Source organism: Candidatus Babeliales bacterium (assembly GCA_041660205.1).
Classification (GTDB): domain Bacteria; phylum Babelota; class Babeliae; order Babelales; family Chromulinivoraceae; genus JACPFN01.
Window position 1 is genome coordinate 57,672 of the sequence record JBAZWT010000002.1, and the last position, 53,229, is coordinate 110,900.

Genomic DNA, 53,229 nt, shown 5'->3' on the forward strand with positions numbered 1-53,229 from the left:
CACTGTTCAAACGTTCAATTAAGCTATCTTTTTTATTTTGATCAGCTTTACAACTTCAATCCAGCATGTTGTTACGAACACAATGCCAATTATTTGCAGCCATAAAGTAAGGGGTAAAGCGGTTGTTTTTAAATACGGATACAAAAACGAAACTGATGTAACCAGCCATGATATTCCCACCATCACAAACATCCAAAACACTCCAAAGTAGTTTGCAAAAAAACCTTGTTTAGTCAGTGGCTGATGTTCTTGTTTTAGATTTAATGCTAATAAAATATGACCCAAAAGCCATGCTACTAAAGCTACAGTTTGTGCTGTATTCACGTCATATCGGTAATACGCACTTACATATAAAAACACAATTCCAACTGCTAAGGCAATTCCGCTTTTAAAGATTTTAAGCAACAACGGTTTACCTAAAAATTCTGTTATTTTTTGTGAAGGCTGCTGCATCACTTCAGGCTCAATATCTTCAACTACAAAAATTGTTGATGATGCTAAATCCATTAACAACTCAATTAAAATTATTTGCATAGGAACAAAGGGAAACGGTATACCTAAAAATAGCGGCACTATAAACATTATGAGCAATATAAATTTAGCTGATAAATAAAACGTAAGACCTTTTTTAAAATTATCTAAGGCTGTTCTACCTATCGCTATCGCATCTGGAATATGAACGTAATTATCATCAGTTAAAATAAGATCTGACACTTCTTTTGCCAAATCAGTACCTATCTGGCCCATTGCAATTCCAACATCTGCAGCCTTGAGTGCAGGAGCATCATTGACACCATCTCCAATAACGGCAACCACTTCTTGTTGTTGCTTTAACATTTGTACTAAACGAAATTTCTGCATTGGTTCCATACGAGCAAAAATATTTGATTGACCCAATTGAAAGGCAAGCTCTTTGTCATCCATGCTTGCAAACTGCTCGCCTGTAATCACTTTACCCGGAATGCCAACTTCTAGCGCTATTGTTTGCGCCGTTAACGTATGATCACCTGTCACAATAAATGTTTTAATGCCAGCCTGTGTTAACGCTGTAATCGCATCTTTAACTCCAGGCCGTACAGGATCTTTCATCACAGCTACTGCTAAAAAAGTAAGATTTTGCAAAGTATCCAATGTATCTTTATCGCTGTAAACAACTGCATACGTTGTCAGCTTAGATCCTAGACTAGCTTGCTGTCTAACTTGCTCTATCAATGAATTTTTTAAATCAACCGACAGTGTCGATTGATTTACTATTGTTTCAGGGTTGCCGGTAATAAGATGCATAAATAAGTCGCCATCTTTATATACCAAATCACGCCATGGTTGTAGCTCTGAAAAGCCAGAAAATTTCACAGGGTGATTATTTTTTTTATCATTTCCTACCGCGAGCGCAACCGTTTTATCCGTAACGTGGTTACAGTAATCTGGCAGCGCTAATATTATTTTTTCTTTAAGATCTTCAGGCAATACTTTCGTAGGCCCTGATGAGGTTAAAAAAAGATCTAAAGACATTTTACTCTCAGTAATGGTTCCAGTCTTATCACTGACAACCGCTGAGACTTGACCAATTCCTTCAATACCAAACAGTCTTTTTGCAACCACTTGTTTTTTGGCAAGCATAAATGCTGCAAGTGATAAAGCCATAGTTATAATGATAGGCGGCTGACAAGGAATCATTAAAAATGTTAAAGCTAACCACGTCAACACCATTTCTTGCAGTTCAAGTCCTCTAAAAAAGCCAATTGCCGGGATAATGATGCTAACAACTACGGCAAAAATAGCTAACGCTTTTGCTAACTGGTCCATTGCAATTTGAACGACTGTTCTTTCATCTTGATATCCTTGAACATGCTGCGCAATTTTGCCAAATTCACTTTGTTGCCCAACAGCCATGACGATTGCTGTTCCTTCACCATTTAAAATCATAGTGCCAGAAAATATAGAATTTTTACGCTCTGCAATAGTTACATGCTGATCTACAGCAATATTTGCATCTTTTTCCACAGGTAAAGATTCACCCGTCAAAGACGACTGGTTAACGCTGAGCCCGTGCGTGAGGAGCAGTCGTGCATCTGCAGCTACAAAAACTCCTTGGGATAAAATTAAAATATCGCCAACAACAATTTCATTTGTTTTTATTTCGACTTCTTTCCCATTTCGAATAACTTTTGCCGTTGGATGTGCCATATTTTTTAATTCAAACATAATGCGATCAGTTCTGAATTTATTGATTAATTCAAGCGTGGCATACATCACCACTTCCAGAATCATAGCAATTGCACCGCCAATCTTACCGAAGATAAATGACAAAACTGCTATAGCAAGCAATAAAAGCATCATTGGCTCTTGCACACTTTCTAAGATAATATCGATAATTGACCGAGGCTTTGTTTCTAAAAGATTGTTAGATCCATACTGCTTTCTATGGTCAATAACTTGTGCATCAGACAAACCTTGTTTAAGGTCAACACGTAAACTCTCGACGATTTTTTCTTTGGGAATACTCCACCATGAACTTTGTAGGCTATCTTTCATAAAACTCCATTTTCATCAATATATTTCTTAAGCAAATATACTGTACATGAGTTCAAAAAGAAAAAACAATCATAAAAAGACGTTGTATATACCTAAAACTTCCATCCAATATCTACAGCAATATAATAATTATCTGTATTGATTTGATTGCCAAATAATTTTTGATACACAGCCCACGAAATACCACCCTGCATAATAAAACGCTGCGTTGAAAACCATAACGATGGCCCTAGTAATATTTCATTGTTACCAGAATTTTGATCAACAGAGCCCGCTATGGTATTTCGTTGCTTATACAAACCATGCATTTCCAGCATCCAACTAAAAATCCACTCATTAGATTTGTAGCTTATATTTTTGCAAATTCCACACTCGTATAAAAACTGATTACCAAATTTAGTACCATTGCTGGATGTGGTTAAAATGGCACCAGCTGACGCAAAAGGATACCAATTGTTGCCCATACTACTTGCCGTTAATCCTAAAAAATAACTAGGTGCTCCAAAGCCCGTTGGAGGTTGTTTAATGCCGGAGCCTGTAGGAAAAGTCATGTTGACTACAAAGGTAAGTTGATTAGTTAAGGTCTCTTTATCTTTTTCATAAAAAGCATATTCAATTTGTACCAGTAAATCCTCTAAGCCTTTTGAAACTTGGTTGTTTTGTTGAAACTTAGCTGCAATTGGCTGCTGAATAAAAAGCGATAGATTATCTTTAATCCCATACAAAATGGTTGGCCAAACTTCGGTAAAGCTTTTACAGCAACCGTTCATGTAATCGGCGTATGCAAAAACTTGAAAATCACCTTTATCAACAATGTTTTGACCAAACCCTAGCAATGGTCCTGGTTGCTGCGATGTAGGTAAAGCTAAATTACCAATTTTTAACTGTCCAACAGTTTGATCCTCTGTGCAAAAAACCAACGAAAAATTAAACAGCACAGATAAAAAAATTAACATCGTTTTAATCACACATATCCTTTCAAGAATTTTATTGAAAGCTACCATAACCAGAGATCTGTAGCAATTTTCAAAATGTATGAGTAGTTTTTATCCTAAAAAACAATCTTTATTCATAGCACATAAAAAATGTATCTTTGTCTAAAAAATAGTTACCTTAAAAAATAATTAAAAATAATATTATTTTGAGTGAAATTAAATGAAAAAAAATACTTTAGTGCTTACTTTACTCTTAGAACTATCGAGCCATATGCCTGCTTGCGCTCTATCAATTGTGTACAACTTTCGCATCGCTCAAATCACTCGTCAACCAATTGCAAAGCAAACAATTAAAAGACCAAATAGCCTCTCTCCACTTATATTTAATTTATTTCAAAAAACACATGGTTTTGATATTGCCGAAAATTATGCTGGTGGCTTGATCACCTACAATCGCGACATCGCCAAACATTTTTATGTCAGAACAGATTTTGCCATGGCTCATGTTAACCAAACAGTTAACAATATTTCCAAAGTTGACGTCACAGAAGTTGACGACATTTTAATTACAGCTGGACGGAATATAACGATCAATGAAAAATCCAAAGTTACTCTTTCTGCTTTGCTCGGTATTCCTACTCACTCTGTTAAGACTTTACAGCGAGTTGGCTTTGGAGCTGGACAAGTTGGCGTAGGTGTACAATTTGATGGTTTATACAAATGCAAAAAACCTTTCGATTTTTTATGGGGTACTCGTTACAACTATTTTATCCCACGAACCGCTTTTGACTCCCTTGGCAATTGCTATAATTTCACGATAGGAAGCATTGCAGATATTTTAATTGCTTTACAAACAAATACTTCACTTAAACATGGTTTAGAGGGTGGCTATAGCGGACGATGGGGCTTTGGCATTACCGCAACTCCTCATATTGCAAACATTGAAAGATTCAATTACATACGAAATAACGTCTATCTCGTATATAAATATACATTTTTAACAAAGCATGTTGCTCATCGATTACTGCTCAACGTTTCGTATGGATCTGATGCAAAACCAAGACTATATGGCTATAATGCAGTTATGATCTGGGGATCTTGGGGTGTTGCTTTTTAGGTCAAAAGTTTTATAGATTCAGGCCCAATGTGTAACAATAACAGTCTTTTGTTAAGTAAGGTTGTTGTATTAAGATTTTTCTCTTGATATACTGCTTTACAGATTCTTTTCTGAATCTTTCAAAATATACGTGCCCGTAGCTCAGCTGGATAGAGCAACGGATTTCTAATCCGTAGGTCATTGGTTCGAATCCAATCGGGCACACCACTTCAAACGATCACCCATTTCTACTATCAAATTAAACGGTTTAAGTACGTCGTAGACGATGTTTTTGCCACTTAGGCGTAAGTTCTGAAGTAGGAACTTTAAAAGCTGGCGCTTTTCATCAACTTCAGAACCAACAAAAAGATCATGAGCTTTATTTGTGAGCATAAGCACGTGCTGGACGATGATATAGTAATTATCATCAGCATTTTGAAGTTGGGCTATTTTGCTATTGACCGAGTCTAGTTGAGTTCTAAACTCTTGATAGAATTTGTCATAGTCGCTTTCAGTAATTCTCCCCTTGAGTTTATCAAGGTATAAATTATCCATCATCGTGCTTAAAGTTTTGTGTTCTTTGAAAAGAACTTTACTGTGCTGCTCATAGAAGTTTTTCTTTTGTGATTCTACATCATTAAGCATAGTGGTGAGTTGATCATGTATTTCTTCTGGTAGTTGTAGTTTTTTAAAGAAGTCTTGAAATTGCTGCGTTAGATCTTCTTCACGAATCCATGGAGCATCATGCTTACCATTAAACTGAGTACAGTGATAATAGACCAAGCCCTTATGTTTTTCTGGTGTAATAGTAAGACTGCAATCGCCACATCGAAGCAACCCACGGTAAATATAGGGCTTACCTGCATATTTAAATTTTTTCTTTTTAAATGATTCTTTTACGTCTTGCACTTTATCAAATAACTCCTTTGAAATAAGCGCTGGATATTTATGAGGATACTCAACATCTTTGCACACCATGATCCCATGATAGAATGGATTTTTGAGCATGTAATCAATGAAACTTTTTGGCCACGAAATATTGTAATCTTTTATAAGCTTTAATCGTAAAAGATCCATCGAATAAGCACCCGTTGCGTATAGCTCAAAAGTAATACGAGCAATTGCAGCCTCATAATCCAAAACAATAATATTACTGCGGCCTTCTACTCGAATATTTTTATAACCATACGGAGCTTTGCCTGGCCACTCACCTTTGCGCAAAATCTGTTCTCGTGCTCGTTTGACGTTATCTGAAATAGCATCTGAATAATATTTGGCCAGTCCCAAGCTAATCCCGAACTGAAACTTTTCAACAGCAGAAATACGACTGGTAATTACTTGACCTTCAGAAGCAAAATGAAGTTCGATCTCATCACTAAGCGCCCGCTCATAAAGCGTTGAAATTCGTTTATCAAAAATATTACGTGATAATCGATCAACCTTATCGCAACATACGGCAATCTTTTCATCTTGAGCTAAGATAAAATCGATAATACGATCAAACTCATCCCGCTGAGTACCGTAGGCACTTTCATCAAAACTACATATTTTAAGAATCGTAAAGTTTTTACTTTGACAGTAACGCTCTAAGCGTGCAACTTGCGCTGGCAAAGAATTTCCAGCTTCTTTCTGTTCTTCGGTGCTCACGCGTGCGATCAAAATTGCTTTCATGAAGATATCTCGAGATGTTAGTTATTGGTATTAATTTTTTCTAATAGTGCTTGGTAAAGAAATATGAAGGTTTTTACCGTGCTCTGTTGTAACGGTAAATTTTTTACAACCAAGTCCCTTTAAAACCTTAAAGAATATTTTTAAACTATAATCTTTGCTGTCACCTGAGCGCATAGATTGAATTACTGCTGGTGATACACCAGCTTCTTTTGCAAGCTTACGAACTGATAATTCTTTTTGATTGGTGATAGCTATTAAAAGCTCAGACAGTAATAGTTCTTGATATTCTTCGTCATATTTTTGACGTTGTTTTGGGGTCATAGATTCATAGAGACGTTCACTGGTTGTTTTTGGAGTAGTATCTATTTGCTCAGATTGAGCTTTTTTTGTTATTTTTTTATTCATAGTAAGATCCTTTTTTTACACGATATTCATAATCGCTATAACATCTTTGTGCTTTAGCCTTATCGGGCAGAGACATTTTATCAGATTTTTTTTCATACGCATTAGTAATGATTATTTTTGAACCAGTAAAGAAGAAACAAAAAAAACGATCTGGTTTTGGCTTAAAAGCATATATTCCATCATGTTCATTGTTAAATTTTTCAGTATTTTGAATTTCTCCCTGGTTAGCCATCAATTTTACTAACTTCATAAATTGTTTTCGTCGCGCTAATGTTAATTGATCATAATATTTTAGAGCTGAGCTTTTCCCTTGATCATTAAAATACCATTCAACTGTAAATTCTGGACCAATATAGATTATATATTCTTGATCTTTTCGAATCATTACTCACCATTTTTTTTAATAACACAATAGAAATATTGTACTATGACCTAAGTACAAACGCTATGATTTTTTATTCAAACGCACTGGCTTATAGCGTTCTATTTGGTTTCGTATAATTGCAAATGGCTTTTGAGTGGTTGGCATTTCAATTGTCTCCAATTCTTTGATCAAACGACTCCAACTGTATATATCATTTTTTACAATAATCTTTTTCAATTCATCAAGCGTTATCGTCTCTAATGCTTTCTTGAGACCAAAAAATTGTACTATTTGTTTCGGTTTAAGTGTTGGATTATGTAGCGCCAACATGGTCAACATAGATCTATCGTTTTGGGGCTTGAAATCAATAAAGGATGAACGTTTACACTCAAGCACTGATACATAGTGCAGCAATACTTTTCGAGCAATAGAAGATCGAAAAAGTTTGCTAAACGTTAAGTCATTTTTTATGTTTAGTTTTGAAAAAAGTGATTGTATTTTGTTGCGCTTGTTCAGTCGTATTTCCATACGAAGTAATTCAAATTTTTTACGAGCAGTTCGCACTTTGCTGAGTGTTTTCATATCGAAAAAATTATCAGGATCGATTGCTCGCTTTCTACTAATTTTAGATTTTTCTAAATCATAAATTTTGTCATAAAAAACCATTTCATAACTATTACAATGGTACTTAAAACAATGACCAGCATTGCGGTAATCAGTTTGATTATTGTCCAGGCGGCCTGACATGGCAGTTTCTTTAATCTTTTGAATGAAATGAAATGGCGTTGAACCATCAGTCAGTACAATGTTTTTTGAGAAGTGAATTGCAAGCACTGCTGCATTCTGCAAATCTTGTGCATATATTTCTACACCCATATCAAACAAAACAGTATTGAGTTTAGTAATCACATCGCCAAAATCTTTTTGTTGTAGTTCTTCGATATTATTACCAAACATTAATTTCGGAATTGAAAATTCAATAGTGAGCATAATTTCAGAAATACCCTGAAGGTTTTTCCGTCTGGATAACGTTAACCGAGGTTTGTATATACCAGACTTAAGTTCTTTTGTTGTTGGGTTTAAAACAGCTTTAATAGCTCTGTTGTGATAGATTAAATCAGCACTTGGAGTAAACTCACTGGGTTTAACAATCTTAAATTGTGGGGGTGGTATCAGCAGGATGATAGTGTCAATCATGGTGGGGAGGGGTAAAGATTGTTATAAAGGTATTGTGAATATAGTTATAAATGATTTAAGAAAAATATAAAAGGTAAATTGAATGTACAAATTTATTCCTAAAAACTTAACACATATTATTGAAACTTCTAAGGATGAACAAGTAAAAAAATTATGTAAAAACTATTGCTGGAATTTAATTATATTTTTAATTGTTTTTGGCTTAATTGATATAATTCGATTATTTTTTATGGTTACTAATATTAGTTATAAGCATGAATTCTTTAGATTGTTAAGCATAATATTTGGTGTAATTGCTATTGCTGGCAATCCAGGATGGAAAATTCAATCATGGGCAGGTGAAAATCCAGTAGAAAAATGGAATAATTGGATCATCCTTATATTAGTCTCTATTAGTGGATTCATTAGTATGTTTTTGTAAAATTCAAAAATAATTGAACCAACACCCACCCACAGCCCCAAGCAAACACCCTTAGAAACAAAGAAGGCCCGCATAGTTGCGAGCCTTTTGTTTTTCTTGGACTAATATTATTTTCTTTTTCTAGAGACGATTGCAATGAATCTTTCATGCGTCTTTCGATTTTCATCAATAATGAATAAAATTGTACCAAGCTCATACAGTCTTGTGGGGACAATACGAAGCAAACAGAACCTGGTTTATAAGTTACTACCTGTCGACGTGCGACAGAAGTAACTTTACGTCCACGGACCATGAAATATCCTTTTCATGCAACTATTACCATAGGCAGTAGTTGATCAACACTTAAATAAAAATTAAAACTGAACGGGGGAAATTAGAGAGTGATTTCTGTGTAATCAGAAACAGATAAACTCGTTGTTAAACGAATTCCATATTTGTGAGCACAAAGCTTCACAGAAATATTTAGTTGTTTCATGATTACTCCTTAGGGCTTTGACATTTTCTTTTGAAAGATGCTGTAGATCATAACAACAGTTTTTTAAAAAGCAATTATTTAGTTTTAATGGAAAATTGGTTAGTAATAATCATCCATGATTGCTTTACAAAAAGAATAAAAGATTCAATTAAAAAGAACAATAACGGTAATCCAAACACAAACCCAAAAACATTTCCTTCCATACCAGGATAAACAAATGTTTTTAATGTGATATATCCATAAATTGCGAAAAATATATGTAAAGCGTTTATGTGTATAACATAAGACAATAATAATATAAAAAAAATAAAGAATGCGAAATCTATATTTTCCAGTATTAAGTTGGGAAACATCATCCACAACATGGGATTTATTAATAATAAACTGTTAATTGTAAGTAACGTTGTATGAATTGGATAAGACTTAATACCTGTATTATAATTCAACAAATGGGAAAAGTTATTTTTTGTTATTAAAGAAATGAAATACAATAATGCATACCATCCAATATTAAATATTACAGCATAGGAACAATAAATTTTTCCATATATTAATGTTACATTGGTACTGCTTGAAAAGGTAATATCTAAGTCCTTCCCTAAATAAAAAATAAATAAAGCTATGGTTATCGGATGAGTTATAGAGAAAATAAATAACCAAACAACTTTAAGCAAACCATTTACTTTTGTATTCATAAGAACCTTAGATATTTGATAATAAAATAACTACCTGTTCGTGACCTTGTTGATTAGCATAAAATTGAGCTATTCTATTTTCTTTGTCTTGTAAATGAGCATTAGCGCCATTTAATAAAAGAAGTTGTATTATTTCAATATTGCCTGTCCCGGCAGCATAATGCAAAGGAGTTTTGTTACTATCATCTTGAGCATTTATGTTGGCACCATGTTTTAATAATATTTTTACGATTTCGATATGTTGCATAATGACTGCAACATGTAAGGCTGTCATATTAAGATCATAAATTTCATTTGATGAAGCACCATGTTCAAGCAATATTTTCACTATTGGTGTATATCCTTTGATAATAGAAATTTTAAGGAGTGGAGGCGCATTATTATAATGTTTTGTTATTAAACCGTTGATATCAGCATAATATTTAATAAGCAATTCTATGATCTTTATATTGTCATAATAAGCAGCATGATTTAATACAGTCAATCCTGAGTTGTCTTGTAAATGAACATTAGCACCATGTAACATTAAATTTTCTACTATTTTAAAAAAACCTTTAATAGCAGCATATGTTAATGGAGGATGCCCAGAAATATCTGTTAAATTTACCAAAGCTGCATTGGAAAGTAATATATTTACGGTTTCGATATAACCTTGCCTGACGGCGAAATGCAATGATGATAAGCCATCATTCATTTGTTGATTAATATTGGCATTATGAAGTAGAAGAAACTTAACAAGTTCATTATATCCATTATGGGAAGCGTAATGTAGTGCGGTACTTCCTTCATTATCAGCGGCATTAACCTGAGCTCCTTGTAAAACTAAGGTTTTTGCTATTTGAATATGTCCTGTTTTTGCTGCTAAAATTAAAGCTGTTTTACCTGTCTCGTCTTTAGCTTCTATGTCCGCCCCTTGCAAAATAAGTGCTTTTATTATTTCAGTATTATCAGTCACCAAACAAGCAAGTAGTAAAGGCGTTAAACCAAAGCGACCTATTTTTGTGATATTACTACCATGTGCTATTAACATTAAAACTATTTGTGTATGTTTTTCAACAATAGCTATGGACAGTGCTGTTAATTCATCCGTATCTGAAATATTTATATCTGCACCATGTTCTAATAATATTTTTACAATTTCAGTATGACCTTTGATGATGGCATCAAATAAAGCTGTGCGTCCATTTTTATCTTTTGCATTTACTGATATACCTTGAGTAAGAAGCTTTTTTATTTTTTCTGTATCATTGCATTCAATAGCATCATATAAATTCTTTGCGTCGTTAGTAACAGTGGATGCTTTGACAGCGCCTTGCCCTTCATTTTTTTGATCATTATTTGGACTACTATAACAGTAGTAAATCAACGCACTCATCGCAGCCATAGCGCATCCAGCAGCGACAACCTTAATTAAGAAACGTCGATCTTCACATAATCGTTCATCTCTGTAGGCAAGATCATCTATAAAGGCAGTAGAAAAATCACACTGTATTGGTGCGATAGAATGTAAAATCATAAGACTTGTAAGAAAAAATTTAAGCTTCATGAAAATAACCCTTGAGGTAAAGGTAAAAATGATTGAAACAGTATAACGCTTTATCTATTGTTTTAAATCTATTTTTATAACAGCTATTGAATGCTTAATGTGGCACAAAAAGCTTTCAGACTCTTTCAACTTAAAGTAATAGATGCATTACGAAATAGTTAAGAAACATTTACAAAAAAGCCCCTGAATTTCAGAGGCTTTTTTGTTAGCACGAAGTTACTTTTTACTCATGTTTAAATATTTTTCACATTTTCAAATTAAACGTTCTAAATATCGTCTGAATCGACTGAAGCGAGAATTCTATTGGTATATTTGATTCTCTGAATGTGTTTGAAAACGAACACCAGCTTTCGCTAAAGCTTCAGCTGGCACGCCATCACTGAATGAAGAAGATATTAATCGAAGAAATAAACTTGAAATACAATGCGAAAGCTGTCCGCCGAAGTAAGCGATTTGGGCGTAGCGTTTACGCGAAGACCAAGAGACACGTAGGCTGGACTATGAAAATAAAAAGTCATTAAAAAATGTTTTACGTTTATATTATTCAATCTATAAAATTCCCTGATCAAATATATATTGGTTGTACGCAAGATTTTAATAAGCGACTATCGAATCATAATTGTAGTACAATACCACATACTGAAAAATATAAACCATGGAAGTTGGTTACTTATTCAATTTTTGAAGATAGAGAAATCGCTTATAAATATGAAGAATATTTGAAGTCTGGATCTGGTCGGGCATTCGCGAAAAAAAGATTTTGGTAGTTTTGTATCAGGCTTGTGCCAACGCACAAGTTACATGGAGTGACTGTTATGAAAGTAAATATCTCGTACAATAAAAAATCTAAAGATACCGTAAAAGTATCCGTAGAAGAACGTGATCTCTGGAGTGCAGACGTAACTCTTGCAAGAGTTATTTATCCAATTCTTAAAAAATATCGCAAATTTCATGACAAAAATAATGCTGGTTTCCCTATGGATTTTTCTCAAGATCCAACCAAGCCTGAAGGCCCAGATAATTGCGATCGGTATGAAGATTGGATAAAATGTCTGGATGCAATGGTTTACTACTTTGAGTGGATTGCAAAAGACGGTGATTGGGATGGTCCAACTGTTTCAGAGTATCATAAAGAATGTGATAGATTACTTGCCCCTCATAAAAAAGAGCTCAAAAAATTAGAACAAGAAGATAAGTTGCGATTTGCACAATTGGTTGGACCAGGTGCTTTGCCATCGTTGGCATTTAATCGTAGATCAGAAATCACACGTCCAGCTTTTGATAAATTACGGCCAGAGGCAGAAAAACATCGTCAAAAAAATCAAAACGATTTGGATTTGTTTGCAAAATATTTTGGAGCTCTTTGGACATAATTACATTCAAATGTTGCTATGTTGATTGTAACTTATTAAGTTCTTTTCTTAAAAAAGGCGAATAGGTTTTAATGTTTTTGTATATCTGGTCGGCTAAATCCTGTTTATAGGTATGAGAAGTGAGATTGCGATCTTCAAGCATTTTTAGCCATATTTTTTCATCACTGATGAGTTTCGTGGCATATGATTGCTGCATGACAGGCTTGGGACCAAACACTTCAATACCATGATCATCAGCAAGCTTTTTTTTCAATGCTTTCCAAAAAAGTTCGATGGTGAACTCAAATCGTTGAATGGTTCCATCTATTTCTAGTCGGTTGCTGCCGACGGGTGCTTGAATTGCTTTTTCGAGTTGAGTCAATGCTTTTTCTAATTGCTCAAAAACTTTTGAAGTTTCTGGTGTCATAGTCTTACTCCATCCTTTAAAATGCTATTTTTAAAATCAAGGTCTTGAACTTGATCAAGCCGTACACAATCAATTAAAAGTAAGGTATCAGCATCATCAACTATATCAAGTACTTCCTGCCACTGATCGCTGGTTGCAGTAGGACAAACGATAGCAAGATCAATGTCAGATCGAAATTTATTTGTTCCTCGAGCTCGAGAGCCAAAAAGCAAGACTTGCTGCACAAAGGGTAGACTTTTTATTTTTGAAATAAATTTATAGTTTCGGATGTCATCAATCTCATTTAAATTTTTGCTAGACCATCCTATATATTTGTGACAAACGTGACATGCAACTCTTTGATCATTGAGAATTCCCACAAGTAAATTTTCGATGTTTTGTTTAAAACCTCTTTTGATGTTTTTTTCAAGAAAGTAAGGTAAAATTACAGTTTTAAAAACAGTATACATTTCACCAAGTAGATATCCCGAGAGCTCTGACTTTGTCATAACATTAAAACATTGTTGACAGACTATAGACATCATATCACCTGTGATTGTTGCAAAGTTATAGAAGTGATTTGTATCATACTGCAAACGGGTAATGATTTCAATATTGAGCTTTTGGGGAAAAAGGATATTGCCAATGAAAATAATACAATCATTATGGTTAACCACAATATGTCTTGTTAGCTTTTCTAAAATGCATGCAAAGCAAGAAAATATGTATCAATATTTATTGCGTACCTATGAAGAAATTTGTCAACGCGACGATGATGATCAGAACAAAATAAAAGATCTAAAAATATTGTTAGAGGAAAGTGAAAAATATTACGAAGGATTACCTTCAACTCCTGATCCTGCACGCCATATCTGCTGGCTTATGTGCTGGAGTATCATTGCATACAACAATTGTATCAGTAAGGGATTTATTTTTTATCTATCTTCTTTTGCGGCTACATATAAAGCAGTACAACTTTTGGATGATATGAGTAGACATGGACAAAAAGATAAAATTAGAGAGCGATATGCTCGACTAGAAAGTTTGATGGCTGGCATTCAAGCACGATTAGATCAAAGTAAATAACAATCAGAACTGGATGCTTAATGCAATACAAACTTTTTACAGACCAAACTTACTATAAACTCAATCTCATGGTTCCTGAATGAGTCAACCAGCAGACACCAGTCTTCGTTCCTTCGAAACTTCGTCTGGCTGCGCCGCTAAATAGGCATGAAAAGCAAAAGAAATATTGATAATAAAAAACGAAAACTGCCTAAAGAAGCTTTTGCATACAATAACTTTAAATCTCGCGATCACCGCCAGCTTAAAAGGTTAGAGATGACTAAATAATCATGACCCAAACCATTTACACAAATTACTTTACAGATACTTTACTATATCTTTTTGACAAACTCAGATTTCAAACCAACCTTCCCAAATCCATCAACTTTGCAATCAATATTATGATCTTCATCAACCAACCGTATGTTTTTTACTTTTGTACCAGATTTTATGGTCGATGAACTCCCTTTTAGTTTAAGGTCTTTGATGAGTACTACAGAGTCACCATCATTCAAGATATTTCCATTCGCATCTTTGACAATCTTTTTATCTTCAGCATTTTCACTTTCTACTTCTTCGTTCCACTCATGAGCACATTCTGGACAAATCAAAATTCCATTATTTTCATAAGTATACTCTGAACTACATTTTGGACACTTTGGTAAATTAATCATTGTTTAATTTCTCCTAATAATTATTGTTAAATCTACTTCTTTATAAATCGCAAAAATATATGTTTTTAATAATATCATGATTAGAATTGACATTCCACCTTGTGAACAAACTTTTATAACTTTATAACATAAATTAATATTAAAATTTCTAAAAATAAATGTTTATACGGATATTTGTTGTGGTATCTAGATATTTAAAAATTAGTTATTAAATAATATAGAGATAAAAATTTTTTTATTACGTCAAATTTTAAAGAATCGATTTTCTTTTTTCAATCCGTCGGTTAATTTTGATTTAGTAGTAATTCAAATTCGCAAAGCCTATTGAGTTTCTCAGTTGTTAAGTTTGCATTGGTTCAAAATCATTCGTTGAGTTAAAAGACTAACTCAAACTCTCAATTATTTTTTTAAGGCTATGAGCTTAGAAAAGCATAATTCCCTTAATCCTTGTTTTCCATTCTCACGCCCTATGCCTGAATTTTTGTAACCGCCAAAAGGATCTTGCACTCTATTGTAATTTGCAGCATTGACACTAATATTTCCTGTTTGAATACGTTTGCTGATATCTAATGCTCGCTGCTTATTGTTGGTATATACATATGCCCCAAGGCCATATGTGGTATCGTTAGCTAAAGCAATAGCTTGCTCATCAGACTCAAATGAAACGATTGGTAAGACTGGTCCAAAAACCTCTTCTTTCCATACGCGCATATCAGCAGTAATATTCGTAAGAATTGTTGGCTGAAAGTAAGCACCTAATAAACCATGAGGACGCTTTCCTCCGCAAATAATTTTTGCGCCTTTATCTCGCGCATCAGCAACTTGCTCTTCGATGAGCAGACATTGTCTTTCTGCAACTAGTGGACCAATATCAACGGATGGATCTTGCGGGTCCCCAATTTTTTTAGTTGCTAAAAGTTCTTTTAATTGCGAAATGACTTTGTCAAAAAGAGTATGATGAACAATAAGTCGTTTGAGTCCATCACACGTTTGGCCGCTATTCACAAAACGATTCCAATAAATTGATTCAATCGTGCTTGATAGATTAGCATCGTCAAAAACAATTCCTGGGCCGGAGCCACCAAGTTCTAATAATGCAGGAATGAAGTTTTTTGCTGCAACTTGATATAAATGTTTTCCAGCTCCTGTGCTTCCCGTAAAATGAATACCATCAATTACGCTATTCATCAGATAATCGCCAACACTAGATCCATCACCATATATTTCATTGAAAACACCTGCAGGTAAATTTTTTGATAACATTATATCTTCAAGAAGTTTTCCGGTGAGCGGGCACTCCTCTGAATGTTTAAAAACAACAGTGTTTCCTACAACTAAATTTGGTATAACGCCCCATATAAAATTACAAAAAGGATAATTCCAGGGAGAGCTTACTGCAATGACTCCACGTGGCTCAAAAAAAAGATGGTGAATTTCATCTTCATCTTCAAAAACTATATCTGGTTTAAGCCAATCCTCTGCCAAGTCAAGATAACCACGCATATAATGCAGACCAGCATCGATATCTATGATAGTGCGCACTGATGCTGGCATTCCCATTTCTAAGGTTGCAAGCGATCCAATTTCATTTTTTCTTTGTACAAATTCGTTATAAATATCTTCGAGTAATTCGAGGCGTTTTTTGACATCAAGGTTAGCCCAAGATTGCTTTGCATCGTGAGCTTGAGAAACTTTCTTGTTTATTTCATCGATTGTTGAAACAGGTATTTCTCCGACAACTTCATAATTTTTACCAGGATTCAGTGACACAATTTTTTGCAATTTCATCATACGTCCTTTTTTATTTTATCAATGATGATGAGAATACTAAACTTATGCATTACATTTCAACAACTCTATATTTTTTAAATCATTTTTTTTAAACATAAAACCATATGTTCATTAATTAAAAGTTAATGCAACGGAATATATGTATTTCATTTTTTAATATAAGAAAACATAGTAATCTAAGAATAAAATTCATGGTACAATATTGATATATTTTAATTTTTTTCAAAATAGAAATTTTATACATGAGTAAAGATAATATACATGCTTATGGGCAGCTCTGTGGTCTGTTTTATGATGCAACTGAAAAGTATGCTTCTGAGCAGGAAGTAGATTTTTTTATTTCATTTATTCAGCAGTATCCTGGTAGAGTTTTGGAAGCAATGTCAGGGTCAGGACGATTACAAATTCCTTTGATCAAGTGCGGATATGTTGTTGATGGAGTTGATCATTCTTATGCAATGCTTGCACGTTGTCGTCAACGCTGTGCCAGCTTGGGACTCGAGCCAGAACTTTATGAGCAGTCGCTTGAAAATCTTGCATTACCACACACATATAACACTGTTATCATAGCATTCGGTTCGTTGCAGCTTATATCTGATCGCGATCTTGCTTTTAAAGCACTTAAAAACCTCAATGCCCATATGCTTCCTGGTGGTAATTTATTAATAGATATTTTTGTACCCGACATAACAATTGATGAATACAGCATATCAACAGTTCGCCTCGACGAGCACAAAATGATACGTTTAAAAAGACGACATATATTTGATGAGCATAAAAAAATAGTGACTACTTTTTCTTTGTTTGAGTTGATAATTGATGGGACTACTGAAAAACAGGAAAACGAACTTATAGAATTAGTTTGGCGCTCAGATAAGCAGTGGCAAGAATTGTTGCTCGAAGCTGGTTTTGAAATAGTTCAAATTTATGATGAAAGATTTAAGGAATCGGAACCATCACGTGTTATTCATGCCAGGTCTGTTACGAAAAATTGAAAATTATCGCTCATAAGTTACGATACAAAAAGTTACGGTACAAAACCCAAGAAACATCCAAATATTATTATTTTTGACAAATAAGTTCGTTGCAATAGTGTGATTGAATAAAGTTACAATTGTAAAAAAACGAATTATTATATGGTTTCAGGTAAAAAATCAATCATTTTTGGCTTAGTATGTTTGATTTTTATAACATCAAATATTTACTCGTATCAAAACAATAATCCTAAATCGCTTGTTGAAATTGTTCAGGCTACGTTTAAAAAAGAGATTTTAGATAGCCCTATTCCTGTTATTTTGATGATAACTTCTAAAGGAAATGATACTTCTCGGTTGTTAGAAACTTTGTTTTTAGACGTTCACAAAGAGCTTCAGGGACGAGCAAAAGTGGTTGCTTTAAATATAGATAAAAGTTTAAGTTTTGCACAAGAGCTTGGAGTAGTGACTGCACCCGTTCTTATGATCTACAACAAAGGTAAAAAAGTTGGCTCTCTTGAACTTAGTATGTCGCCAGCAGAAATAAAACATATTGTGAAATATGTTCGAAATTTAAACATTTTCACTTCTTTAGGTTACTACCGCTTGTTAATGAAATTGCTTGGTAAAATAACATAAAGGCCTCTGATTTTTACAGAGGCCTTTTATAGTGTCTACATTAATCAACTATTAAATCTATTTACTCTGATTGCTCATTTCTAAACAATTGAGCAAACTCTGCCATGATAACTTTTAGTTTTTCCAAATTGCCTTCAGATACATCCTGAGACATTTTAATTTCTTGGTACAAGTCTGGATACACCGATGCAACGTAACTTATGCTTTTTTGGATAAACGAAGAAATTTCTTTTAAAGAAATGCTGTCTAAAATGCTTTGTCGGAGCATGAATAAAATAATTGCCTCATCGACGAATGAATAATGTAAAAACTGCTCTTGTTTTAAAATTTCAACAGCTACAGCTCCACGATTCAATTGTCGTTGTGAAATTTCATCAAGTTCTGTTCCAAACTGAGCAAAGCTCAAAAGTTCATTATATTGTGCAAGTTCTAAACGAAGTGCTTTCGACATTTTTTTAACAGCTAACGTCTGAGCTGCGCCACCCACACGTGACACTGAAAGCTCAACGCTGATAGCTGGTCGTATACCCTGTTTAAACAACTGAGCATCTAAAAACAACTGTCCATCAGTGATGGAAATTAAGTTTGTCGGAATGTATGCCGTGATATCATCTTCTTGAATTTGAATAATTGGTAGCGATGTGATTGATCCACCAGCTTTTAGACAAGCTGAACGTTCAAGTAGCCGAGAGTGTAAATAAAATACGTCACCAGGATACGCTTCACGTCCAGGAGCTCGACGCATCAAAAGAGACATTTCTCGATATGCCACAGCATGATTTGTTAAATCATCATACACAATTAAAACATCTTTACCCTTGTGCATAAAATATTCACCAAGAGCAGTACCAGAATATGGTGCAAGATATTGATTTAACGAAGCTTCACTTGAGTCAGCGCTCATAACAACGGTGTACTCAAGAGCGCCACGCTCTTCTAATTTTTTTACTAAGCGCGCTAGATTACCTTGTCTTTGGCCAATTGAAACATAAATGCAAATAACATCTTTGCCTTTTTGATTCAAAATAACGTCGATAGCAAGCGCTGTTTTACCGGTATTTCGGTTTCCTACGATTAATTCACGTTGCCCTTTTCCAATTGGTACCAAGGCATCAATTGCTAAAACACCTGTTTGCAGCGACTGTGAAATCGGTGTTCGTTCAATAATTGTTGCACAATCTTGCTCAACAAATCGATATGACGATGTAGCAATCTTGCCAAGACCATCAATTGGTTCGCCCAGTGCGTTGATTACGCGACCAAGCATGCCGTCTCCAACTGGAATTTTTAAAGCTTCACCGGTGCGCTTTACTACTTCACCTTCAGTAACTGAAATAGTTTGAGATAAAACAAAAATAGAAACAAAATCATCACTCATGTTTAAAATGATACCTTTGTTACCACCCTCAAAAGCTACAAGCTCGCCGTAAATAGCATCCATAAGTCCGTAAACTTTACAAATACCATCACCAACTTGGACAACAACCCCAACTTCATCTAGTTCTTTATGTGGTTTATCTTGCAACTCTTGTTGCAGTAAGGAAATTAATTCTAAATCTTTTGTGTTCATATCACCCTTCAGTAGCCATGTATGGTATAACCATTTATGGTGTAATCATTTTATGACGTAATTTTCGCAATCGTGCTGCAATAGAATATTCCCATAAGAAAATCTCCGATTGCATTCTAATTCCAGCAATTAAAGATGGATCAATTTCTACATGACTTATAATCCGTTTGCCAGAAAGTTTTGCGAAAAATGTTTCAAATTTTGTTATCTCAGACTCTGTCAATGGAGTTGCTGTTTGTATAGAGACTTCTAAGCTTCCACTACGAATTTCAAACAAACAACAAATATCTTGTAAAACTTGGGCAAAATACAAAAGGCGTTTATGCCTGAGTAAAATCTTTACTAATTTTTTCAAGGTATCATGGAGCGAAAAATGAGAAAATATTTCATCAATCATAACATGTTTTTTTTCATGTAATTTCGTCATCAAACTTACCAAGGACATAAAATTATGATGCCGACGAAAAAAACGAATTGCCAGTTTCATGTTATCAATATCGGTTGATGTCAAAATGTCGCCATACTCAATCAAATAAGCTTTAGCGTATTGTTTTGCGACTAGTGATTGTGAATATATCATTTCAATTACTCGCCAAGTGCATCAAGCACTTTAGTTATATATTTTTGTCCTCGTGCTTTATCTTCTTGAAACGCTTGCTGTAAGTCTTTGGTTGCTTGCTCAATAAGTGCGGGAATCTCTTCTTGCATCAAGTGACGTCGCTTTATGCTCTCAAGCTTGCGATTTGCCAATAGATTCATTTTTTTTTGACGCTCTTTACACATAGCTTGTTCTTGAAAGGCTGCTGCGTTAACACTCTTATCCCATGCAGCAAATTTTTCCTGCATAGCCTGAAAAATCTTCTCTTCATCCTTCATTGTTTGCTCAACCTGCTCGCACTCTTGACGCAACTGTATGCGTTGCTGCTGCAACAAGTCTATCGCAGTTTTCTCTTGTCCAATGTACTTCATAATGCTGCCGACAGCGTAGCGCTTGACTAAATAAATAACCAATCCAATTCGCAGCAGTAAGTTTAAAAATTTAAAAATTTCATCAACAGAAAAAATCATAGTTTAACATTCGACAGTTCGTCCTGTAACATGTTTTGAACTGCTGTTTTTTGTTGATCTGATAATTTTATATCTTGTGTTTTTAATGGTTCTGGCAATGTTTGATCGATAGAGCAAGATGGTAAAGAAAAGCTCGGAATCTTTTTGTACAAAGACTCTTTCATCAAATTCCATCGAGTCTTTTGCTGCGTTAAAAGCTGTTGCTGCTGCGCGACGGTATCGTCAATTTTTTTATTGAGTCCATCAGTTCGAGACTTTTCAGCAGCTAAAATTTTAAGCGCTGGAGCAAATACACATTTTCGTAAAACAAAATAGGCAATGCAAAAATTACCTATTTGAAAAAAAAGAGTTACGTTTGGAAGATCCATGCGACTTTATAACCTTACAAGCTATATCTCAAATTAGCTTACTTTAATAACAACTATAACAGCTATAATCATAACGTATATGGCACATGTTTCAACAAGCGCCATTGAAATAATCATAGCCATGCGAATTTTAGAATTTGACTCAGGATATTTTCCAATGTTTTCACAAGCTGCTCGCCCAATCATCCCTTGCGCTAGTGATGGACCGACTGTCCCTATTGCCATAGCTATTGCAGCTGCAACAAAAACTGCCGCTTTAGTATAGTCAACTATATTTGCATCCATGTTTTGTCCCTTATCTTTATTACATGTTATAAAGTTTTAAAAGCTATCTTACATCTTTTCACTTTGTAAGATCAATATTCTCATGAATCTTTAAAAAATCAAGAATTTATCGCAGAAAACTTTGCTCCATAGCGTTATCATCAAGAAAACTCAACTACGGCTTCTCAGCAAGAGAGGAGTTAACCTTGATTGGAGGCTTGCACTTTTTCAATAAATTCCTGCACCAACTTCAAATAATGTTCTTGCATATCTTTATCAGTTAATAAATCTAGGGAGTTATCCAAAATCAATTGAGGCAGGCTTAAAACGTGCTCATCAACACCCTTTTTATGGATAAACCAATCATCATATTTTTCTTCTAGAGCTTTTAGATAATCTAAAGAAATAGGCTTTTCTTCAAATCTACCTCGACTCATTATTCTTTTGTAACAAACTTCTGCTGGAGTTCGCAAATAAATAAAACCTTGCGGTTGTGAACCTTGCGGTTGTAAACCCGATGATTGCTGTTGTATTCTTGCAGATTCACGATCCCATGATTTTTTATACAAGCACCACTCAAGACCGTTCATGGTGCCAATTTCTTTTGCCACTTGAGCAAAACAATAACGCCCAGAATAAATCGACCTTTCAACAAAGCGTATCGCTCGTCCGCTATCTTGTTCATCAGCATGAAGTAGCTGATCGACGCGCGTGAGTAAAATATAACTTTGAAGCGTATAGGCCCAACGCGAACCGTCTAAGAAAAACTGCTCTAGTAAATTATGTCCTTCAACGTCTTGCCATAAGTTATTTGGCTCATAGATGACATGTACATTGATATGCTGCTTTATAAAATTTAAAAACGTCGATTTTCCAACTCCTACGTTTCCTTCAACAAAAATAGTTGGAAATGCGTGTGCTTTTGTGTGCTTCATAAAACCCTTCAGTTTAATATGTGACCTTATTTAAGGGAGCCTAACATACTATAATAAACAAGCCATCGGGATAAATAGGCCATGAGCAGCCATTTTTGCCTTAATGAAAAAAATATAGTAAGGTTATCAAGGAAAAAGAATGTACAAATTGAATTAAAAAACGGTGAACATGATTTTTTTAAACTATAAAAATAAATTTGCAACTTTCACTTTATTCATGTTACTTGGCACAGCTTTATTTCAAACAACACGAGCAGAAGATGATATGCTCGATGACGATCTCGACGCACTTTTATACTCAATTACTCCTGAAGATTTAGAAACACTACGATCATGCGAGCCAGGAGAAGCTACACAATGGATCGCGCTACTAACAATAACAGAAGCCGCAAAGCTTTTTGATCAAGATTTTTACAAAAAAACATCAATACCGGTCGCCAGAAATCTTATTAATTATCCAGATTTTCTTTTGTGTACCTACCAAACGCCAGAGTGCTCGTACCAAGTTCTAGCTGAAAAACAATTAACCACTCATGTATTTTATAACATCTCGAGTAAAAAAGCTTTTACCCAGGATCTTGAAACCGACGTACAAAGAGTAGTCGGTAATCGCATTGGATCGTATTTAAATATTGAAAACCAAGCCCTTAGAGATCTTATTAAAAAAATATTGAATCTTGTGCCAGTCGGTCTTGATCCTTTAAGGAATATAAATTTCCCTAATCTTTTACAAGTTATTGGAGATGCCAGACTTGAAGAACGACGAATGGGCTTTATGTGGCACTACTGTCAACAAATAAACCCAAACACATACTTTGAATGCAGATTACCTTTTTTCTGGATGATTCGAAATTTAAACTTTACTCCAGAAGAAAAACGAAGAATCTCAGACCAGTTATCATTGTTTACCGGCACATGCGTCAATGAGCAAGAATTTGCAGAAAAACATCTTATTTTTGATGCTTTAGGAACAGGGACTCTTGAATTAAGTCTTTGCACAAAAATATTTGAACGGCCAACTTGGGGTATTGATGGTGGCGGCTGTTTATACCTACCAACTGATTATCATTTTGCCACAGGTTTATATGGCACCTATTTTCAACCGAAAGATCAGCAACCACTATTAGATTTATGTGATTTGGTTAATGTTTCTGCATTTGAACTAAATCCTGACTACAAAAAAATTCTTTCTGATTATGGTCTGGCAGCAATTGATCATTTATCTTCAGCACTTTTACAATGTCCACTCGGATACAATAAACATCTTGGCGCAGGACTAAAATTAAATCCTTATTGGCAGATACGAGACGATTTACAGTACAAAGGCCAATACATACTTGAATTCTTTTTAGCTCAAGATGAAAAAAGATTTTTTGTTGAAAAACAACCAAAAATACCTTTTTCAACAAGATTTACAGCTCTTACCGTTCCCGATGAAGAAAAATTATTAATTTTCGAGCAAGAGTTAACCAAATGGTTATTTCCTCGTGTCTTTACTACAAAAGTTTTGCCTGGAATTATTTTTAACTCGACAACAGCTTTACAAAAAACATATCGTCGCTGGGATTTTACCGCTGGATATAACGCTTGGTACAGAGGCAATGAAAGTTACCTTGAAATCAATGCTCCAGCAGAAATTGTTAAAAATTTAGACATATGCAAATCTTTAACCCCAAGCGCTTGGGCCGTAAAACTATTTGGAAAATTACATCGAGACTTTAATGGTTCTCGGCACGACGTCTCTTTCTCTTTATATGGTGATGCAACATTGTTTAACCAAGGTATTGGCAATGATTTCATCCTTGGTGTCAGCTTTGATACAAAGTTTTAAAATACGAAATGGATATAAAACATGAAAAATAAAATAATTTGTTCAGTTCTTTTATGCTCGTCTTTTTCTATGCAAGCCCCTTTGCTTACAAACCATCTTTTAAAAACTCTTGATGGCGCAGGAGTGTTCAATGAATCAATTTACGACATCATACTCGTACGAGAAAAAATAAAAAAACTAGTAATGGGAAAATTTGCCTGGAAAGGTGCTCAGTGCGATCTTTCTATTGTAGACAGTCAAGATACAATGCTACCAAATAAACTTCATGTTATTGTAAAACGACCTGAAATACTTTTTGGCGCAACGTTTGTCATCATTTCTCCAGAACATCCACATGCACTTGATTTTGTAACTCAGTCAGAAAAATCAAAAGTTGTATCGTTCATTGCAAATGTTAAAAAAAATTCTCTTCTGCATCGCTATGAAAATACAAACTACGATGCTGCGGCTACTGGTTCATATGCGTTGCACCCTATCACTGGGAAAAAACTTCCTGTTTTTATAGCTGATTATACACTTGAAGGTTTTGACACGCGAACAACAAAAGCACATTTTTCAGTTCCTGCTCATGATGAAAAAGATTTTGTTTTTGCGCACAAACATAAGCTTGAAATTAAACAAGTAGTAACATCTGCCAAAGAAGGAAAATCTTCTAGCCCACAATATCATAAAAATAGTAAAGACTTAGTTGAGGCATATACCGGCGATTATTATGATTGCTTAATCATAAACAGCGATTTTGCAAATGGCCCAACTAAACCTGCTATAGAAAAAATAACAACTTACTTGCAAGATCATCGCTGCGGCTCTGAGTATCAAGAAAATCTGCTCTACTCTCTGCATGGAAAATCTTACAGCATTAAAGACTTAGAAGAGATCGAAGCAACGCTGAACAAAGAAAATAAAGAGCTATCCCATGGGCAAAAAGAAGCTTTTGCTGTCATCATGATACAAGCTCAATCAGACTTTTTAGGTCTCGTTGAGCATTTCTTAATAAACACAAGAGATTATAAAGAACTCATGATTGAACTTATCGAAGAATCATGTCAACTCAGAAAAAATAATGATTGCTACATATTGCGCTGGACTCATTTAGACAGCTCACAGCCAGAGCGTGTTGTCTTCAAAAGAGACATCATAACGTTTCAAGCTCTTAAAAAATTCTGCACTGATCTTCATGATTTCTTAGGTGACTTTGCTTCAAGTTGTCCACATGCTTTAGAAAATTTAAAAAACATAAAAAAATAACTGCCAGTTTAATGCTGGATACCTGGGTTCCGACTTCGCCCTGGCTTCGACGGACACGGCAAGCCCTAACATGATGAGTGAGAATGAATAACGATCAACTATCTGGAATCATTGACAGATTCCTGTTTCAAAATTCTGAAACAGGATTTGCTATTTTTATTCTACAATCCAAAAAACAAGAGAATGCTACCGTCACTGGCACTTTTGCTAGTGTCCAAGTTGGACAAGAAATTCATCTTGAAGGTGCTTGGAATTTTCATGCAAAATTTGGTAAACAATTTCAAGCGACTACCTACACAACAGCTTTGCCTACGTCAATTGTAGGTATTAAAAAATATCTTGGCTCAGGCTTTATCAAAGGCATCGGAAAAGTGTACGCAGAAAAAATCGTTGAGCATTTTGGAGCCGATACTCTTACCATCATCGATGTCACACCTGATCGACTATTTGAAATAAGTGGCGTAGGAAAAAAACGAGTTGAACAAATCAAACAATCATGGGTTGATCAAAAATACGTTGCAAAAATCATGGTTTTCCTGCAAGAAAAAGGTGTCACATCCACTTATGCAGCAAAAATTTATAAAAAATATGGCCATGATGCTATCGCAAAATTAACACAAGATCCTTACCGGCTTACTGATGACATTTGGGGAATCGGTTTTAAAATCGCTGATAAAATTGCTCAAAACATGGGGTTTGCTCTAGGATCTGTCCAACGTATTCAAGCAGGAGTTTCTTTCTGCCTCAAGCAAGAATCAAGCAACGGACACGTTTATCAAGAAATTGAAACACTTAAAGAAAAAACTTTTGAACTTTTAGAAATTGATTCAGAAGAGCATAAAGATCAAATGAAAAAAGCTCTGAGAAGTTTACATGATCAAGATAAAATAAAACTAATAACCTACCTCGAAAAACATTTTGTAGGACTCAGCGCTCTGTACGGCTCTGAAAAAGGTATTGCTCAAAAAATATCACAACTTCTGGCAACGCCCGTTACCCACGCAGTCAAGCCTAAAGAGATTTATGATTCTTTACAAAAAGCAATGGATATTGAGCTTAATGAGCAGCAACAAAACGGAATTATTTCTTGTTTTGACCATAAAGTTTCTATCATCACTGGAGGCCCTGGAACAGGAAAAACAACTTTGGTTAAAGCTTTAATAAAAGTTTTAGAAGAGCATAATTTCACCTATAAACTTGCTGCACCAACTGGTCGAGCTGCAAAGCGTTTAATGGAAGGAACCAAACGCCCTGCAACCACACTGCATCGATTGCTTGAGTTTGATCCGTCAACCATGCGTTTTCAACAAAATGATAGCAATGCCCTTAAAGCTGACTTTTTAATTGTTGATGAAACATCTATGCTTGATGTTTTTCTTGCACATGCAATGGTTAAAGCGCTTTCTTTAAACGCACATCTCGTACTTATCGGTGACGTAGATCAACTTCCATCGGTAGGTCCTGGTAGTATTTTAAAAGATTTAATCAAGAGTGGTAAAACTTCATGTACCAGACTTGCTCATATTTTCCGACAAGCGCAAAACAGCATGATCATTCAAAATGCACACAAGATCAATCAAGGCGAATTTCCGAGCAGCTCAATTCCAGACTGTAAAAAAGATTTTTATTTCATCAAAGAAGAAAATGCTGAAAATTGCTTTCCTGTAATTGCAAAAATTCTACAAACAATCATTAAACAGCACCATATCGCTCCAGGTAACGTCACGATACTAACACCCATGAATCGCGGAGCAACAGGGACTCAAAAGTTAAACCATGACCTTCAGCAATTTTTAAACCCTGCCGTAACAGAAAATCAAGTTACCTACATTGGCACGACGTATAAACAGCATGATCGAGTCATGCAGATTAAAAACAATTACGACAAAAAAGTTTTTAACGGAGATATCGGTACGGTTCACGATGTTGACGTAGATGAAAAATTAGTAGTTGTCGATTTCGATGGACAGCTGATTTCATACGCATTTGATGAACTCAATGAACTCGTTCTTTCGTATGCAATCACGATTCATAAAAGTCAGGGTTCTGAATATGACGCTGTCATTATTCCTATTTTTATGCAACATTTTATGTTACTACAACGTAATTTACTTTATACTGCTGTTACACGGGCAAAAAAATTATGCATTTTTGTTGGTCAACCAAAAGCAATTGCCATGGGTATAAAAAATGCAAAACAAGAAGATCGAATTACTTTTTTAAGCGAATTTTTAACAGAAAATCTCTCATGTCGATAAAAAAATTATTTATTATTTTTCTTCTACTTTCACAAAAGCTCACGCCAGAAAATCAACCATTCACCATCATCATTGATCCTTTGGGTGATCCAAAAAATACTGGGCGAGAAATCGATGATACATTCGAACGTGGTATCACGCTGCAATGCGCAGAAGAACTAAAAAAACAACTAAACAATACGCTTCCTGATGTTCGAGTAGTTTTAACTCGAGTACCAGGTGAAACTATTGCGCCGCTTCAAAACGCTTCGTTTTCTAACAGACTTCAAGCAGATTTTTATCTGAGCATCAGTTTTTATCAAGAACCGGAGATGCCTTCTCATATTTCGTTGTTTTATTATCTCGATAGTCCAACTGACCTTTGGCATCACTATAATCCACTTTATTTTTACCACGTGTCGCAAGCTCATTTAATACACTTAAAAGATTCTGAAACTATGGGTAAATCTTTTTTAAAACATCTACAAAATTCATCAATTAATTCGGTCTTTATAGCTCAAGGACTCTTTGGCATTCCTTACAAACCGCTTATCGGAATTAAAGCTCCAAGCCTGGCAATTGAAGCTGGTCTTTGCAAAAAAGATGACTGGAAATATCTTATTTCTCCTTTAATTTCATGCATTAAAGCGATTATCTCATGAAAAAATATACCTATTTTTTAGCAAGCTTATCCTTTTTAGCTGTCGGCTCTTTATTCTTTTTGTATCAAGAATCTTGGATTGTTTTTTCTATCCCTAAAAGGCAAACGTCTCCTACAGTCTCTTCAAAACAGCAAAAAATAAATTCTAAAGAAGTAAGTCTCTGGGTTTGGAGTAAGAGAAAGGCTTTTAAAAAAGAAACCGCAGAAATCATTTATGGCCAAGATACTGCGCAAAATATCAAGCTGCTTTTAAATAGTTGGTTTTTATTTTTGGAAGAAGAAGGATTGACCGATAAACAAATATTTGTTCAATCTGTTGCTCTGTCCCCTTCTGGCTCAGAAGCATTTATTTCGCTCAATCAATATCCCTTTGATAAATCATGTAGCACCTATCAAAAGCTTATGCTGGTAGAAAGCTTGCTTAAAACATTGCAAGAAAATAAAATACCTATCGCTTTTATTCGCCTACTTGTTCATCATCAGCCACTACAAGATGACCATCTCAGTTTTGATGCTGCTTGGCCAATTGCCGGCTATATTCAATAACTTCTTGAGTATTTATAATTTTTTTTGGTATGTTCTGACTTATAAAGTTCTATAAAAAAAAGGAGACTTTCATGTTTCAAAAACAGTTCAATTCTATCCCAGAAAAACGCCAAGGTTTTATTGCCTTAGCTCTTGGCGTAGTTTTATTTTTTGGTGCTCTAGGAAAATTAGGTTTTCTACAAAACTTCTTAAACATCATCATGGTTGTTGTTGGCCTTTATCTTTTATTTTGGGGTGTTGATAAAAGCCACATTTTGAAATCAATCAAAGGTCTAAAAAAATAACATACAATAATTCTTTATGGCTGGCTCTTTCTTGGGCCAGCCTTTTTTATTGTCGATCGAAGTTCGAGTCTATTAATTCTTTTGTGACCAAAACTTTCATGCTTGGACCAGCAATAGAAATTCCTTCTTTGGCCAATTTTTCTACCAACGCAAAACGAATATTACTTGCTATGTCCCATTGGCGCAAAGTATTTCCTGAGCTAACAAAGCCACGAATCATGAAAATATAACCCTTGTCACCAAAATCATTTAAACGAACAAAGGGTTGCGGAACTTTTAAAACATCAGCATCTTCGTCAAATACCTTAAAACAAATATCTCGTACGACGTTAATATTTGTTCCAAACGGTACAGAAAAAACAATGTCATCTATGCCAATGTATCCACGGGTATAATTCCAATTGCAAATCGAAGCTTTAAGCACGGTTGAGTTAGGAACCACAATGTTTACCGAATTTTTATGACGCAAAATAACGGCACGAGGACTAATTTTTCTTACAACACCCATCGTTTCACTATCAACTTTTACATAATCTCCAAGCTTTACCGGGCGCTGCACAAGAATGAAAAAATATGCTACAAAATCAGTAAACAGATCTTTAAATGACCAACCAAAAACAACCAACGCAACATAAAACACCCCTGTAACAAGTGATCCTAGCTTTGATTGGATACATGCAATCACAACAACGGTTATGATGATGACATAGCGAGAAATAATAATGACCGTGTTTTGTATTCCAGGATCTACATATTGAATATCAAACACACGTTTTAAAACAAATTTCTTAAAAAGATATGCTAAAACAACACCACAAAATGAAATGAATAATATGTATAAAAGATTAAAAAATTTAAATGATTCTGTTTTTCCAGCACCACCCACTGATTCAATTTTAAATAATTCATACATGACTATTTTACGCAGTGTCCCATACGTAAAACCATAGCCCCATATCTCTGCGCACAAAACAATAGCTATAACTGCAAACGCAAACATTAAACAAAGAATATAAATGGCATACCATGTTTTTGCATAATCAAAACGCTCTGAAGAACCACTGAGACTGTCATCTTCTTTAAAAAAGAAAAACGATGAATACTGTCGAATAATCATATACCCGATAAAAAGAAGTCCCAGTACACATATTGAGACAAAAATATTCCATGATAAAAGCCACATGAGCGAGCCATAACCACCAAGATACGGGTCACTGATAATGAGTAAGCTAAAAATAGTACATAAAACCAGGTAATAATAATGCTCAAGCATAAGCGCTAATTTTTCACCAAAATTCGATTTTTTTGGCAATAGCTGTAAAAATTCTTCTTTGTCTAAAGAAAAAACAATCGAAATAAAAATGACGATATGATAAATGCGAAGCAAAATATTAGGAAATTCTGACTGCTGATGCAGCATGACCAGCATAAACATTTTGCGAAACACTAATATGACAATGGTAGAAATAGAGAAAAATAAAAAGACCCAAGAAAAGCGATCAATCAATCGTTTGCTAAGTAAAAAATAATCAAATTTTCGATTCACACAAATAAATTGGGCCAGAAATTTGCGCGATGCATAAATTCCAAAAAATATTGTATACCCATAAAACAATACTAAAAACGCTATCGATGCATCACACCAAAACACATAAAATACAAACAACGTCCAAAGATAAAATGGCTTAAACACATCGATTAAAAAACCTATAAAAATGATGCCAATCTGACGCAGTCCGTATAAGCTGTCAGCCGTGTTGTGCTGAAAATTTACTAAAAATTTGTATATGGTTGGTAGCAATGTCTGTAAAAATAAAAATAGGAAAAATGACATACATAGTAGTGCAAAAATACCGAGCATTCTACCAATACTCAGTACCGATAAACCATAAGCAAAATTTTGGAGCGTAAGCTTGGATATGTACGACACAACAATGTTTTTTACATCTTTCAAAAACACAAATAAGTTAGGAATAATATTTTTTATTCCTTCCCAGGTGACAGCGCTAATCGACCGATGCCAAACACCAATCATGTCAAACTCATGTAGAATGCAATCTATCGACTCTAAAGTTTCTTCCTGTGCTACCACTATGTGCTGGTAAAGCTCATTTTTCTGAAGCATTACTTCCTGCTGCTCTTCAATATTTTTTACCATCTCAGAAAGAAGAATGATGCTATCAGACCATTTTTATGTAAAAAGTTTGAAACATCACCAGAGATATTATTCATTCTTTCTTGCTGTTTTTTTAAATGGGCAATAATCCGCTGAATGTCTTTCATTAAAACATGATCACAAAGCGTTTGTTCTTTGTTTATTTTTATACCAGCTTGCAATGACAGCTTTGTTTCTTTATATCTAATTCTCTCTTTTTCAAATGTTTCAGTATCTTTTATATGTCCTTGAGAAATTTCATACAGTAATTTGACTGTGTCGAAAATTATTTGTGCTTGTTGCATTTTTGCATCTTGCAGCATCATATCTATTTTAATTTTGTGCATTAACCGCTCACATGTTGCCACAGCGACATAGGCATGAGCTACGCTATAAAGCGCAAAGCTATCTGAAAGACCATGAGTGCTCACCTCAATATCTTCAAGCTGTGCCATTTTAGTAAATGAAACTTTATGCCGCTTTCGTAAGCGGTCTAATTCTTCTTGAGCATTTATTTTTTGTGAAGCAACTTCATTGCGTAATTTGACCAGTTCAGATTTTTTAAAAGAAGATGATTTTTTTTGTTCATTATATTTTTGTTCATAGTTTTGTACGTCCGATATGTCGATGTACAGCCGGCTACGAATAATGTCTGAATGCTCTTTAAGCTGTTGCAACCGATCCTGTAAAATCGATTCTTTTGAATTAAAAAATTCCTGTTTTTTTTGAAATAATCTTAATTTCAAAGATGCCAATTCTCGCTCTTTGGTCACAACTTCTTTTTCAAGATCTAAAAGAGCTATATCATCTTTATTTTTTTCCGTTTGTTTTTTCTTATCCTCAAGCAACTGTTCTACCTGTTCAAATTCTTTTTCTTTAGTAGCCAGAACGTATTCTTCTCGAGAAATGTCAGCAGCTGTTTCTTCTTTTCTTAAAAACAATCCATCCAAAAGCTCTTCTTGAAAAAAGATTTTTTTCATTATGTTTTGTACATCAAGAAAAGCGTACAACGACTTTTCTTCCATAAGATTTGATTGATGCATAGAGTCGACAAAGTATTTTTCCCAGAATTCAATATGCTGCTTTAAAAACTCCAAAGTTTGACTTTTGGTTTCGCAAATATCACTTATTGTTTGGTCTAACTTAGCAAGACAATTAACTTTTTTAAGAAGAATTCCTGTTTGCCTTTTCTGAGGAGAATCTTTAAGTTCTTCAATCTGTGCTTGTATTTCTAGACTTTTTTGTTCAGAATTTTCAAAGTCTTCTCTCCAGCGGTGCTCGAGTGATTGTAGTTCTGTTTTTAAATTTTCTACGTATTTATAACGATCCGACAAATCATTGCGCAATAAAATTCGCACCTTTGGAGTCGTAAGCTCTTTGGTTAAATTTTTACCCAACTCAAGAGCTTGTATCGAAAAAGAAGAAAGAAAAAAAGAAAGGAAAAAAAAGAAATTTTTCATAATGCGCTATTCCTTGGAACCATAGACAATTGCAACATCTGCAATCTGTATTCAGGCTAACGAATAAATAGAATTGCTTCAATAATTTTTTTTATATTATATTTACAACGTATCGTGTTGATAAAAATTATCCCAAGACTTACGCACATATTCATGCAATATTTTTGATTCTTGTTTAATAGTTCCATATGGATCTTGAGCTGCTACAAAATACACTTCTGGCTGCTCTGGCAACAAATCCAGCATTAAAAAACAACGCAACAACACAATCAACTTTCCATCGTCAGATAAATTCGAAAGATCACTGTAAACATACAATAAATAATCGAACAATTCTGGCACCATAATTTCGCGAGGAATTTTTTTAATGCATAACCGTATGATATCGTGAATAAATTGTAGCTGCACAACAGAAAAACCATGGAGTGCTGATTCTATTTCAAGATTTAAAAATCTATAAAAATTTTGATTTTTTTCTACCATGCAAAATATGAGTGACCCCGCGCTTAAAAGAGCAGCATGATGATTCTTAGGGTAGATACACATAATCTTACCATGCTGACGATGCAAGATTTCTACCTTGTGACTCATCGGAGCATAATTTTTCAAAACAAATGCTGGCGCGCTTGTTGCATTGCTTGATACATAATTCATAGGGTGCTGCTTAATTTAATAATGTTTTTTAAGTGTTCTTACTCTACTTACCATGATACTCGTGATACCAAAATCTTTACAGAAATTGTCACAAACTTTCAAAAAATGCATGGTTATTCCAGCTGCGGCCTAAAAATCGTTTCACCATATCGTGTGGATTTTTTGAACCGCCAGGACTCAATATTTCAGAAACATAGCGAACTCCCATCTCATGGTTAGCTACTTCCTGCGCTTTGACATGAGCAAACAGATCAGCCGCTAGTACCTGAGACCATGGGTACATAAAGTAAGCTGCACCGCAATCATAAGCTACTGGTATAAAACTTGTTTCAAAATAACATCCCTGTTCATATGCAACATGTTTAAATACTTTTTTATGCATTTTTTCAATCATGCCATGAATACTTTTTTCATAATTTTGTTTAAACAGATGCAGTGATACTAATCCTAAAAATGATTGTCTTAACATCTGATCAGCTCGATCAAATTTTGCAGCTGCAATAATTTTTTCAATCATACCTTTAGAAAGTGGCGCTCCTGTTTGATAGTGACGGGAAGTAGCATGAAGCACTTCAGGCTCATCAAACCAATACCCAAGCATCTGCGATGGGGCCTCTACAAAATCTTTTGCAACTTGGGTTCCTGAAAACTGTGTGAATCGAGTTGCTCCAAAAAGTGCGTGGACGGCGTGACCCATTTCATGGAACAATGAGACCACCTCATGTAGCTTAAGAAGCGTTGGTTTACCTTCTGTTGGCTTTTCAAATTGTGCCATAACAGCTGAAGATCCCACACATGAAATACTACAATCATCCCTGATAGCAGGAATAATCATCATATAACATTGACCAGTTATTTTTTTTAAAGGTCGCTTATACAAATCTAAAAATATATACCCAATTATAGATTGGTTTTTTAGTGATCGCACGCGATAACAAAGTAAGTCCTGAGCCCACACATTCTCAACTTTTTGATGTTCAAATTCTAGATGAAAAAACTGACCAAATTGCTGTAAAAGTGCTGGTATAATAGTGTCCAAAGAAAAATACTCTGAAATTTCATCGTCATTTAAATCAAAATGTTTTTTTCTATACCATGATTTTACAAGGGCCACGTCCCAAGGCTTCAATTGATTTTTACCCACAAAATTAACTGATGGTGGTAGATGCTGCGTAAGCTGCTTAAAATTCTTGTCTTCATATGGTTGCAATGCTTTTACCATTTTCCATAAAAAATCTTCTGCTTTTTTCGGAGTTTTTACCATGAGTCCGTCTAGTTGATAACTAGCAAAATCTTTATAGCCAAGCATCTGCCCGTACTCATTTCGTTTGTTTATTAAATCTTCTAAAATAGTTTGATTCTGAGGATATGCTTGTTGTCCAAATAATATAAAGTAAGATTTTCTTGTTGACTCAACCAAACAATTTTCCATAATCATACAAAAAGTTGCATAGTTAATCGGCAAAATGCAATCCCCATTACTGTCTTTATTAAGGCTGCTCAAAAACTGCTCAGACATTCCATAAAGCTCTTTTAGTGGCACCACCATGCTAGACGAACTATGCATCACATTACTTTCAAATCGACTCGCTAAAGTTTGAATCTCTTTTTCTAAAAGAACTAGATCAGTCCGCTTTTCAACAGGTAGCTGCATACCTTCTCTTTCAAATTGTTGCACAACATCGTGTAAAAAATAATTAACAGATTGAGTTTTTCTGTAAGTATCAGTTCCCAATTTTTGATACTCTTCAAAAGCCTGATACAACGTTACATTTCTTGATAAGACATTATTTTTATATTGCTCTAAATCAATAATTGCACGAAACGCTTCTGATTGCAGGTCGGCGTCACACGATGCTGAGGCTAAAACATGTAACACTTGTGCGTTAAGAAAGAATTGAAAGTAAGCCTGCTCGTATGCAAGAGCCGTATTTTGATAAGTTCTATCTGAGGCTGATATATCACCAATAAGTTCAATTGCCCTGTCCATATCATTTTTAGATTTTTGCGTAAGAGTTTGCACTTGCGCTATGGTCTTAGGAAACAAAGCAACGATTCTCTCAAAATCAATTCGAGCACAAATTCTTTCTTGCGCAACTTTCTTTTTTCCACAGCCAGCGCTTATGGCTACAAGAACAACTAAAAACAAATATGATTTTCTCACCAGCAAACTCCTCAACTTTAAAAGAACGGATTCGATCTTGTATGTTTAATACTGTAAATCATTAAACACAACATGCAAATGTCTGGTATGAAATTCTTACAAATCTGCTTTAAATTTAAGCAGCTGCTCACGCAATTGAATCGCTTTTTCAAAATCAAGATTTTCAGCAGCTTTATGCATAGCTGTTTCAAGTTGTAAGATCAATTCTTGAATTTCTTGAGTCGATAATTTTTGTGAATTTGGTCCTTTTTTGCCAGACTTCTTTTCAGGTCTGGTTAAATCAAGAGCAGCTTTTGAAATAGATGTGACCACTTCTCGAACTACTGTTTTTGGAGTAATGCCCCATTGTTTGTTGTAAGCTTCCTGCAAACCTCTACGCCGCGCAGTTTCGTCAAGAGCATACTGCATTGAATTAGTTATTTTGTCAGCGTACAACCGAACCACACTTTCAGTGTTTCGGGCAGCGCGACCAATGATTTGAACGAGGGATCTTTTATCGCGCAAGAACCCTTCAATATCTGCATCCATGATTGCCACAAAAGCAACTTCAGGCAAATCAATTCCTTCGCGGAGTAGATTTACACCAACCACACAATCAAACACACCTACGCGTAATTTTTGCAGAATTTCAGTACGTTGTGGAGTTTTTAAATCACTATGCAAATAACAAACCTTGATACCTTTTTCTTCTAAGAAACTGGCCAGCTCTTCTGCCATCTTTTTTGTTAGCACAGTGACAAGAGTGCGAAAGCCTTTTTTGGTTGTAGCTTTAATCTGAAGAACTAAATCGTTAATCTGATCTTTGCGAGGATGAATTTCTAAGTTAGGATCAAGAAGTCCCGTTGGACGAATCACTTGCTCAACAATTTGATCGCTGTGTTCAAGTTCATACGAACCTGGAGTTGCTGAAACAAAAATAGTGTTGGTAAAAAACTTTTCAACTTCTTCAAATTTTAATGGTCGATTGTCTGCCGCTGATGGTAGCCTAAATCCAAAATCGATCAAAGATTTTTTTCTCACTCGATCGCCGTGATACATTCCTGAAATTTGAGGAACAGCTATGTGTGATTCATCAATAACGAGCAAAAAATCATCTTTTTTGAAAAAATCAAAAAGACAAAATGGTGGCTGACCTGGTGATCTTCCATCAAAATAAGAAGAATAATTTTCAATGCCAGTGCAAAAACCAGTCTGTTCTATCATCTCAAGATCATGCATAACTCGACGACGTAAACGCTCTGCGTAAATAGGATTTTGTAAATGCGGCAAATAATCGTTTAATTCTTGTTCAATTGCTATCAAGGCCTTATCTTTTAATTCCTGAGAAGTCACAAAGTTTTTTGCGGGGAAAATAACCGTATCGGTAAATGTTTCTACTACATGATTATTTTGTTTGTCGACCCATGAAAGTCCCTCTATTTCATCACCAAAAAGCTCAATGCGTAATTTTCGATGTTTTTCATAGGGAACACATACTTCAATCACGTTACCCTGTACTGCGAATGTTCCACTTTTTCTATCCACGTCGTTACGGCTATATTGCATAAATACTAATTTTGAGAGTATCTCACGACGATTCACTGTTTGCCCAACTTTTAAAGCAAGCGCTTGCTGCGCGTACTCGCGTGGATTTCCTAAGGAATAAATGCAAGAAACCGATGCTATGATAATAACGTCTCGGCGTTGCATAAGGCTTGCAACTGCTTCAATGCGCAAGCGTTCAATTTCTGGATTAATCTTCGTTTCTTTAGGAATGTACATATCCTTAGCTGGCAAATATGACTCTGGTTGATAGTAATCATAATAACTTACAAAGTAGCACACTTTATTTTCAGGAAAAAAAAGACTGAACTCTTCGTACAGCTGAGCTGCCAATGTTTTATTAGGAGAAAGTACGATGACCGGTTTGTCTTGTTTTGCAATAACGTTTGCAATCGTAAATGTTTTTCCAGAACCAGTCACGCCAAGAAGTGTAGATTTTTTACCTTCATGGTTTTCCAGCTTTTTAATTGCAGCCTCTTGGTCGCCTGCTGGCTTGAACGGTAAATGTAATTTAAATAAACTCATGAAGCATCCTTTAAAAACCTACACCTTTAATTTTTTAATATTGTAATTTATTGCGACCAGATATCATATCATTTACTATTTTTTCTCGGGCTTTTCGCTCTTGCTGCTTTGATTCGTGCTCTTGTCGTTGCTGCAGGCAAAATTCTCTCCAGCTTTCTATATCAGCATCTTTGCGCTTACACGCATCACTTTTTAAATGTGGTAAATAAGATAACAAGCTTTCATTTTCTATGCCCTGCTGATCTTTGAGCTCAAGTTGTAATTCAGACATAGAGCAATCAGATAAATTTTCCAAATTATTATCATGACTACACATCGTAGCAAGATTACAACACAGTAGGACTATAAAAAAATATATGCTATTCATATCGCCCTATCCCGTGCAGCGTTTTACTATAAAAAATCCTGTAAGTCATCACTTCCGTCACAAGATTCAAGATCACTATCACATTTACCAACAATTGTAGCCATAGGAATATCTGGAAATTTATTTGATTTAGGCTCCAAAGATATTAAATCTATAGGTGGCACGAAAGCTTTTATTCCAGAACCTACAGAAATTAAACCTTTAACAAAAGAATCACTATGATGCATCTGATTTGATTGCGCACTCGCGGCAGCAGCAACAGTTGCTTTATTTACAGAAGCATTGCAACGAGATAAAGAACTTATCGGTGTTGGAATAATATCAAGAGACAATCCTTGCTGACAAGCTACTACAAAAAGCGCTCCAACTAACGTACTTTCAAGCGGTTCTAACAATACAGAATCTATTTCATCATTTGCTTGCTCCAATTGAAATGAGCGCACCTTTTCACAAAGTATCTGAAACTCTGATGAAAGCCCTTGCTCATTTGTATCCGGTAAACATTTATTAAGTGACATTTTACGACTTAAGTCAGAAATTTCTCTGTCCAATAAATAAAAAGTACTATGACGCTTCAAAGCTGCTGTATCATGAGGTTGGTGATTTAAAACTGCTGAATTACGCCTCAATGCACCACCAGGAGACATCTTGTCAGACAGATCTAACACCGATACGCTATTTTCACGAGTTTGTGCATCGTCATTAGAATTTTGCGCAACGCTTTGTGCATTGTGTTGCGATGGATACGTAACTTGAAAAATAACCATGCACAGCATGCCATAAGAAATATATTTCATACCTCACCTCTTTTTTTTAAATTTCATATTTTTCTCACACTTCACTTTTTCATAAAAAATCATTCATTAAATTAGTATCTACCCTTTTGCTGACCACCTTTCCTTTTGATACCCTATAAACAGGGAAATATTCTTATTTTAACTATGAAATATTATGAATAAATTATTTTTTACTCTCTCTTTTTTTACAAGTCTTTCAGCCTATAGCGCTGATTATACGGTTTTTGCGCACGGAATTGTTGATGGACCTGGTCAAATGCTACGATTTCAGAAAGCAATTACCACTCCTAAAGCCACTGCTGTTCAATTTGCCGACTCGAAGTCAGCAACAGACTGGTCTCTTAATGGAATTATAGGTCATTGTACTAAACTCTTTGGCAAGACGGTCAATAGAAGTGCAATGTTCATGGGTCAAACCGCTGATATTACAGCAATTTCTAAAACAATAACTAAAATACCGGCAAACAAATCGGTCATTTTATACGGATGCTCTCGAGGTTCTGCCACGATCATAAATTATCTAGCAAAATTTAATCCAAAAAACGTAAAAGCGTTAGTTCTTGATTCTTGTCCTGCAAGTCTTCCAGAAACTATTGCTCCAAAGCTGGTAAAACTAGGAATCCATCCTTCTTATAGCCTTTCCATTTTTACAACACTTTTTCCTGCATACCCGGCAAACAGCATTCCGCCACTTCATGCAATCAAAAATATTACCAATAAAAATCTTCCGATTTTATTAATTCATAGCAAAGACGATAGCTCTGTTCCCTTTGAACACTCATTAATGCTTTACCTTGAATTTAAAAAACAAGGTTTCACCAACGTTCACTTGGCAGCTATTTCAAAAGGAAAACACAGTTTTTTACTGCAAAATAAAACTGCTCAACCAGTTTATTTAAAAGCAGTTCATACTTTTTATAAAAAATATGATTTGCCTTACGATAAAGCATGGGCAACTGGTACTTGTGACAGCTACAATCCAAACATTGTACTCGTCAAAAAAGTCATCTCTGCTTATGAAGCAAAAATTCAAAAAATTTATATGGTTCAAAAAAAAAGATAACTTTGCTAGCTATTGCTAGCGCTATCGCCATCATCAGCTTGCTTTATATAAAAAATTACACAGATTAAAAAATTATGGGGCCGCCTGGAATTCAGGCAAGCCCCATTTATTGTATGTCATAAAAGACACACGAATTTGGCAAGAATTTTATTCCATTTTTTTAGGTGATACTATTTTGAAGTTATCAAAATCATCTGTGCCATAAATATAAGCGTGATTAGTCAAAATTATCAAACAACAGCAACCACACAGCGCCTTGCTACAAGTACAACAAACTTCTCCGCAACACTCACAACAGGCATCCTTGAATGCAACACCAGGTCTTTGAAGTTGAACTATCGCTCCTTGCTGGCCACAAAAGGACATTTGTCCAAACATTAACATCAAAACTATAATAGCTTTTTTCATGGTATTCCTCATGATTTCACTACAAAATTAACAGTACGATCTTTAATGAAAATAATTTTCACGACCTGTTTTTCTTCAAGCCATTTTGCAACTATTTCTTGAGCCTGAGCTTGAATTTTTTCTTGCTCAGTTTCTTTTACAACAGTAAACGTACCACGCAATTTTCCATTGATCTGCACTGCGTACGTGACTTCATTGATCACAAGGAGTGAAGAATCATACGTTGGCCACGTGCACTGCGTTAAATCTTTGCCAAAAATATTTTGCAAAAGTTCGCATGCAGCGTGTGGTGCAAAAATAGAAAACAAGGTCAAAACAGTTTGCATTGAATTCTTGCTCATTTTCATACCGCTTTTCATGGACTGATTGTTCCATTCCATGAAGGAGGCAAGCGCTGTATTCGGTTTAAAGACAGCAAGTCGCTGTTGAACTTCTTTGATCAAAAGATGCAAGCATCTGGTAACTTCAGGGTTCTCAGTTTCACTACCGGAAAGCATAGTCTCTGGATTTGAAACATAGGTAATAAATCGATTTGCAAAACGTTTGATACCTTCAATTCCTTCATCTTGCCACTGGCAATCAAGCTCTGGTGGTCCCATAAAAAGCATGTACATTCGAAGCACATCTGAACCATAGACACTAACAATATCATCAGGATTCACTACGTTACCCTTAGATTTTGACATTTTTTCTACAGCTCCAGATTTTTCTGAAAGTTTGCAAACCATTCCTTGGTTAAACAAATGCGTAAATGGCTCATCAAACGGAACATAGCCTGCATCATGCAAAAATTTAATATAAAAACGTGAGTACAAAAGATGCAAGATTGCATGTTCTACACCACCAACGTATAAATCGACAGGAAGCCAGTATTGTAAATCTTTTTGAGAAAATGGTTCGTCTGCTAAATCTGGATTTGGATACCGTAAAAAGTACCAGCATGAACCTGCCCATTGCGGCATCGTGTTTGTTTCACGTTTGCCCGGGCCCTTACATTGTGGACATGTTGTGTTAACCCAATCAGTAATTCCTTCAAGAGGTGACTGGCCTGTTCCTGTTGGCTCGTAACGCTCAACTTCTGGTAAAGTTACCGGCAATTGATCTTCTGGCACAGCTACAACGCCACAGCTTTGACAATGCACCAAAGGAATTGGCTCACCCCAATAACGTTGTCTTGAAAAAACCCAATCACGCAAACGATAGTTTACTTTTTCACGAGCTAGGCCACCCGCAATCAAATAATCCATCAAAGCTTGTCTGCTTTCACCAGCGTTTTTATTTTCAAACGGTGTTGGCTGCAAAAGTATTCCATTGACCATATCGGTGAAGCAAACTTCTTGAGCTTCGACTTGTTTTCGCAGCTCAGGATCTTGTGGAACCAGTCCAACTTTAAGTGAAATGTTATATTTTTTTGCGAAAGCAAAATCACGTTCATCATGAGCAGAACATTTTACAATTCCAGTACCGTAATCTGCCAAGGTGTAACTTGCAACCCAGATCGGCAAATCGCCATTTCCTAAAGGATCAACAATATAACGTCCGGTAAAAATACCTTCGACTTGCGCATCATCATATTTTTTTTCAAGACGCTTAGCTACGATCTCACTGCACATTTTTTCAATTTCTTGTCTATTTGCTACGTCTTTGATCAATGTTGCAAGCAACGGATGATCAGGAGCGATAGCAACAAACGTATCTGCATAACACGCTTCAAAGTGTGCTGAAAATGTTTCAAGACTTACATTCATATCTTTAACAGGAGATGAGAAAAGTAAACCAGTGCTTTTTCCAATCCAGTTTTTTTGCATCAATTTTACTTTTTCTGGCCAATCAAGTTTATCAAGACCCTGAAGTAATTTTTCTGCATACTGAGTAATTTTTAAAACCCATTGGCGAACTTTTTTAGGCTCAACGTGTGATCCACAACGTTCACATCCACCATTGACCACTTCTTCATTTGCAAGACCAGTCAGGCAAGAAGGACACCAGTTAATGTCTGACATCGTTTCATACGCAAGACCGCGTTTAAACATCTGAACAAAAATCCACTGCGTCCATTTGTAATAATTCGGATCGGTTGTATTTAATTCTTTTGACCAATCATAAATTGCGCCAATTTGCTTAAGTTGCTCTTTAAACGTTGCGATATTTTTATCGGTTGCTGCTTTTGGATGTTTACCTTCTTTGATCGCTGCATTTTCTGCAGGAAGTCCAAACGCATCCCAACCCATAGGGTGCAGCACATTGTAGCCTTGTAAGACTTTCATCCGCGCATACACATCGGAGAGTACGTAACCTCGCCAGTGACCAACATGCAGACCTGATCCGGATGGATAAGGAAACATATCCAAACAATAATATTTTTTTCCTGTGTTTTTTAGATCCACAACACCATAGGGTTGCTTACTCCAGTGGGCTTGCCACTTTTTTTCAACATCTTTAAAGTCGTATGACATGTCAGACCTTTTGCGGTTACAGTACGTTTTTCACCAATACTTTTTAAGTATACTAAGGTATCGTAAAATCACAAAAATATTGATTTTCAGTCCGTTACAGCTTAAGGTAAATATTTCAAAAGCGATGGAAAAAAGAGCAGTAAGCAATACATCATTTCACGGCAAACAAAGGACTCGCATGCAAAATCCTCAAATACAATCAGGGCACATACAACCGGTTCATCTCGATGAAGATATTTTAGTCATACGTCGGTCAGTTCTTTTTGAAAACACTCCTGCGTGGTATGGAATCAACACGCAAGCTTTTGATACATGTATGAATTCTATACAAGATCATATAGCCTTCATTCCACGATCACACGCAGAAACAAACCCTGCATACAAACAGATTATTCCTTACATAATTTTCACATTCGATCAAAAAATATTTGTCATGCAAAGAAAAGCAACAGCTTCAGAACAAAGACTTGCTAGTAAATATTCTCTTGGCATCGGAGGCCATGTGCGCCACGAAGACATCACCGATGGCGATATTTTCAAGTGGGCACAGCGAGAATTTCAAGAAGAAGTAGAGTACTCTGGGTCGCAAGAAATGAGCAAGGTAGGCATTTTAAACGACGATACGAGCGACGTTGGAAAAGTACATCTTGGCATGGTACTTTTGATCAAAGGAAATTCAGAACTTATTTCCATCAAAGATGAACATAAGAGTGGCATGCTGCTTTCTTTAGATGAGTGCTTGGCGCTTGCTCCACAGATGGAAGCATGGAGCCAGATCTGTCTAGAATTTATAAAACAAACAAAATTGATTTAAAAATGTTAAGGGCTCGTAGTAAACGAGCCCTTTTTAATATTAATGTCTTTGGTTGTATGCTATTTGCAACCACAGCTACCGCTTTTATCGCAACCACATGTGCATCCGCCACCACATTTAAATAAACGACTAATCACATAAAAAACTACTAAAGCTAAAACACCAAGCACAATGTACTGTGTCATTGGTGATAGGTTGTACCAACGAGCCATAACCACATCACGCCATCCCATTTCTGCTTTGCTTGGCAAAGACTCAACTTCTTGCAAAAATTCTTCGCTAAATGATTCTGGAGCCGGAGCCAATTCTTCTGAAGCACGCATTACGATTGAACTTGATAACACTGAAAGTAATAATTTTTTCATACTTGAACCTTTTTTAAAGAGAAAACACAAGATGAAATCATTGTATTCATGAATTTAAAAAAGTGTCAAAAATTTATAGTCCCATTTTAGTTTACGATAAATTTTACATCCTCATGCGCAACGAGTCGATAATCACCTTTTAAGCCAATTTTAATACCTATAGATCCCATTTTGCCTTTTGCTACTGCGTACCGTACATGTACTTTTGACGACTCTGCAACCTGAGGAAATTGCAACCACATCGAAATGTAAAACGGTCCTTCATACCCTTCTTCAATAGTACCACTTGCAAAACCGCCATCCTGGATATACACCGGCAAAAAAGAACCTTTGCAGCATTTTAAAACTAAAGCAGCTCGTCCAGAAAGACTTAAAGACTTTTGACATTCATAAACTGATTGAGGAAAAATAATTCCGTGAGCAGAGTCAGCTCCATAAAAAAGCTGGAATTCTAAATTCTCCGTTTCGTTTTCTATTGAAATTAAATTCAAACGAGCAGTGTCGCCGGGCATAGACGATAGAACAAGGGTTTCGGCTTGAGTGTCAAACACACACCCAAACAAACAAACCATAAAAAAAATCAGTGCTGAAACAATCAATTTTGTTGTGACAAATTTTGAGCTCATAAAAAATCCCCCTTTTTGGTCTTCATACGCTTTACAGTACGGTACTAAAAAAGAGGATGTTTTTACAACTTATTGCTTCAGTTACTTACTTTTTATTTCGCCCAGTCCACAAATCGGTGAAATGATTTCTTACGCGAGAAATAACGTCTTTCATTTTTTTGATCCCACGAGATGTCATACAATGACGGCAGCCTTTTACGCGATCTATCATCGGACGCATATGACCTTGTCTCCAATCTTTCATACAATTCTCCCTGTCTTCGCTTTCAGCTTCGTCAGGCTGGCGCCCTTTTGGCTGATGCTTTTGTTAAAATAAGATATTTCTACGATATCTAACTCTAAAACTAAAAATCAACTGTTTGCCAAGAAATTTGCATTATATGTTTCTTTATTTTTTGTTAAACTGAGCTTTATAACTTTTAAAATCAAAACTTTTAAAACCCAAAAATGTTCGTTAAAAAATAAATAACATGCAGCAACAAAATCTCATTACTCAGCATCATGCACATCTATGGGTCAGCGACCAACAAACTCTGTTCGAGCAATTTGTCAGTCAATTGCAAAACATTGTATGTCCTAACTTATATCAAAATAAAGGCTGCGGCTCATGCACACTCTGTGTGCAAATTGCGCAAAAACAACATCCGACGGCAACATGGATAGAGCCAGAAGGCTCTTACACCCTTGAAGATATTGATCAAGTCTTAGACTGCGCACGATTCACGCTGGATCAAAATGAAAAACGTTTTTTTATTTTTACCAACGCTCAAGAATTAACTCCTGCATGCAGCAATCGCTTACTCAAAACTATTGAAGAGCCTCACAAAGGGTATTATTTTATTTTTATGGCTAGCAGAACTGACAATATCTTGCCAACGCTTGCCTCTCGCTGCTTTTTCAAACAATTTTCAGAGCAAAATATTTCACATGGTTACCAGGAAATCATGGAACCTTTTATCAGTTCGTCATTTCATAATCCCGTAGGATTTATGAAAAACATTGAACGACTTGCTATTAAAGAACATGAAACACGCGACATAGTTGATCTTTTACTTCAATATTTTCACGGGCAATTAACCACTGTTCACGGGCAACAACAATTTAATCCTGCAACCATGCTGGCCATTACGGATAAAATAATTTTAATTAAACAAGCCCTTGTGCAGCTTCCAATTTCAGGAAGCAGTAAGCTTTTCTGGAAAAATATGTACATGGCTTTTCATCAACAAGCCCTATGCTTAAAAAAATAATCTCTCAAACCTCGAAATGGCTTTACTCATTTCTTGAACTGCAGCTCGTCATCTCGCTTATGTCTTTGCCTTTGCTCACGCATTGGGGACTTCCTGTTTCTTACATGAGCCCATTGGCTAATTTAATATTTACGCCACTTTTAATACTTTTTTTATGGGTCTCTTGTTTGTTTTCAGTGTTTGCCCTTCTCCACCTTCCATGCTCATGGTTTGTACACCTGCTTGATAAAATTACAGGCCTTTGGCACTTCATACTTTCTTTTGCCAGACCAGAGTGGCTCATAGGATTTTCCTATCAGACGTTGTGGATTTCGTTGCTGTTTTGTTTTCTTGTGTTCGTTTTATACACCTACATCAAACCAACGACCAAACAAGCAGTTTGTACCCTATTTATTTTTTGGCTTATTTTGATTGGCGCTCGCTACTACATGCAAAAAAACCTCTATCAAAAAGTTGGCAATTTGCCCCTTTGCGCACTGCGCATCAATGGTAAAGTATATTTGATCGATCATGGCGCTTTGTGCAGCAAGCAAAATTTTTATAGCAACATCGATTATACGATTTTACCAGAACTGATTAAGTCAACCGGTATCACGTCAATTGATACTCTGGTGCTGTGCAAACCAAGCAAACGCCTGGCAAAAATAGTTCACCAATTTGCTATGCAAACAAACGTGCAAACGATTATGGTTACTACCAAATCAAAAGGCTTTAAAGAAATGTCAGATATGTTTCAAGATAGCTCGGTTAACGTTTTGCCGTTAATTCCAAAGAAAAAAATAGTCCCAAAGAAAAAAATTAAAAAGCCTGTTGCTAAAAATGTGAAAAAAAAGGCCCTGACACATAAGCCAGAGCCCTTTTTGAGTTCATTTTAAAAATCAATTATCATTCAAGAATTACCATTCAAGCGAACCACCTGATTGATACTCAGTTACGCGTGTTTCAAAGAAGTTTTTTTCTTTGCTTAAGTCTGTAGCTTCAGACATCCATAAAAATGGATTTGGCGTGTGATAAACCTTAGGTAGACCTAAACGCAGAAGTCTACGATCTGCAATGTATTGAACGTAGTCACAAAACTGGCTGCTTGAAATTCCCAAGAGTCCATCTGGGCATGCTTGAACTGCGTATGCTGTTTCAAGCGTAACTGCATGTTTAATGAGGTCGACAATCTCTTGTTGGAATGCTGGTGTCCAAACTTCAGGATTTTCTTGGATAATCGTAGAAATCAAATCACATCCGAAAGCAAGATGTATGCTTTCATCACGCATGATGTATTCAAATTGCTCGCCAATCCCAACCATTTTTTGATGACGTTTAAGTGAAAGCATCATCGCAAAGCCAGCATAGAAGAATATACCTTCCATGATGACATAAAAACCAATCAAGTCTCTTAAAAACATTTGCGTCGTGTTGGTATCAACAATCTCAAAGTTTCCATCTAAAATAGACTTAGTCAAACCGACAACAAATTCATCTTTAGCCTTGATCACATCGACCGTTTCATACATTGAATAAATCATATCAGGATCCAATCCCAAAGAATCACAGCAATAAATAAACGTATCGGTATGAACAGCCTCCTCAAAAGCCTGGCGCAATAAGTATTGGCGGCATTCTGGATTGGTTACATGCTTATACAGGGCAAGCACAATGTTATTTGCCGTCAATGATTCTGCCGTTGCAAAAAAACCAAGATTTAAAAGTATTAATTCTCGTTCTTTTGCAGAAATTACACCTGGCGATTTCCACTGCTCAACGTCGAGCTGCATAGAAACTTCTTCTGGTGTCCAATTATTTGCAACACCATTTTTATAGAAGGTGCGAGCCCACAAATACTTCATAGGCAGTATTTTATTAGGATCCGTTTTTTTATCTTTGATGATTGACATGATTTATAGTTCTTTCGTTTTTTCTCGGACCTCGGCATAGTTAAAAGCAGCTTGCCCGCCATAGCCAAAGGCGACGGCTGGGAAGCCGGGTCATTTATTGGCAAGATTCACAGTCAGGATTTTCAAGGCTACATGCTTTTGGAGCAATATCCATATCAATTGCCATGTCCTGATCTGCTTGATCAACTGCAGACACTTGTGTCACAGACACTTGTATCGCAGACACTTGTATCGCAGACATTTGTGTCGCAGACATTTGTGTCGCAGACACATCTTTTTCATTATTTCTTTTTTGTGTGAATCCATACTTTTCAGCATCAAGTGTGGATTTTTCTACCTGACTTGCGCCAAGTGATCGTAAATAATACATAGTTTTTACGCCACATTTCCATGCATAGACATAAAGGTCATGTAGTAGTTTTCCAGATGTACCCTGAACAAATACGTTATGAGATTGGCTTTGATCGATCCATTTACCGCGAGAAGCTGTCATTTTAATCATCCACATCGGATCAATTTCAAACGATGTTTTATATTTATCTTTGAGGTGTTTTGGAATCGTAGCAATAGCCTGAACGCTTCCATCATAATATTTCAACTGATCACGCATCTCCTCATTCCATAGTCCTAATTTCTTCAAATCATCGACTAAGAAACTATTTGCAACCGTAAAATCACCGCTTGAATTTGATTTAGCATACAAATTCTTGTAAATCGGCTCAATACACGGAAAGCAACCAGAAATGTTTGAAATCGTTGCTGTTGGAGCTACTGCCATCGTGTTTGAGTTGCGCATTCCATACTTTTTAACTTGATCACGAACAATAGACCAATCTTTGGTCACCACGCCAAATCGCTCAATAGGCAATTGACGCTCTTTTTCCAAAAGATCTAAAGTATCCATTGGTAAAATTCCACGATCCCACTTAGAACCTTTGTATGAAGAGTAAGTACCGCGTTCTTTTGCAAGTTGCGATGACGTTAAAATTGCATAGTAAGAAATAAGCTCAGTTAAAAGATCAGAATCTGCAAGCGCTTTTTCTGACTGGAATGGAGTGTCAAGCTTGTAAAGTGCATCTTGAAGTCCCATTATACCAAGTCCGATAGGACGATGACGGAAGTTTGAAACTTGCCCTTCTTTAACTGGATAAAAGTTAATATCAATAACATTATCAAGCATGCGTATCGCAATTTCTACCGTTTGGGCTAAAAGAGGCTCGTTAATTTTACCATTTTGAATAAATTGACCTAAATTAATCGATCCCAAATTACACACAGCTGTCTCTTCTCTGCTTGTGTTCAAAGTAATTTCAGTGCACAAGTTTGAACTGTGAACCACGCCCACATGATCTTGTGGCGATCGAACGTTACAAGAATCTTTAAATGTTGGCCAAGGATGTCCAGTTTCAAAAAGTCGTGTTAAATGTTTACGCCATAAAGCTTTTGCAGAAACAACTTTAAAGAGTCTAACTTTACCTTCTTGAGCTTTCTTTTCATACTCAACATATTTTTCATCAAACGCATGACCATACAGCTCATGAAGCTCGGGAGTTTCATCTGGTGAAAACAACGTCCACGATTCATCGTTTAAAATACGCTTCATGAAAAGATCTGGAATCCACGCAGCAGTATTCATATCATGAGCACGTCGACGATCGTCGCCCGTATTTCTTTTCAAGTCTAAAAATTCTTCAAAATCATAATGCCACGTTTCCATGTAGGCAACGACTGCGCCACGACGGCTACCACTTCGGTTGATTGCAGCTGTCGTATCATTAGCAACTTTCATAAATGGAATTGTTCCCTGGCTTGCAACGTCAATTGACTGAATCAAGGCACCAGTTGCACGAAGAGCAGACCAATCATTAGCCACACCACCAGACCATTTTGACATCTGAGCATTATCGCCAATACATTTGAAAATATGAGCCAAGTCGTCATCGATGAACGTAAGATAACAAGAACTTAACTGCGCACGTTTAAGCCCAGAATGCAAAAGAGTTGGCGTAGACGGAACAAATAAAAGTTGAGACATAATGTCATAGAACTCTATAGCTTTGCCATTTTTGTCTTTTTCTAGAAGAGCAAGACCCATAGCAATTCGCATCCAAAAAGCTTGTGGCAACTCAAATGATTTACCTTCATGTTTTTTAAAATAGCGAGAATGCAGTGTTTTCAAACCTAGATATTGAAAAAGATTATCCCGAGATGAATCGATATATTGCGCCAAATAATCTAAATCAAAATCCAACATACGTTTGTCAAACTTATCAGTCTGCACACCAAGCTGAATGCCTGAAATAAAAGATTTTTTATAATCCGCAGCGTTAATATTTTCAGGCCAATAACCAACCACATCATGATACAAATGACGAAGAAGCAATCGCGATGCTACAAAACTATACGCATTATCGAGTTCAATAAATTGAACGGTCGAAAGAATCAATAAATTTTCTATTTCCGACATCGTGATGCCATCAAAAAGATTCTTTTTTACCTGTGCAATAATTTTTTCAACAACTATGTCAGCTTCAAAGCCTTTGATAGATCCAGTAAACATTTGACGAATGTCGAGCAAGCTGTATTGCGCCGTAACCCCATCAATGTTTTTTATTAAAAACTGAAAATCAGCCAAAGACTCATAATTGCCTTGCAATGAATGTAATGTCCGATTATTCACACCAAACTCCGGTTAGAATTACATATAGAATCAATATTTATCAGTAAACACTTAGACTAGCTACATCTTCCTTTTTTATAGATAGATTATGAGCGACCCTGTAAAAAACCTGATAGATCAGCGATTTTTTGCAAGAATGTCCTGATAGCGTAACACACCACAACGGATAATCAAGCAAAAAATTTAGATATATTTCAGAGAAAAACCTTTCTTTTTTTTAAAAATATGACTCGCTTGACATTTTCTACAAGAAAAGATTCTGGAGCCCTTTTTGGGCGTGATCAATGAGCCAGTCAAGCCAAAAACAAAGCTGTAAGCTAAACCGTTTGTTGACTATTAAAGTCAGTTTTTGTTAGCCTACTAGTAAGCATATTAAAAAAATGGAGGTTTTTATCATGCAAACAAATAAATTGTTTATTTTCTTACTGTCAATTTCACTAGCTCAGAACTTAACATATCTTAACGGGCACGCCACAACTGTGCCCAATCCTGTCGGAGAGATCACATCTGAAGATAAACTGCACGCTGCGCTTACTAGCTCAACGCCTACATTGGTGATGGGTTATATGAGCAACTGTCCACATTGCAACACGCTCAAGCCAATGTATGAAAAGTTAGCGCTTCAACATCGATCAATAGATTTTTTAAAAGTAAACGGTCCACAGCATAAAATGCACACGCATGTGGCGCAATTGACCAATGGCGATAAAAGAATTCCTGGATACCCATCTATAGCGTTTGTTAACAATGGTGTCGTCACTGACGTTTTAATCGGTGGAAACAAAAACAAACTAGAGTCTATGATTGCTGATTTTGAAAAAGATTTAAAATCTGATTGGAAAAAAATTAAAAAACATTTATAAAAAATCTCTAACAAAAAAGAAAATCCTCGGGGTTCCAGCCTTCGCAAAGAACAGCTTCGGCGGACACGGCAATTCCGAGAATTACGTTAAAAAAAATCCCCGGGGTCAATTCCGGGGATTTTTTTATGCAATTTTAATAAACGACTATGACACTAATAAAAGCGCCACAATAGCCATTAATTTCACCAAAATATTTAAAGCTGGACCAGAAGTATCTTTAAACGGGTCTCCAACCATATCGCCGATAACTGCAGCTTTATGAGTGTCAGAACCTTTTCCGCCTAAATTACCTTTTTCAATATATTTTTTAGCATTATCCCAAGCGCCGCCGCCATTAGCCATCATAAGCGCAAGAAGGATACCAACAACTGTTGATCCTACTAGCATACCACCAAGTGCATGTACGCCTAGCAAATAATAAACTATCATAGGACTAACGATTCCCAGGAGGCCAGGCGCAACCATCTCTCTTAGGGCTGCTTTCGTTGCAATTGAAATACATTGCTCGTAGTCAGGTTCAGCAGTACCTTCCATAATTCCTGGAATGTCTCTAAACTGACGACGAACTTCAAACACCATTTTCAAAGCTGCTTGGCTTACTGAACGCATAGTCATCGATGAAACCAAGAAAGGAATTATGCCACCGATAAAGATGCCAACAAGAACTTTTGGTTGAAGCACATCAAGCTGTGCAATGTGAGCTGCTTTTGCAAATGCACTAAAAAGAGCAATTGCTGTCATAAGCGCAGAACCGATTGCAAAACCTTTACCGATTGCTGCTGTCGTGTTACCTAAAGCATCAAGTCCATCAGTGATATCTCGCACTGGTTTTCCAAATCCTGACATTTCAGCAATACCACCAGCGTTATCCGCAATTGGACCATATGCATCTACTGTCATTGAAATTCCAACGGTTGCAATCATAGCAACTGCTGAAAGAGCAATTCCATACAATCCACCGCCGTATGTAAACGAAGTTAAAATACTTGCACTAATCAAAATGGTAGGAAGAGCTGTTGATTCCATACCAACAGACAAACCATAGATAATATTTGTTGCTGCACCTGATTGTGCACTTTCTGCGATTTTACGAACTGGGCTCATGCCTGTGTAATATTCTGTCACAAGACCAATTGCAATACCAGAAACACAGCCAACTACTGACGCAATAAAGAAACACATATCAATGCCAAACATTGACATGTAAGCGTAAGCACCAGCCAAGAAGAATACGATTGCAACATAGGTTGAATTGCGAAGAAGAGCTGCTGGTGATTGTTTAATAAACAAACCAAATAAAATTCCAAACACTGAAGCTATCAGACCGATTGCTGAAAGAACTAGAGGAAGCGTCATGTATGCAACGCCCATATTCATGCTTGTTGCAAGAAGCAAACAAGAAATCATACCACCAATGTACGACTCGTAAATATCAGCACCCATACCTGCTGTATCACCAACGCAGTCACCAACGTTGTCAGCAATAACTGCCGGATTTCTAGGGTCATCTTCCGGAATACCAGCTTCAACTTTTCCAACTAAATCTGCACCAACGTCAGCTGACTTGGTGTAAATTCCACCGCCAACGCGAGCGAAAAATGCAACTAAGCTCGTACCAGCTGCAAAAGCTGTAATAATTTGAGCGAAATTTGAATTATCAAAAAAGAAATAAAACAGGATGGTTAAGCCAAGAAGTCCGCAGCTTGCAACCGCAAATCCCATAACTCCGCCACCAAAAAATGCTACTAAGAGCGCAGCGCGTTCGCCGCTATCTTTTGCCGCACATGCTGTACGCACGTTTGCTTCAGTTGCTGCACGCATTCCTAAGAATCCTGCAACCATAGAAAGCAGAGCACTGCTCATAAAAACCATAGGAACTATTGAATTTTTTGTAAACA

General features: G+C 35.8%; 51 protein-coding genes and 1 tRNA gene. 18 read left to right on the forward strand and 34 right to left on the reverse strand.

Features of this window, described 5'->3' with window-relative positions; translation table 11 throughout:
* Positions 1-18: 18 nt before the first annotated feature.
* Together WC747_01020 and WC747_01025 are read right to left on the reverse strand one after the other, a co-directional pair.
* Positions 19-2,535 carry a cation-transporting P-type ATPase gene (locus tag WC747_01020; protein ID MFA5998584.1) on the reverse strand — a complete coding sequence of 839 codons (2,517 nt, stop codon included), beginning with the start codon at positions 2,533-2,535 and terminating at the stop codon, positions 19-21.
* Between the two features lie 92 nt (positions 2,536-2,627).
* Positions 2,628-3,503: a hypothetical protein gene (locus tag WC747_01025; GenBank protein ID MFA5998585.1), complete on the reverse strand. Its 876-nt coding sequence runs from the start codon at positions 3,501-3,503 to the stop codon at positions 2,628-2,630.
* A gap of 187 nt (positions 3,504-3,690) precedes the next feature.
* Between WC747_01025 and WC747_01030 the strand changes: the two genes are divergently transcribed.
* Together WC747_01030 and WC747_01035 are read left to right on the forward strand one after the other, a co-directional pair.
* On the forward strand, positions 3,691-4,587 hold the full coding sequence (locus WC747_01030) for a hypothetical protein (protein MFA5998586.1): 897 nt from the start codon (positions 3,691-3,693) through the stop codon (positions 4,585-4,587).
* A gap of 130 nt (positions 4,588-4,717) precedes the next feature.
* Positions 4,718-4,794: transfer RNA gene (locus WC747_01035), tRNA-Arg, on the forward strand.
* On the opposite strand, the gene WC747_01040 is transcribed toward WC747_01035, so the two are convergent.
* The 4 genes from WC747_01040 to WC747_01055 are packed head-to-tail and all read right to left on the reverse strand — an operon-like array spanning position 4,765 to position 8,203.
* Positions 4,765-6,237, reverse strand: coding sequence for a recombinase family protein (locus WC747_01040; protein ID MFA5998587.1), 1,473 nt, complete (start codon positions 6,235-6,237; stop codon positions 4,765-4,767). The genes WC747_01035 and WC747_01040 overlap by 30 nt on opposite strands.
* Before the next feature lie 30 nt (positions 6,238-6,267).
* Positions 6,268-6,642: a hypothetical protein gene (locus WC747_01045; protein ID MFA5998588.1), complete on the reverse strand. Its 375-nt coding sequence runs from the start codon at positions 6,640-6,642 to the stop codon at positions 6,268-6,270.
* The gene (locus WC747_01050) at positions 6,635-7,027 is read right to left on the reverse strand and encodes a type II toxin-antitoxin system RelE/ParE family toxin (protein ID MFA5998589.1); all 393 of its coding nucleotides are present in this window, start codon (positions 7,025-7,027) and stop codon (positions 6,635-6,637) included. Before WC747_01050 ends, WC747_01045 begins: the two co-directional genes overlap by 8 nt.
* Positions 7,028-7,087: 60 nt before the next feature.
* Positions 7,088-8,203 (reverse strand): hypothetical protein, encoded by a 1,116-nt coding sequence (locus WC747_01055; protein ID MFA5998590.1) that lies wholly within the window; start codon positions 8,201-8,203, stop codon positions 7,088-7,090.
* A gap of 82 nt (positions 8,204-8,285) precedes the next feature.
* Between WC747_01055 and WC747_01060 the strand changes: the two genes are divergently transcribed.
* Positions 8,286-8,624: a hypothetical protein gene (locus WC747_01060; GenBank protein MFA5998591.1), complete on the forward strand. Its 339-nt coding sequence runs from the start codon at positions 8,286-8,288 to the stop codon at positions 8,622-8,624.
* On the opposite strand, the gene WC747_01065 is transcribed toward WC747_01060, so the two are convergent.
* The 3 genes from WC747_01065 to WC747_01075 all read right to left on the reverse strand — a co-directional run bounded on the left by WC747_01065 (position 8,608) and on the right by WC747_01075 (position 11,340).
* Positions 8,608-8,916 carry a hypothetical protein gene (locus tag WC747_01065; protein MFA5998592.1) on the reverse strand — a complete coding sequence of 103 codons (309 nt, stop codon included), beginning with the start codon at positions 8,914-8,916 and terminating at the stop codon, positions 8,608-8,610. The genes WC747_01060 and WC747_01065 overlap by 17 nt on opposite strands.
* Positions 8,917-9,173: 257 nt before the next feature.
* Complete coding sequence (locus WC747_01070) at positions 9,174-9,794, reverse strand: hypothetical protein (GenBank protein MFA5998593.1); 621 nt, start codon at positions 9,792-9,794, stop codon at positions 9,174-9,176.
* Positions 9,795-9,801: 7 nt separating this feature from the next.
* Complete coding sequence (locus WC747_01075) at positions 9,802-11,340, reverse strand: ankyrin repeat domain-containing protein (GenBank protein ID MFA5998594.1); 1,539 nt, start codon at positions 11,338-11,340, stop codon at positions 9,802-9,804.
* A gap of 815 nt (positions 11,341-12,155) precedes the next feature.
* On the opposite strand from WC747_01075, the gene WC747_01080 reads away from it, so the two are divergent.
* Positions 12,156-12,713, forward strand: a complete 558-nt coding sequence (locus tag WC747_01080; GenBank protein ID MFA5998595.1) for a hypothetical protein — start codon at positions 12,156-12,158, stop codon at positions 12,711-12,713.
* A gap of 16 nt (positions 12,714-12,729) precedes the next feature.
* Here the strand turns inward: WC747_01080 and WC747_01085 are convergent, their stop codons facing one another.
* Both WC747_01085 and WC747_01090 read right to left on the reverse strand, forming a co-directional pair.
* Positions 12,730-13,119 carry an HI0074 family nucleotidyltransferase substrate-binding subunit gene (locus tag WC747_01085; protein ID MFA5998596.1) on the reverse strand — a complete coding sequence of 130 codons (390 nt, stop codon included), beginning with the start codon at positions 13,117-13,119 and terminating at the stop codon, positions 12,730-12,732.
* Positions 13,116-13,640, reverse strand: a complete 525-nt coding sequence (locus tag WC747_01090) for a nucleotidyltransferase domain-containing protein (GenBank protein ID MFA5998597.1) — start codon at positions 13,638-13,640, stop codon at positions 13,116-13,118. The genes WC747_01085 and WC747_01090 overlap by 4 nt, the downstream gene beginning before the upstream one ends.
* A 103-nt stretch (positions 13,641-13,743) precedes the next feature.
* On the opposite strand from WC747_01090, the gene WC747_01095 reads away from it, so the two are divergent.
* Entirely contained in the window at positions 13,744-14,184 is a 441-nt protein-coding gene (locus tag WC747_01095; protein ID MFA5998598.1) for a hypothetical protein, read from the forward strand.
* Between the two features lie 311 nt (positions 14,185-14,495).
* On the opposite strand, the gene WC747_01100 is transcribed toward WC747_01095, so the two are convergent.
* Positions 14,496-14,837 carry a zinc ribbon domain-containing protein YjdM gene (locus WC747_01100; GenBank protein ID MFA5998599.1) on the reverse strand — a complete coding sequence of 114 codons (342 nt, stop codon included), beginning with the start codon at positions 14,835-14,837 and terminating at the stop codon, positions 14,496-14,498.
* A 399-nt stretch (positions 14,838-15,236) separates the two neighbouring features.
* Entirely contained in the window at positions 15,237-16,628 is a 1,392-nt protein-coding gene (locus tag WC747_01105) for an aldehyde dehydrogenase (GenBank protein MFA5998600.1), read from the reverse strand.
* Positions 16,629-16,870: 242 nt separating this feature from the next.
* Between WC747_01105 and WC747_01110 the strand changes: the two genes are divergently transcribed.
* Positions 16,871-17,623 (forward strand): class I SAM-dependent methyltransferase, encoded by a 753-nt coding sequence (locus WC747_01110; GenBank protein ID MFA5998601.1) that lies wholly within the window; start codon positions 16,871-16,873, stop codon positions 17,621-17,623.
* Between the two features lie 141 nt (positions 17,624-17,764).
* Positions 17,765-18,241, forward strand: a complete 477-nt coding sequence (locus WC747_01115; GenBank protein MFA5998602.1) for a thioredoxin family protein — start codon at positions 17,765-17,767, stop codon at positions 18,239-18,241.
* A gap of 61 nt (positions 18,242-18,302) precedes the next feature.
* Here WC747_01115 and atpA read toward each other — a convergent pair whose 3' ends face one another.
* From atpA to WC747_01145, 6 genes are all read right to left on the reverse strand, one after another.
* Complete coding sequence (gene atpA, locus WC747_01120) at positions 18,303-19,811, reverse strand: F0F1 ATP synthase subunit alpha (protein ID MFA5998603.1); 1,509 nt, start codon at positions 19,809-19,811, stop codon at positions 18,303-18,305.
* A 34-nt stretch (positions 19,812-19,845) separates the two neighbouring features.
* Positions 19,846-20,391 (reverse strand): F0F1 ATP synthase subunit delta, encoded by a 546-nt coding sequence (locus WC747_01125; GenBank protein MFA5998604.1) that lies wholly within the window; start codon positions 20,389-20,391, stop codon positions 19,846-19,848.
* A 5-nt stretch (positions 20,392-20,396) separates the two neighbouring features.
* Complete coding sequence (locus WC747_01130; protein ID MFA5998605.1) at positions 20,397-20,879, reverse strand: hypothetical protein; 483 nt, start codon at positions 20,877-20,879, stop codon at positions 20,397-20,399.
* A complete protein-coding gene (locus WC747_01135) occupies positions 20,876-21,247 on the reverse strand; it encodes a hypothetical protein (GenBank protein MFA5998606.1) in 372 nt (123 codons plus the stop codon). The genes WC747_01130 and WC747_01135 overlap by 4 nt, the downstream gene beginning before the upstream one ends.
* 33 nt (positions 21,248-21,280) lie before the next feature.
* A complete protein-coding gene (locus tag WC747_01140; GenBank protein ID MFA5998607.1) occupies positions 21,281-21,532 on the reverse strand; it encodes an ATP synthase F0 subunit C in 252 nt (83 codons plus the stop codon).
* A gap of 179 nt (positions 21,533-21,711) precedes the next feature.
* The gene (locus WC747_01145; protein MFA5998608.1) at positions 21,712-22,446 is read right to left on the reverse strand and encodes a deoxynucleoside kinase; all 735 of its coding nucleotides are present in this window, start codon (positions 22,444-22,446) and stop codon (positions 21,712-21,714) included.
* Between the two features lie 169 nt (positions 22,447-22,615).
* On the opposite strand from WC747_01145, the gene WC747_01150 reads away from it, so the two are divergent.
* The 6 genes from WC747_01150 to WC747_01175 all read left to right on the forward strand — a co-directional run bounded on the left by WC747_01150 (position 22,616) and on the right by WC747_01175 (position 29,253).
* Positions 22,616-24,277, forward strand: a complete 1,662-nt coding sequence (locus tag WC747_01150; GenBank protein MFA5998609.1) for a hypothetical protein — start codon at positions 22,616-22,618, stop codon at positions 24,275-24,277.
* 21 nt (positions 24,278-24,298) lie between these two features.
* Positions 24,299-25,525 (forward strand): hypothetical protein, encoded by a 1,227-nt coding sequence (locus WC747_01155; protein ID MFA5998610.1) that lies wholly within the window; start codon positions 24,299-24,301, stop codon positions 25,523-25,525.
* Between the two features lie 83 nt (positions 25,526-25,608).
* The gene (locus tag WC747_01160) at positions 25,609-27,783 is read left to right on the forward strand and encodes an ATP-dependent RecD-like DNA helicase (protein ID MFA5998611.1); all 2,175 of its coding nucleotides are present in this window, start codon (positions 25,609-25,611) and stop codon (positions 27,781-27,783) included.
* On the forward strand, positions 27,774-28,424 hold the full coding sequence (locus WC747_01165; protein ID MFA5998612.1) for an N-acetylmuramoyl-L-alanine amidase: 651 nt from the start codon (positions 27,774-27,776) through the stop codon (positions 28,422-28,424). The genes WC747_01160 and WC747_01165 overlap by 10 nt, the downstream gene beginning before the upstream one ends.
* Positions 28,421-28,969: a hypothetical protein gene (locus WC747_01170; protein MFA5998613.1), complete on the forward strand. Its 549-nt coding sequence runs from the start codon at positions 28,421-28,423 to the stop codon at positions 28,967-28,969. The genes WC747_01165 and WC747_01170 overlap by 4 nt, the downstream gene beginning before the upstream one ends.
* A gap of 71 nt (positions 28,970-29,040) precedes the next feature.
* Positions 29,041-29,253 (forward strand): hypothetical protein, encoded by a 213-nt coding sequence (locus tag WC747_01175; protein MFA5998614.1) that lies wholly within the window; start codon positions 29,041-29,043, stop codon positions 29,251-29,253.
* A gap of 46 nt (positions 29,254-29,299) precedes the next feature.
* Here WC747_01175 and WC747_01180 read toward each other — a convergent pair whose 3' ends face one another.
* The 7 genes from WC747_01180 to WC747_01210 all read right to left on the reverse strand — a co-directional run bounded on the left by WC747_01180 (position 29,300) and on the right by WC747_01210 (position 38,917).
* Complete coding sequence (locus WC747_01180; protein ID MFA5998615.1) at positions 29,300-31,378, reverse strand: mechanosensitive ion channel domain-containing protein; 2,079 nt, start codon at positions 31,376-31,378, stop codon at positions 29,300-29,302.
* A gap of 26 nt (positions 31,379-31,404) precedes the next feature.
* A complete protein-coding gene (locus WC747_01185) occupies positions 31,405-32,868 on the reverse strand; it encodes a hypothetical protein (protein MFA5998616.1) in 1,464 nt (487 codons plus the stop codon).
* A 102-nt stretch (positions 32,869-32,970) separates the two neighbouring features.
* The gene (locus WC747_01190; protein ID MFA5998617.1) at positions 32,971-33,522 is read right to left on the reverse strand and encodes a hypothetical protein; all 552 of its coding nucleotides are present in this window, start codon (positions 33,520-33,522) and stop codon (positions 32,971-32,973) included.
* Positions 33,523-33,610: 88 nt separating this feature from the next.
* Positions 33,611-35,686 (reverse strand): M3 family metallopeptidase, encoded by a 2,076-nt coding sequence (locus WC747_01195; GenBank protein ID MFA5998618.1) that lies wholly within the window; start codon positions 35,684-35,686, stop codon positions 33,611-33,613.
* Between the two features lie 96 nt (positions 35,687-35,782).
* On the reverse strand, positions 35,783-37,753 hold the full coding sequence (uvrB, locus tag WC747_01200; protein ID MFA5998619.1) for an excinuclease ABC subunit UvrB: 1,971 nt from the start codon (positions 37,751-37,753) through the stop codon (positions 35,783-35,785).
* A gap of 34 nt (positions 37,754-37,787) precedes the next feature.
* A complete protein-coding gene (locus tag WC747_01205; protein ID MFA5998620.1) occupies positions 37,788-38,120 on the reverse strand; it encodes a hypothetical protein in 333 nt (110 codons plus the stop codon).
* A gap of 26 nt (positions 38,121-38,146) precedes the next feature.
* Positions 38,147-38,917, reverse strand: a complete 771-nt coding sequence (locus WC747_01210; GenBank protein ID MFA5998621.1) for a hypothetical protein — start codon at positions 38,915-38,917, stop codon at positions 38,147-38,149.
* Positions 38,918-39,071: 154 nt separating this feature from the next.
* On the opposite strand from WC747_01210, the gene WC747_01215 reads away from it, so the two are divergent.
* Entirely contained in the window at positions 39,072-39,980 is a 909-nt protein-coding gene (locus WC747_01215; GenBank protein ID MFA5998622.1) for a prolyl oligopeptidase family serine peptidase, read from the forward strand.
* A 147-nt stretch (positions 39,981-40,127) separates the two neighbouring features.
* Here WC747_01215 and WC747_01220 read toward each other — a convergent pair whose 3' ends face one another.
* Entirely contained in the window at positions 40,128-40,388 is a 261-nt protein-coding gene (locus WC747_01220) for a hypothetical protein (protein MFA5998623.1), read from the reverse strand.
* Between the two features lie 8 nt (positions 40,389-40,396).
* A complete protein-coding gene (gene leuS / locus WC747_01225) occupies positions 40,397-42,844 on the reverse strand; it encodes a leucine--tRNA ligase (protein MFA5998624.1) in 2,448 nt (815 codons plus the stop codon).
* Positions 42,845-42,968: 124 nt separating this feature from the next.
* Here leuS and WC747_01230 point away from each other — a divergent pair, with 124 nt between their 5' ends.
* The gene (locus WC747_01230) at positions 42,969-43,658 is read left to right on the forward strand and encodes a hypothetical protein (GenBank protein ID MFA5998625.1); all 690 of its coding nucleotides are present in this window, start codon (positions 42,969-42,971) and stop codon (positions 43,656-43,658) included.
* 59 nt (positions 43,659-43,717) lie between these two features.
* Here WC747_01230 and WC747_01235 read toward each other — a convergent pair whose 3' ends face one another.
* From WC747_01235 to WC747_01245, 3 genes are all read right to left on the reverse strand, one after another.
* Positions 43,718-44,023 carry a hypothetical protein gene (locus WC747_01235; protein MFA5998626.1) on the reverse strand — a complete coding sequence of 102 codons (306 nt, stop codon included), beginning with the start codon at positions 44,021-44,023 and terminating at the stop codon, positions 43,718-43,720.
* Positions 44,024-44,109: 86 nt separating this feature from the next.
* Positions 44,110-44,649, reverse strand: coding sequence for a hypothetical protein (locus tag WC747_01240; protein ID MFA5998627.1), 540 nt, complete (start codon positions 44,647-44,649; stop codon positions 44,110-44,112).
* A gap of 85 nt (positions 44,650-44,734) precedes the next feature.
* The gene (locus tag WC747_01245) at positions 44,735-44,893 is read right to left on the reverse strand and encodes a hypothetical protein (GenBank protein MFA5998628.1); all 159 of its coding nucleotides are present in this window, start codon (positions 44,891-44,893) and stop codon (positions 44,735-44,737) included.
* 226 nt (positions 44,894-45,119) lie between these two features.
* Here WC747_01245 and WC747_01250 point away from each other — a divergent pair, with 226 nt between their 5' ends.
* Together WC747_01250 and WC747_01255 are read left to right on the forward strand one after the other, a co-directional pair.
* Positions 45,120-45,899: a hypothetical protein gene (locus WC747_01250; GenBank protein MFA5998629.1), complete on the forward strand. Its 780-nt coding sequence runs from the start codon at positions 45,120-45,122 to the stop codon at positions 45,897-45,899.
* A complete protein-coding gene (locus tag WC747_01255; GenBank protein ID MFA5998630.1) occupies positions 45,884-46,774 on the forward strand; it encodes a hypothetical protein in 891 nt (296 codons plus the stop codon). The genes WC747_01250 and WC747_01255 overlap by 16 nt, the downstream gene beginning before the upstream one ends.
* 21 nt (positions 46,775-46,795) lie before the next feature.
* On the opposite strand, the gene WC747_01260 is transcribed toward WC747_01255, so the two are convergent.
* A complete protein-coding gene (locus tag WC747_01260) occupies positions 46,796-47,788 on the reverse strand; it encodes a ribonucleotide-diphosphate reductase subunit beta (GenBank protein ID MFA5998631.1) in 993 nt (330 codons plus the stop codon).
* 94 nt (positions 47,789-47,882) lie between these two features.
* A complete protein-coding gene (locus tag WC747_01265) occupies positions 47,883-50,468 on the reverse strand; it encodes a ribonucleoside-diphosphate reductase subunit alpha (protein ID MFA5998632.1) in 2,586 nt (861 codons plus the stop codon).
* A 395-nt stretch (positions 50,469-50,863) separates the two neighbouring features.
* Between WC747_01265 and WC747_01270 the strand changes: the two genes are divergently transcribed.
* Positions 50,864-51,331: a thioredoxin family protein gene (locus WC747_01270; GenBank protein MFA5998633.1), complete on the forward strand. Its 468-nt coding sequence runs from the start codon at positions 50,864-50,866 to the stop codon at positions 51,329-51,331.
* Between the two features lie 144 nt (positions 51,332-51,475).
* Here the strand turns inward: WC747_01270 and WC747_01275 are convergent.
* Positions 51,476-53,229 (reverse strand): sodium-translocating pyrophosphatase (locus WC747_01275; GenBank protein MFA5998634.1); only part of this gene is annotated, 1,754 nt, incomplete at its 5' end.

Bases quoted from the DNA above. Each gene is read 5' to 3' on its own strand.
- WC747_01190 (MFA5998617.1), bottom strand. From the start codon at position 33,522: ATGAATTATGTATCAAGCAATGCAACAAGCGCGCCAGCATTTGTTTTG.
- WC747_01030 (MFA5998586.1), top strand. From the start codon at position 3,691: ATGAAAAAAAATACTTTAGTGCTTACTTTACTCTTAGAACTATCGAGC.
- WC747_01250 (MFA5998629.1), top strand. From the start codon at position 45,120: ATGCAGCAACAAAATCTCATTACTCAGCATCATGCACATCTATGGGTC.
- atpA (MFA5998603.1), bottom strand. From the start codon at position 19,811: ATGAACACAAAAGATTTAGAATTAATTTCCTTACTGCAACAAGAGTTG.
- WC747_01075 (MFA5998594.1), bottom strand. From the start codon at position 11,340: ATGAAGCTTAAATTTTTTCTTACAAGTCTTATGATTTTACATTCTATC.
- WC747_01060 (MFA5998591.1), top strand. From the start codon at position 8,286: ATGTACAAATTTATTCCTAAAAACTTAACACATATTATTGAAACTTCT.
- WC747_01220 (MFA5998623.1), bottom strand. From the start codon at position 40,388: ATGAAAAAAGCTATTATAGTTTTGATGTTAATGTTTGGACAAATGTCC.
- WC747_01140 (MFA5998607.1), bottom strand. From the start codon at position 21,532: ATGGATGCAAATATAGTTGACTATACTAAAGCGGCAGTTTTTGTTGCA.
- WC747_01230 (MFA5998625.1), top strand. From the start codon at position 42,969: ATGGAAAAAAGAGCAGTAAGCAATACATCATTTCACGGCAAACAAAGG.
- WC747_01185 (MFA5998616.1), bottom strand. From the start codon at position 32,868: ATGAAAAATTTCTTTTTTTTCCTTTCTTTTTTTCTTTCTTCTTTTTCG.
- uvrB (MFA5998619.1), bottom strand. From the start codon at position 37,753: ATGAGTTTATTTAAATTACATTTACCGTTCAAGCCAGCAGGCGACCAA.
- WC747_01245 (MFA5998628.1), bottom strand. From the start codon at position 44,893: ATGAAAGATTGGAGACAAGGTCATATGCGTCCGATGATAGATCGCGTA.
- WC747_01145 (MFA5998608.1), bottom strand. From the start codon at position 22,446: ATGAAGCACACAAAAGCACACGCATTTCCAACTATTTTTGTTGAAGGA.
- WC747_01020 (MFA5998584.1), bottom strand. From the start codon at position 2,535: ATGAAAGATAGCCTACAAAGTTCATGGTGGAGTATTCCCAAAGAAAAA.
- WC747_01240 (MFA5998627.1), bottom strand. From the start codon at position 44,649: ATGAGCTCAAAATTTGTCACAACAAAATTGATTGTTTCAGCACTGATT.
- WC747_01170 (MFA5998613.1), top strand. From the start codon at position 28,421: ATGAAAAAATATACCTATTTTTTAGCAAGCTTATCCTTTTTAGCTGTC.
- WC747_01130 (MFA5998605.1), bottom strand. From the start codon at position 20,879: ATGATTTTTTCTGTTGATGAAATTTTTAAATTTTTAAACTTACTGCTG.
- WC747_01155 (MFA5998610.1), top strand. From the start codon at position 24,299: ATGAAAAATAAAATAATTTGTTCAGTTCTTTTATGCTCGTCTTTTTCT.
- WC747_01125 (MFA5998604.1), bottom strand. From the start codon at position 20,391: ATGATATATTCACAATCACTAGTCGCAAAACAATACGCTAAAGCTTAT.
- WC747_01150 (MFA5998609.1), top strand. From the start codon at position 22,616: ATGATTTTTTTAAACTATAAAAATAAATTTGCAACTTTCACTTTATTC.
- leuS (MFA5998624.1), bottom strand. From the start codon at position 42,844: ATGTCATACGACTTTAAAGATGTTGAAAAAAAGTGGCAAGCCCACTGG.
- WC747_01180 (MFA5998615.1), bottom strand. From the start codon at position 31,378: ATGCTTCAGAAAAATGAGCTTTACCAGCACATAGTGGTAGCACAGGAA.
- WC747_01105 (MFA5998600.1), bottom strand. From the start codon at position 16,628: ATGATGAAATTGCAAAAAATTGTGTCACTGAATCCTGGTAAAAATTAT.
- WC747_01135 (MFA5998606.1), bottom strand. From the start codon at position 21,247: ATGGATCTTCCAAACGTAACTCTTTTTTTTCAAATAGGTAATTTTTGC.
- WC747_01205 (MFA5998620.1), bottom strand. From the start codon at position 38,120: ATGAATAGCATATATTTTTTTATAGTCCTACTGTGTTGTAATCTTGCT.
- WC747_01095 (MFA5998598.1), top strand. From the start codon at position 13,744: ATGAAAATAATACAATCATTATGGTTAACCACAATATGTCTTGTTAGC.
- WC747_01165 (MFA5998612.1), top strand. From the start codon at position 27,774: ATGTCGATAAAAAAATTATTTATTATTTTTCTTCTACTTTCACAAAAG.
- WC747_01100 (MFA5998599.1), bottom strand. From the start codon at position 14,837: ATGATTAATTTACCAAAGTGTCCAAAATGTAGTTCAGAGTATACTTAT.
- WC747_01175 (MFA5998614.1), top strand. From the start codon at position 29,041: ATGTTTCAAAAACAGTTCAATTCTATCCCAGAAAAACGCCAAGGTTTT.
- WC747_01215 (MFA5998622.1), top strand. From the start codon at position 39,072: ATGAATAAATTATTTTTTACTCTCTCTTTTTTTACAAGTCTTTCAGCC.
- WC747_01070 (MFA5998593.1), bottom strand. From the start codon at position 9,794: ATGAATACAAAAGTAAATGGTTTGCTTAAAGTTGTTTGGTTATTTATT.
- WC747_01115 (MFA5998602.1), top strand. From the start codon at position 17,765: ATGGTTTCAGGTAAAAAATCAATCATTTTTGGCTTAGTATGTTTGATT.
- WC747_01055 (MFA5998590.1), bottom strand. From the start codon at position 8,203: ATGATTGACACTATCATCCTGCTGATACCACCCCCACAATTTAAGATT.
- WC747_01110 (MFA5998601.1), top strand. From the start codon at position 16,871: ATGAGTAAAGATAATATACATGCTTATGGGCAGCTCTGTGGTCTGTTT.
- WC747_01045 (MFA5998588.1), bottom strand. From the start codon at position 6,642: ATGAATAAAAAAATAACAAAAAAAGCTCAATCTGAGCAAATAGATACT.
- WC747_01080 (MFA5998595.1), top strand. From the start codon at position 12,156: ATGAAAGTAAATATCTCGTACAATAAAAAATCTAAAGATACCGTAAAA.
- WC747_01040 (MFA5998587.1), bottom strand. From the start codon at position 6,237: ATGAAAGCAATTTTGATCGCACGCGTGAGCACCGAAGAACAGAAAGAA.
- WC747_01270 (MFA5998633.1), top strand. From the start codon at position 50,864: ATGCAAACAAATAAATTGTTTATTTTCTTACTGTCAATTTCACTAGCT.
- WC747_01260 (MFA5998631.1), bottom strand. From the start codon at position 47,788: ATGTCAATCATCAAAGATAAAAAAACGGATCCTAATAAAATACTGCCT.
- WC747_01235 (MFA5998626.1), bottom strand. From the start codon at position 44,023: ATGAAAAAATTATTACTTTCAGTGTTATCAAGTTCAATCGTAATGCGT.
- WC747_01085 (MFA5998596.1), bottom strand. From the start codon at position 13,119: ATGACACCAGAAACTTCAAAAGTTTTTGAGCAATTAGAAAAAGCATTG.
- WC747_01050 (MFA5998589.1), bottom strand. From the start codon at position 7,027: ATGATTCGAAAAGATCAAGAATATATAATCTATATTGGTCCAGAATTT.
- WC747_01090 (MFA5998597.1), bottom strand. From the start codon at position 13,640: ATGTCTATAGTCTGTCAACAATGTTTTAATGTTATGACAAAGTCAGAG.
- WC747_01160 (MFA5998611.1), top strand. From the start codon at position 25,609: ATGAATAACGATCAACTATCTGGAATCATTGACAGATTCCTGTTTCAA.
- WC747_01065 (MFA5998592.1), bottom strand. From the start codon at position 8,916: ATGGTCCGTGGACGTAAAGTTACTTCTGTCGCACGTCGACAGGTAGTA.
- WC747_01210 (MFA5998621.1), bottom strand. From the start codon at position 38,917: ATGAAATATATTTCTTATGGCATGCTGTGCATGGTTATTTTTCAAGTT.
- WC747_01255 (MFA5998630.1), top strand. From the start codon at position 45,884: ATGCTTAAAAAAATAATCTCTCAAACCTCGAAATGGCTTTACTCATTT.